Raw genomic sequence first — 56,299 nt, 5'->3', positions numbered from 1 at the left:
TCACCGGTCGTCTCGAAGCTGAAGGTGTCGCCGTCGTAGTGGTCGAGGTCGAACTTCTTCGGCTCCGGCCCGAGTTCGAGGACGAGCCCCTCCCGGTCCGTGGTGACGACGGCAGTGCCGTAGTAGGAGTTGCGGTACGTCCCCGTGTACGCACTGTCGGCACGGGCGGCCTTCGCGTCCGCGGGCGGTTCCGCGTAGTCGGTGGGCGACACACCGGCGTCGTCCTCCTCCTCGTAGACACGGGCGACGACGGGCAGCCAGTCCGTCGTGGGCTTGCCGTACTGAACGGTGTCGAAGAAGTCGAGGGCGATGGAATCGGCCATGCCCACCGGCTCACCATTCGTGAGCACGATCATTCCGAGCTGCTCACCCGGCAGCATCGTCACATTGGTGTTGGCCCCGAGGTCGAAGGCTCCCGAGTGGCTCAGCCGGAGCCTGCCCTGGTCGTCGTAGCCGACGTTCCAGCCCAGGCCGTAGAAGCCGGTGCGCGCGGCGGGTGCGGTCGGCGGCATGGAGACGATCTCGGGGACATGGGTGTGCTCAAGGGCTTCGGCGTCGATGATCTGTTTGCCGTCGAGCTTTCCGTCGGCGAGCTGGAGGCGCAGCCAACGGGTCATGTCGGCAGCGGTGGAGCTGACCCCTCCGGCCGGTGACTGTGCGTCCGCGTCACGCACGAACTTGGCCTGCCAGGCGCCGTCGGGGGTCTTCACATGGGTGACGGCCTTGTTCGTGGCCTTCTCGTAGTCGGCGAAAGTGGAGCTGGTGGAATTCATACCGGCGGGTCCGAAGAGGGTGTCCTCGCTGAGCTTCTCCCAGCTCACGCCCTTGGCCGCGGCCACGGCCTCCGCGGCTGCGGTGTAGCCGAAGTTGGTGTACGCGTAGGTCGCGCGGAACGGGGCGAGCGGCTCGTAGCGCAAATGGCCGAGAATGTACGCACGGTCGTAGCCGAGGTCCTCCAACAGGTCACCGGCATGGTCGGGCAGGCCACTGCGGTGGGACATGAGGTCCGTGACGGTGACGTGACCGGTCACCCATGGATCCTTGAGTGCGAAGCCCGGGATGTGCGGGGCCACGGGTTCGTCCCAGCGGACGACCTTGTCGCCGACGTTTCCGGCGACGACGGTGGAGCCGACCGGCTTGGACAGCGAGGCCAGCTGGAATACGGTGTCGGGTCCGACCTGCCCGGGCGCGCCGACCTTCCGCTCACCGAAGCCCTCGAGGTAGACCACCTGACCCTTGTATACGACACCCACTGCCGCTCCGGGGACCCCGGTGCGCTTCATCATCTTCGTGACGACTTGGTCGAGCCTTGCGACCGCAGCTTTCACATCAGCCCGGCTGAGCTGCGGCGGAGGTTGTGCCGGGGGCGGTTTCGGGGCGGGCTCCGAGGGGGGCGGGGTGGGGGCAGGTGGACCGGGGGCGGCCACGGACGAGGTCAGCGCCGTCGCTCCCGCGAGCACGGCGACCAGACCGGATACGGCGAGCGCCCGGCACCTGCCGAGTCGCACGCCCTGTGCGGCAGCCATGGATCCATTGAACGCCCAGGGGCGGGGGTCGGCAGCGCGGCGGTGTCGACGGACACACCTCGGGGGCGACGGAAGCGTCACTCAGGGCTTGAGCCGGCTCACCACGTCCGCGGTGGCGGACACCCCGTTGTGGATGCTGGGCGCCATGCTCGTGCCTGCCAGGAAGAACCCGAGCAGGGCGCAGACCAGCGCGTGCGAGATCTTGAGGCCGCCGTTGCGCAGATAGATCACCGCGAGAACGAGCAGCAGCAGTACGACTGAGACGGACACGGCCATCCCTCAACCTCCTTCGCCGCCGCAGCGGAACTGCGGCATTCGGCGGCCAGTTTGGCGGAGTGGAGGCGCCGGATGGCCGACTGGCGTGCCCGCCGATCGGGTGGTCGTTGACGTGGTCGCCGACCGGGGTGCCCGTCAGAGGCGGCGGGTGCGGAGGAAATGTTCCAGACCGGCGAGGTCGTCGGTGTTGATGTGGTCGACGTCTGCGGCGAGCAGTTCGGACCAGAGCGCCTCGCGCGCCGCGCCCGGGGTGTCGGGGGTCGCCCAGAAGCGAACGCGCCGCCCACGGTCGTGGGCCCTCGACACGATGCTGTGCAGCCTCGCCCGTTCGGTGTCGGGGAACCGCCCGTGACCCTGCCACTCGAAGCTCTGCGTCCAGTTGCCGGAGATCAGGGGGATGAACGAGGCCGGAGCGGGCGCGGTGAGGTCGTCGGGACGGCCGTCGTAGAAGGCGTGACGCACACGCTGCACCTCCATGGGCCCGCGGGCGGCCCGGTCGCCCGAGACGACGGGCATCACCGCGCCATGGTGCACGGTGCCGTGCGCACAGGTACTCAGGATCGAGCGGTAGTCGTGAAGTTGGCGGTGCAGTGCAAGGTAGGCGTTCTCTCCGTCGTTCTTGAGGTCCACGAGCAGCTGGACCGGTCGTCGGTAACCGCGGTACACCGCACCGTGGTTGGCCCTCACCCGGGCGAGCAAGGGGTCCAGGTAGAGGGACCGCAGGGTGCGCGCGGGGTCGAGCCCGCCGGGTTCGTGGGCGACGAGGAGCTCTCCCTCGACCAGGAAGACGTCGGCCTCGAGGCTCGTGAATCCGTGCTGCAGCGCGTCGTGGAGCGGCCGCGTGTGCAGATAGTCGTTGTGCGCGTGAGCCCGGCGTAACGGACGGGTCCTCCCCGGGCGTTCGACCGCCATGGCCCGAGTGGCGGGTGGGACGACGGTGGCGGCCAGTGCGGCGGCGATCGCGGTGACGGTCGCGCGACGGGTGGTGCGATCCATGGTGCCTCCGGGCTCTGCGAAACTCGGCAGGTGCGGGACACGGCGAGTATCCGTGCCCCACGCCTCCACCGGGCAGGCCACGGGCAAGAGTTCGGCCATCGGCCACCCGGCGGTTGCCTTCTCCGACGGGGCCCACGTTGCCTCCGGAACCGCGCCTTCGTCCGGCCGCCGGCCCGGAAAGGGCGGCCGGGGCGCGTATCCTCGCGTGATCACGGCAGAGCAACGGGCACACGGGCTGCCCGGTCCGCGGTACGGACGGGGCAGCCCTTCGCGGCTCAGGGGGCCCGCAGGTCCACCAGCTCCGCGATCGCCGCACGGTGCGCCCCTGGCGTGCCCAGCGCGATCTCGTCGGCCTTGGCGCGCTTGAGGTACAGATGCGCCGGATGCTCCCAGGTCATCCCGATCCCCGCGTGCAACTGGACGCACTCCTCGGCCGCGTGAACGGCCACACGGGAGCAGTACGCCTGGGCCACGGCGACCGCGAGCGGCACCTCGGGGCTCCGGGTGGCGAGTGCGTCCGCCGCGTTGCGCGCGGCGGCACGGGCGTTCACGACCTCGAGCCACAGCTGGGCCATGCGGTGTTTGAGCGCCTGGAAGGAGCCGACGGGCCGGTTGAACTGGTGGCGTTCGCGCGTGTACCGCACGGTCTCCTCCAGACACCATTCGGCCACACCCAGCTGCTCCGACGCGAGCAGACCGGCGCCGGCGAGCAGACCGCGGCGCACCGCGGCCCGGGCGATGCCCACGTCCGCGATCCGGATGCCGTCCGTCCCCCCGGCGGAGACGGACGCGAGCGGGCGGGTGAGGTCGAACGCGGTCTGCGGTGCCACGGCCGCGTCGCCGCGCTCCACCGCGTACAGCCCGTCGGACCTCAACACCAGCAGGACGTCGGCGATCGCGGCGTCCGCAACGGCGTTCACAGCGGCGCCTTCGGGAAGGTCGGCGCCGGGAGCGCAGGCGAGCGGGTGCGCCAGGACCGCGACCGTGCGGCCGGTGGCCATGCCCTTGAGCAGCGCGCCGACCGCGTCGGCCTCGCTGTCGAGGGCGAGCAGGGTCTCAGTCGCGATCACGCTGCTGCTCAGGTACGGCGCGGGCACGACCGCCCGGCCGAGCTCCTCCAGCACCACCGCGGCCTCCCGGTGGGTGGCACCCTGACCGCCGAGGTGTTCGGGCACCAGGAGACCCGCGGCGCCCATGTCGGCGGCGAGGAAACGCCACAGCTCCCGGTCGTACGGGCTTCCCTCCTCGATGCGCGCGAGCAGCCCCGGGGTGTCGGCCCGGTCGGTGAGCAGGGAACGCACGGCGGAACGCAGGTCGTCCTCGGTCTCGGAGTAGAGCAGGTCCGGCTGAGGGCTCTGGGCGGGCCTCGTGGTCATCGGGTCAGGTCCTTCCAGGCGACGTCCTTGTCGTTGCGCGGCTCGGCGGGCAGCCCGAGGACGCGTTCGGCAACGATGTTGAGCAGCACTTCGCTCGTGCCGCCCTCGATGGAGTTGCCCTTGGAGCGCAGATAGCGGTAGCCCGCGTCCCGGCCGGTGAAGTCGACGAGTTCGGGCCGGCGCATGGTCCAGTCGTCGTAGAGCAGGCCCTCCTCGCCGCGGATTTCGACCTCGAGTCCGCTGATCTCCTGGTTGAGGCGGGCGAACGCGAGTTTCATACCGGATCCCTCCGGCCCCGGCTGGCCCGCGACGAGTTGCTGGCGCAGCCGTTCGCCGGTGAGCCGGGCGACTTCGGCATCCACCCACAGGGTGAGCAGGCGCTGATGCAGATCGTGCGTGCGCAGTTCGGGCCGTTCGCGCCAGGTGCGGGCGACGGGGCCGATCATGCCGCCCTCCCGCGGCAGCCGCATGCCTCCGATGGAGACGCGTTCGTTCATGAGGGTGGTCTGTGCGACCTTCCAGCCGTCGCCGACGGGGCCGAGGCGGTGGGCGTCGGGGATCCGGACACCGGTGAGGAAGACCTCGTTGAACTCGGCCTCGCCGGTGATCTGGCGCAGCGGCCTGACGTCGACCCCCGGGTCGGTCATGTCGCAGATGAAGTACGTGATTCCCCGGTGTTTGGGCAGGTCCGGGTCGGTGCGGGCGATGAGGATGGCCCAGCGGGCGATGTGAGCGCTGGACGTCCACACCTTCTGGCCGTCGATGACCCATTCATCGCCGTCGCGTACGGCGCGGGTGCCGAGCGCGGCCAGGTCCGAGCCGGCCCCGGGCTCGCTGAACAGCTGGCACCACACCTCCTCGCCCACCCACAACGGCCGCAGGAAGCGGCGCTTCTGCTCCTCGGTTCCGTAGGCGAGGATGGTGGGCGCGGCCATGCCGAGGCCGATGCCGATCCTCCGGGGGTCGTTGTCGGGGGCGCCGGCGGCTTCCAGTTCGGCATCGACGACGGCCTGGAGGGAGCGGGGCGCATCGAGTCCGCCGAGTCCGACGGGATAGTGCACCCAGGCCAGTCCCGCGTCGAAGCGGGCCTTGAGGAAGACGGTGCGTTCGGTGGTGGCGGCAGGGTGGGCGGCAAGCAACTCACGGGTGCGTGCGCGGAGTTCGGTGGCGTCCGTCATGACGCGGCTCCTTCCGGGACGACGACGAGCCGGCCCGTCGTGGTGCCGTCGGCGACGCGCTGGACGGCATGGGCGGCGTCCTCGAAGGCGACGCGCTCGCTGATGAGGGGCTTGATCAGGCCCTTGGCCGCGTACTCGGTGAGAGTCTCGTGGCAGCGCAGGATCGCCCGGGGGTCCTTGTAGTTGTAGAGCCCCCAGTGCAGTCCCACGATCGAGTAGTTCTTGACCAGAGCGTGGTTGAGCGCGGGGCTGGGAATCGCGCCGCTCGCGAAGCCCACGATCACGATGCGGCCCTCGAAGGCCACGCATTTGGCGGACTTGGCATAGGCGTCTCCACCGACGGGGTCGTAGACGACATCGGCTCCCCGGCCTTCGGTGGCCTCCTTGACGGCGGCGACGAGGTCGTCCGAGCGGCGGTCGATGACGACGTCGCAGCCCAGCTCGCGTGCGACGGCGGCCTTCCCGGGCCCGCCGACGACGCCGATGACCTTGGCACCGGCTGCCTTGCCGAGTTGTACGGCCGCGCTGCCGACCCCTCCTGCGGCGGCATGCACGAGAAGGGTCTCGCCCTCCTGGAGGTGCGCCCGTCGGTGGAGTCCGAACCAGCCCGTCTGGTACCCGATGTGCAGGGCCGCGGCCTCGGCGTCGTCGAGCGCCGCAGGCGCGGGGAGGACGCCGGCGGCCTCGGCGACCGCGTACTCGGCGAGGCCGCCGTGCGGCAGCGAGACGGTGGCGATGACACGCCGGCCGTCGTCGGTCTCGCCGCAGACCTCCACCCCCGGGGTGAACGGCAGCGGCGGCGTGATCTGGTACTGGCCACGGCACAGAAGCGCGTCCGGGAAGTTGATGTTCGCGGCACGGACCTTCACGAGGATCTGTCCCTCACCCGGCTCCGGGCGGACGGTCTCCTCAAGGCGCATCACCTCGCTCGGCTCGCCGTTCCGGTGCACTCGCCATGCCTGCATTCGGGGCCTCCGCGGTTCTCGGGCGTCCACTGCTCCGATCGCATACTAAGCGGTCGCTTGCCCTTCTGTGAACAGTCTTCTCAGCCGCTCTTCGGCCGTGCCCGCACATGCATCCGCTCGCCCTGTGGGCCGAAGAGGCTCAGGAACTCCACCGGTCCGTCACCCGTCGGGCCGAACCAGTGAGGCACACGGGTGTCGAATTCCGCCGCCTCCCCCGCGCCCAGCACCAGATCGTGCTCACCGAGAACCAGGCGCAGCCGCCCAGAGAGCACGTAGAGCCATTCGTAGCCCTCATGGACACGCGGCTCGGGCTCCGGGCTCCCGGCCTGCTGCACCACCTTGTACGCCTGCGGCCCGCCGGGCCGACGGGTGAGCGGGTACATGGCCCTGCCGTGTCGAACGATCGGCTTCATTCGGACGCGCGGGTCGCCGACGGGCGGGGCCCCCACCAGCTCGTCCAGCGGAACCCGGTGGGCCCGGGCGATCGGCAGCAGCAGTTCGAGACTGGGCCTGCGGCCACCGGACTCCAGCCGCGAGAGGGTGCTCACGGAGATCCCGGTGGCCTCGGACAGGTCCTTGAGGGTGGCTCCTCGCTCACTGCGGATGCGGCGGAGGCGTGGGCCCACCTCGCCGAGCACGGCCGCGAGCGATCTGTCGTCATCGGTGTCCGCCATGGAGCCCATTGCAGAACCGGCAACTCCACTTGTCAATCACGCCACAGCAGAGGTCCTGGCGCGGTCACCAGAGGGCACTGTGCCGGTGCCGGGTCGGCGGAATGTCGAGGTCGGTGTCCGCGCCGGCGCGGTGGGCACGCCGGATGTCGTCACAGCGCATGCGCACGGCGCGGCGGGCGCTGCGTTCGGCCTGTTCGGCGGCGAAGCCCGTACCGGCAGTGCGGTGGGCACGGTCGTAGGCGTGGATCGCGAAGCCGGTCCGTACGAGTCGCGGCAGGGCGCGCCGACCCTCGTATTCGGCGGCCGCCCGCTCGCGGCGGTCGTAGCGCAAGGAGTGGAGAGTGAATGCGCGGAACGCCCGCGAAAGGGAACGCTCCTCCCAGGTACGACCGAGATCGTCGTAACGGCTGGGAATGTGATGGGCGGTGCGGGACACGGGTGCCTCCGTAGACGCCCCAGGACGGTCCTGGGGTACCTACCGGAAGGCGAAGGGGCCGACGGCCCGGGATCCATTCACATGCCGACCCTACCTGCCTCCGTCCGGTCCATCTCCCCTACGGCAGCGGTGGGTTCGGCGGAAGGCGGACGGCCACCGCATACGGATCCTTGCGGGCCGGGCCACGAGGGCCGACGGCAGCCCCTGCTGAGCCCGGTGCGTTGCGGCAGGTGTCGCCACCTCAGGTCCGTCGCGCACACGCGAGGACGACATCCCGCAGATTTCCGGTCCGCCGCAGCAGTTGCCGTTGGACACGTGCTCCGTTTCCCGCCGTCAGCAGTGTCCCCAGCGCTTCTTCGGCGGCTGTGGTGTCGCCGCTGTCGTCGAGGGCGTCGCGTACGTGATCGAAAAGGTCCCGCACCACCCGTTCCGCCGGCGCGGGCCGCATGGTCCGAGGGTGGACCAGCTGCTCCTCCAGGCCGTAGCGGCCGGCGCGCCATGCGGCGAGACGCAACAGGCCGACGCCGTGCCCGGCCGGCGGCTCTCCCGCCCGCCACTGACGGGAGGCCGTCTCCACCAGGGCGCGGGTCAGCGTGGCCAGCAGCACGGTCGAGGCCGGATCGAGACACACGTCCGCGACCCTGATCTCGACCGTCGGGTAGCGGTGCGAGAGCCGGGCATCGAAGTAGATCATCCCCTCGTCCCGGAGCACACCGGTACCGATCATGTTCCGCACCTGCTCGCGGTACCGGCCGGCGGAGCCGAAGACCTCGACCGGACCGGCAGAGGGCCAACGCCCCCAGACCTGACTGCGATAGCTGCTGTAGGCGCTGTCCTGTCCCTGCCAGAAAGGGGAGTTCGCACTCAGTGCGAGCAACACGGCCAGCCAGGGCCGGACCCGGTCCAGTACCGCGACGCCCTCCTCGTCGGAGTCCACCGAGACATGGACATGGCAACCACAGGTGAGCTGTTCCTGCACGGTGAGCCCGAAGTGCTCGGCCATCCACCGGTAGCGGTCCCCGAGCCCCACGGACGGGCTGACCGGAAGGGGCGAGGTGGCAAGAGCCGCGACCGCCACGCCCAGTTCCCGGGCGTGGCGCGCGGCCTCCGCGCGCCACCGCTCGATCTCCGCCGCGAGCTCGGTCATCCCGGTCCGCGGACTGGTGGCGAACTCGAGCTGCTGGCGCTGCAGCTCCGCCTCGAAGACCTCACCTGCCCCGCCCTCCGCGCCCTCCCCTGCCGCGTCACGGGAGGCCGCGGCCAGCACCGCCGCCGACACCGCCCGGGGCTCGCCTGTCTCGGCATCCACCAGGAGGAGTTCCTCCTCCACACCCACGCTGCGCACGATCACCGCCCTTCCACGGCCCGCGTCGGGCATCCCGGATATCTGGAGAGTGGGCCGCCACCGGAGCGTCCGCAACAGAAGCGACGGCGGCCCGCCAGGCAGGCGGCCCCTCGGCTCCTCGCGCGGCTCCGGAACCTTCGCCCGCGATGACGGAGAGCGGGGGCCCGGGGCTGTCGGCACGGGTCCCGTGGTTGAGCGGAACCAGGCAAATTTGCCTGGTTCCGCTCAACCACGGGCTGCACTGCGGGGTCAGTGCCTGCCGGGTCCGTGACCCAGCCGGGAAACGAGCCAGGGACCCAGTACCGGCAGCACGTTCGCGGGCTGCATGGCCTGAGTGTGGTCGAGCCCCTCGAGGACCCGCACGTCCCATCCGGCGTCCGCCAGTTCGGTGCGCCGGGCCTCGACCGCCGCCGCGATGCTCACGGTCACGCCTCCCCACCGCTCGCCGTAGGGGATCTCGTCCGCCGAGCCGACGAAGCACAGCCGTGGGCAGCCGACCCGCGTCTGTGCCCGCGCGTCGTCGAAGTCCTGCAGCGCCTGGTACAGCGTGACGAACTGCCGGGTCTGCGCCTCGGTCATCGACACTTCCACCGTGGACCAGTCGTGGTCGTCGGCCGACTGCGCGGAGGGCCCGGACCGTCCGGGGTCGACGGGCGCCGATGACGCCATGGCGTGGGCGGCGGTGGTGACACGCAGCATCTCGGCGTACGGGCCGCCGATCGGCGGAAAACCGCCCATGACCAGTGCGGTGAGGCGATCGGTGCGCAGGGCGAGCTGGAGTCCACTCAGAGCGAGCCATGAGTAGCCGTAGTAGGCGAACCGGTCGACGCCCGCGGCGTCGGCGACCGCCAGCAGGTCCCCGGCGACATTGCCGGGAGTGAGGGTGCCCGGCTTGGGGGTCGCCATGACGTGGCCTTCGTAGTCGAAGGCGACGACCCGGAACGCGCCACTGAGGCCCTCGATCAGGGAACGGCCCAGCGCGGGGTCCACGCCCCATCGGCGCATCTCGTCGGCCTGCCGGCCCTCGGCCGGCCGAGGGTTGACCGGAAGCAGCAGAGCCGGTCCGCTGCCGTGCATCTCCAGTTCGAGGGTGCTTGCATCGTGCAGCTTCGCTTCGGTCATGGATTCTCCCGGTGGGCTCTCGCCGCCCTAATTCCGTAGGCTGTAAGGTAATAACCTCACGACAATAACGTACGGCATAAGGGGATCGGGTCTTGAGCGTCATCGCCGGCCAGGGGGACGCCGCCGCGTCGATGGCCCTGCTGTGGGGCACGCGGAGGACGCAGGCCCAGGGGAAGCCACCGGGACCCAAGCCCGCACTGAGCGTCGACGACGTCGTCGAGGCGGCGATCGCGGTGGCCGACGAGGGGACCATCCAGCGCCTGTCGATGCGCACGGTGGCCGAGCGGTTGGGACGCTCCTCCATGGCGCTCTACACCTACGTGCCGGGCAAGGCGGAACTGCTCGACCTGATGTACGACCGGGCACACGCCGAGCTCTCCGCCGGTCATGCCGCGAGCGGAGACTGGCGTGCCGGGGTGACTTCATGGGCCACGGAACTCCGGGCGTTCTATCTGCGGCACCCGTGGGTCCTCCGGGTGTCGTTCGCCCGCCCCGTACTGGGCCCCCATGAACAGGCGGTCCTGGAGACGCTGTTGGGCATCCTGGAAGGGACGGGGCTACCGGCCGGGACCCTGCGTGGCATCGTGAGTTCACTCTTCCACCTGGTTCGCGGATCCGCGCAGACGGTCGCCGAATCCCGCCAGGCGGCGGGAGCGACGGGGGTGTCGGACGAGGACTGGTGGTCCAGCCGCTCGGGCCTGCTGGACGAGGTCGCGCCCGACTTCGCCGAGCGGTACCCGCTGTCGGTCCGTCTGGCGAGAGAGGCCGCGCCCGTCGTTGAGGGTGGGGCCGCGTCCTCGTGGGAGCTCCAGGTCGACGACACCTTCACGGTCGGACTGGCCGTTCTGCTCGACGGGATCGACGCGGCCAGGACCAAGGCGCGGGCCCCGTCACCCCCAGCCCCGGCCGCCGGACCCCGCCGGGCCGGCTGACGGTCTATGTCCCGGTGCCCGGAGTCCCGTGCGCCGGCCAGCCGGACGGACCGTGCGCGGCCGCAGCCGGGGGCGGGGTGCGGGCCGACAGGGGTGTGGCGATGGACTCCAGCGACCGACCCTCCGCTCGGACCGCGAAGAAGAGCGCCACCAGCCCCGCCGCGATCATCAGGGCCGCACCGGTGCAGAACGCCACCACGGTGTCGCCGACCACGCCGCTCGACGTCAGCTCGGCGAAGAGCAGCGGACCGGAGATCCCGCCCGCCGCGGTGCCGATGGCGTAGAAGAACGCGATGGACATCGCACGGGTCTCCATCGGGAAGATCTCGCTCACGGCGAGGTAGGCGGAGCTTGCGCCGGCGGAGGCGAAGAACAGGACGACGCACCAACAGGCGGTCATCGTGGCGGCGTTGAGCGACCCCCTGCCGAACAGCCACGCCGTGACGAGAAGCAGGCAGCCGGAGATGAGATAGGTGCCCGCGATCATCGGTTTGCGTCCGATGGTGTCGAAGAGCCGGCCGAGCAGCAGCGGTCCGAGGAAGTTGCCGAACGCGATGACCGTGAAGTAGTAGCCGGTCGCATCGGTGGGCACGTCGAAGAACGTGATCAGGATCGATGCGAAGCCGAACGTGATGGCGTTGTAGAGGAATGCCTGCCCGATGAAGAGGGCGAAGCCGAGAACGGCCCGTCTGGGGTACGAGCGGAACACCGTCCTCGCGATCGTGCCGAAACCGATGCTCCCCCGCTGGTCGACGGTGATCGCGCCCTCCGGTTCCGGCAGCGGTTTCCCCGTTTCCGCCTCGACTTCACGTTCGATTCCGGTGACGAGATCCTCGGCCTGTCGGGCACGGCCGTGGATGAACAGCCAGCGCGGGCTCTCGGGCACGTTGCGGCGTACGAGCAGAATGACGAGGCCGAGGACGACCCCGAGGGCGAAGGTCAGCCGCCAGCCGATGTCCTTCGGGAAGACGGCGGTGTTCAGGGCCACGACGGACAGCAGGGCTCCGGCCATGGCGCCGAGCCAGAAGCTCCCGTTGATGATGAGGTCGACGCGTCCCCGGTACTTGCTGGGGATCAGTTCGTCGATCGCCGAATTGATCGCCGCGTACTCGCCGCCGATACCGAAGCCCGTGAGGAAGCGGAAGAGGAAGAACCACCAGGCCGAGAACGACACGGCCGTCAGGGCGGTCGCGGCGAGATAGACCGCCAGAGTGACGAGGAACAGCTTCTTCCGGCCGAACAGGTCCGTCAGCCGGCCGAAGAAGAGCGCCCCGGCGCACGATCCGGCCACGTACAGGGCCGCCGCGACTCCGGTGACCTGGGCATCGCTGATGGCCAGTCCACTGCCTTCCTCGGAAAGCCGTCCGGCGACGTTCCCGACGACGGTGACCTCGAGGCCGTCCAGGATCCAGACGGTTCCCAGTCCGATGACGACCATCCAGTGCCACCGGGACCACGGCAGCCGGTCGAGCCGTGCGGGGACCTTCGTGGTGACGGTCCCGGTCCCTGCCGTGCCCGACTCGCCCATGGGGCCGCTCCCCCGTCCTCGACGTCGCTGGTGCGGCGGGTACCCGAGGGCATCCCGGCCAAACGGGGGCGGTTCCGGTGCGGCGAGGGCAGGTGCGTCCCGTCAGCGACCGCCGAAACGGAAGACCTCGAAGGCCACTGCGGGCCGCCCGCCGAATCGGGGTGCCGCGGCTTTGGCGCTGCCCGTCAGAAACTCCCGGCAGTACTCCTCGGGGTCCTTGTCCGTCAGCACCTCGAGATAGCTGCGGTGTTCCAGCAGGGACGCCACGGAACGCTCCAGTCCCGCGGTCGCGTCGACCGCGTGCGTGGGCGTGCTGGAACCCGCGACTGCCACCCAGCGCACGCCGCTCCACGGCTCGAGGCCGTGCTCGGTGAGGAGTTCGGGAAAGATCCAGCGATTGCCGGCATCGGCGGCCGCGTCGAGAGTGGCCCGGCCGACGGCGCGGTGGTCCGGGGTGTTCCACGCACCGCCGACGGCGGAGCCCCAGGTGTCCCGGTGGTTGAGGGTGATCACGAGCTCGGGACGGTGCCGGCGCATCGCCCCGGCGATGTCCCGGCGCAGCGTCGTGCCGTACTCGATGACGCCGTCCCTGTGGTCGAGGAACTCCACCGTGGACACTCCGACGACTGCCGCACTGGCCCGCTGCTCCCGCTCGCGCATCGGTCCGCAAACGGCGGGCTCGATCGTGTCCGTGCCCGCCTCACCACGGCTGGCCAGCAGATACACGACCTCCTTCCCGGCGTCGGTCCATCCGGCGACGGCCGCGGCACAGCCGTACTCGAGGTCGTCCGGATGGGCGACGACGGCGAGGGCGCGCGTCCAGTCCTCGGGCATCGCTTCGAGCTGAGGTTCGGTCATGTCCGCAGCGTAGCCGCCGGATCCGGCACCAGGGTCTTTCGTTCGGATCGGGCTGGATCGGTGAGGGGCACACGAGCCCGGCAAGATCCGAACGAGAGGCCCTAGTGCTGTGACCGGATAGGTTCACCGGCTCGCGACGCCCTGCACGGCGCCTCGCTGCGTTGTCGCATCACCCGAGTACATCCAGTACGAGGGCGATACTCCGCCTTGCGATGCGTCCCCGCGGCCCCAAGGGGCCGGGGGAGACCCCATGCACCGGACGCCGCGAGCTTCCCGGCAAACCTATCCGGTCACAGCACTAGACCTCGTCGCGTACCAGGGCGAGCAGCCGGTCCAGGACACGGGCTCCCGAGGCACGGACGCCGTCGTGCTCGTACTCGTCGGTGACCCAGGTGCGCAGTCCGCGGACGGTCTGCGCCGTTGCGAGGGAGTGGGCGGTGTCGACGTACATGTCGTCGTGGTAGACGGCGGCGGCGACCGGGACCTCGTTGGCCGCGAGGCGCTCGGCGTCGTACAGCCGAGGCCAGTCGGTACGTGCAGCGAGCAGCTCGGCGGCTTCGCGCAGAGGGCGCAGCGCCGGATCGGACTCGAAGTGCCAGGGGTGCACGGACTCCCCGGTGAACAGCAACGGGCCGTCCCCCTCCAGTGTCTTCGCGGCGTCGAACTGGGGGAACTCTGCGCGCACGCGCTCCGCCGCCCATGCCGTGGGCGCCTCTCCCTGCGCGTAGATGGCTTCGTGGAGAACGGCGTACAGGGGATGCGCGGTGTAGGAGAGGGTGGCGAGCACTGCTTCCTGGAAGGCGTCGGACAGCTCCTCCCCGCCCGCCCCGCCGATGAACGCGTTCTCCATCAGATAGTGCAGTTGATGGCTCCCGTCCCCGGTGCCGAGCTGAATGCCCAGGGACTGGAAGGCCTCGGGCGTCAGAACGTATCCGTTCGGCAGCACGGGCCGGTGCTCGGCGAGGTACCCGGCAATGCGGCGGGCGCGTTCGACGTCCTGCGGATAGCGCGCATAGTGGGCCTCGACCTTGCGCTGGACACGCGGGTAGGCCGCCCGGTACACGTCCTCGGCCCGCGCGTCCAGCGAAGGCAGCCCGCCCGTGATCAGTACGGTGCGCAGGCCTTCCGGTGCCGTCGAGAGATAGTGGGTGGCGCAGAATCCGCCGAAACTCTGGCCGAGCACGGTCCACCGGGCACCACCGGTGAGCTGGCGCCGGACGGCCTCGCAGTCGCGCACGATGCTGTCGGCGCGAAAGCCCCGGAGGTATTCCGCCTGTTCCTCGGCACCGCCGCGCAGCGGAACGGTCTGCCGGTTGGCGGGGGTGGACAGCCCGGTCCCGCGCTGGTCGAGCAGCAGGACGCGGAATTCCTGTACGGCGCGGCCGAGCCAGGCCTGCTTGCCGGGGAAGCGGCGTGCCCCGAAGCCGGGGCCGCCTTCCAGGTACACCAGCCACGGCAGCTCGGCCCCGGCCCTGGCACTCGACACGACCTCGCGGCCGTACAGCCGAAGCTGCTCCCCTGCCGGGTCGTCGTGGTCGAGGGGGACCGTGAAGTGCCGGTCCGTGAGGACGAGACCCGGCTGCCGGTAGCTGGTCAATGGTCCTCCCGCTGTGTGTACCTGGTGGTGCACCCCCACACGCCCAGTGCACCACATGGGCGCGCGGAGGTCGTGCGGAGTGCGGTCAGCCGGCCGGGAAGCGCTGCTCGTTCCTGATGCGGTCGCGGACCCAGACCCCGGCGGGCTTCAGCGGCCCGGTGCCGGCCCAGGGGCCGTCGTTGTCGCAGGTGCCACCCCTGAAGACGGCGCCGGTGCGGTCGTCGTCGGAGTAGTTCCAGTTGACCCAGCTGATCTTCTTGCTCGCCATCAGGTCGAGATAGCGCCGCGACATGGCGAAGTCGTTGCTGCCCTCACCGGCGTGGTTCTGGGTGCCGAACTCGGTGACGAACACGGGCAGCCTGTCCGCCGCACGGGCGAGGGTGTCCAGATACTCGTCCCGGTGCGAGTGGGCGTAGAAGTGGAAGGTGTACATGATGTTGGAGGCTCTGACCGGGTTGCCGACGACCTCCGACTCGTCGGAGCCTTCGGAGACGCCGAACGACGACCAGGCTCGGGTGCCGACCAGGACGGGGGCGTCGGGGTCCTGCTGCCGGATGACGGGGATGAGCTGTTCGGCGTAACTCCTGATCCGCGACCAGCCGACACCGCTGGGCTCGTTGGCGATCTCGTAGAGCAGGTTGTTCTTTTCTGCGTGCCGCTGCGCGATCTCGGTGAAGAAGGTCCTGGCGCGGGCGAGATTGTGGTGGGGGTCGCCCGGGTCGAGCATGTGCCAGTCGACGATGGCGTACATACCGCGGGCGGTGGCCTGTTCGATGATCGCGTGGACCAGGTCGGTGAACCTGCGGGGGTCGGTCTCGTAGCCTCCCTCCTGGATGTACATGGAGATGCGCAGCACGTCCGCTCTCCAGTCGTCGGCCAGCGCGTCCAGTGAGGCCGAGGTCACGCACTGGCCGTACCACTGCAGACCGTGCGTGGACATGCCGCGCAGTTGGACGGGCTCGCCGTACCGGTTGCACAGCTTGGTGCCGCAGACCCTGAGCCGGCCGTTGATCCCGACCGGGGTCCTGGTGCCGGGGGCGGACGCTGCGCCCATGGCGGGATGGCCGCTGCTGGGACCGGCGTTCGCGGTGGTGGTGCCGACGGTGGAGGAGGGGCCGGCGGTGCTGTCGGTGCCGGCCGGGGAGGGAGCCGCAGGGGCGGTCGGGACGGTGGTGAGCCACAGCAGCAGGGCGACCACGGCCACGGCGGGGGCGCGCAGCGGGAATCGTGCCGGTCTCATGGGGATCTCCATGGGAGGGGACGGGCAACGGTAACTGGAAGGAAACTTTCCTAACCAATGGGATAGCAGTCCCGTTCCGAAGCACGCAAGGGCCACGACGGGAGAGGGAGTCCGGTCCGCCGGTCCGCCCGTCCGCCGGTCTGCACGGCGCGGATCTCGTCGGGCCACGTCCGGGCGGGGCCCGTTATGCGCCCGGCGCAGTGCGCGCCTAGCGTGGACCCATGATCCGGTTCGAGCAGGTCAGCAAGGTCTACCCCGACGGCACGGCCGCCGTGGACGGCCTGACCTTCGAGGTGGCGGAGGGCGAACTGGTCACCCTTGTGGGCCCCTCGGGGTGCGGAAAGACGACCACGATGATGATGGTCAACCGACTGATCGAGCCCACGTCCGGACGCATCCTGGTCGACGGCGAGGACATCTCCGCCGTCGACCCGGTCAGACTGCGCCGCCGCATCGGCTATGTGATCCAGCAGGTCGGTCTCTTCCCGCATCGCACGGTCCTCGACAACACCGCGACCGTGCCCTCCCTCCTCGGCTGGAAGAGGACGAAGGCCCGTGCCCGGGCCGCCGAACTCCTCGACCTGGTCGGGCTCGACCCCACGACGTACGGCGCCCGCTATCCCGCGCAGCTTTCCGGCGGCCAGCGTCAGCGCGTGGGCGTGGCCCGCGCCCTGGCGGCCGATCCACCGGTGCTGCTGATGGACGAGCCGTTCGGCGCGGTCGACCCGGTGGTCCGGGAACGGTTGCAGAACGAATTCCTCAATCTGCAGGCGACGGTCCGGAAGACGGTCCTGCTGGTCACGCACGACATCGAGGAGGCGGTCCGGATGGGTGACCGCATCGCCGTGTACGGGCAGGGCTGCATCGAACAGTTCGACACCCCCGGAGCCGTACTCGGTACACCCGCCACCGAGTACGTGGCACGGTTCGTCGGCGCCGACCGCGGGCTGAAGCGACTCTCCGTGACCCGGATCGAGGCGGACGACCTGGAGCAGCCGGAGGTCGTGCGCCTCGACGAGCCTGCCGGTCCGGCAGGGGCCCGACTGCGGGCCGGGAACGCGAGCTGGGCGGTGGTGCTCGGCCCCGAGGGCGATCTGCACGGCTGGGTCTCCGCGGAGGCGCTGTCCCTCGCGGGCGAGCAGGGCACGGTCGCCGATCTGGCGCGGCGCATGGATGCCTGGGTTCCGCTGGGCGCTCCGCTGAAGCAGGCGTTCAGCGAGATGCTGCAGTATGACGCGGGGTGGGTCGCGGTGGTGGACGGGACCCGATTCGCAGGGGTGCTGACACCGGCGGGACTCCACGAGGCGCTGCGCCGTTCGGTGGACGCGGACGCGCAGGGCGTGGCGCGCGGCCAGGTGGACTTCGATTCGGTGTCGGACACCTGAGGGAAGGGGTCCGCCCCGCACGCACGTCGCGCCCGTCGCGCACGAAGCACACGTCGTGCTCGCTCCCATCCAGACCTCGCGCTCGCTCCCATGGCCCGGAAGGCGGGCCGCCGGCCGGGCGCGATCGGTGTGAGGACGGGCGTTAGGGTGAGCCCGTCGGCGGCACGTCCGAGGGGCACGTCGCGCGGCCGACTCCGGCGGTTCGAGGAGGCTCGGCATGGGACACGCAGGAGCCCGGACATGGCGCACGTGCCGTGGGATCGCCGTCGTCTGGGCATTCCACCTCGTGCTGTGCATCCTCGCGTTGTGGTGCGTCGGCGCCCGGTGGGAGCCGGCCCTGCTGATCGGCGCGAGCACCGCAACCGCCGTCACCCTTTGGGGGCTCGTGGCGGATGCCTTCGCGCACCGGCGCTGGATGAGGCACATGGCCGAAGCCGGTGTCTTCGACGCACCACCCCCGCCGGCCGAGGAGGCCGGCATTGAGGCTTCCGAGGTGTCACCCGATGCAGAGGGCCCGGAACCCGAGCAGTCACTCCGGTGGGATGTGTGGCTGAAGGGACGGCTGGGCCGGACTCCGTTCTCGTTGGTCAGGTCCGACGGGAAGGACCTGCTCACGATCGGCGACTGGGAGGCCGTGATCGGCCCCGGAACGGCGGTACGGCACAAGCAGCGTGTCCTGTGGATGACGCTCACCGTCGACCATCCCGGCCGGGCCCGCTTCACGCGCCGATACCGGCTGCCGTGGCTCCTGCAAGTCGCGCCGCTCTGGGAAACGACGTACGACGACACCTCGGCCGAAGCCGACGACGCCGGGCTGGTCCTGACTCATCTCCTCGGTGGCACCTCGGACTGGATCACGGAATCCGTCCCGCGCCCGCCGTACTTCTGACTTTCGCCCCGCGTCCTCGGCAGCAGCCCCTCGGACTCCAGATACTGTCTGGCGACGTCCTCGGGCAGGCGGCGCCGGCTGTCGACCTCCTCGTTGAGCCTGGCCAGGTCCGCCGTGGTCAGGACCGAGTTGAGCTTGTCCAGGGCCTTGGTGACGCCCGGGCTTCCCGCCCGGGCGCGGTTGACGACGGGCACGACGTAGTCGGCGTTCTGGAGGTGCCTGTCGTCGTCGAGCAACACGAGGCCGAACTCGTCGAGCGTCGCGTCGGTCGTCGTCGTCAGGACCATCTGGTCCTTGCCCGACTGGACGGCCTGCTTGGCCTGGGTGGTGCCGACGCCCTTCGGGTCGATCGCGGTGACGTCGATTCCGTACGTCTTCCTCAGCCCGGGGGCGCAGTAGGGGCGCTCGACGCACTCGTCACCGGCGGCGAGGCGCACGGGCAGCTTGGAGCGTCCGAGATCGCTCAGGGTCTCCAGGTGGTGCCGGTCGGCGAACGTTTTCGTGACGGCGAAGGCGTTCTGGTCGACGGCCTTGCCCGGGGGGAGGACGTCGATGCCGCGGGGCTCCGCGAGGGAGCGCAGTGCAGTCATGGTGGCGTTGAGGTCGGGCGAGCCGACCGCCGGCGCCTTGGGGCCGTTGTCCCTGGCGTTGAGCCAGTCCGCGAACGTGGCCGCGTACTCGGGCACGACATCGATCTGACCGCTCTCCAGGGCGGGTTCGTAGATCTCGCGATTGGTCACTGAAATGATCTTCGTGTGATATCCGGCGTTCTCGAGGAGCAGGGAGTACATCTGTGCCAGCAGATCGCTCTCCGTGAATCCGGCGGAGCCGATGGTCAGATGTCTGCTGTCGCCGGGTGACTGCGTCACCTCTCCCCGGTTCTCCAGGGAAGGTCCCGTGGTGCACGCGACCAGGGCCAGCAGAGGGGCGGCGGCGAGGAGCCCCGGGAAGCGACTCGGGACGAGCTGCCTCATCCGGCCTTCCCCCGTACCCCCTCCGGGGACAGTCGCTCCACGATCTCGAAAACCGCCTCGACCAGCAGCGCCAGGAGGGCCACGAGGACCGCCCCTGCAACGACCTGGGGGGTGGAAGCGAGGTTGAAGCCCGCCGTGATGATCCGGCCGAGACCGCCGCCCCCCGCGAGTGCGGCGATCGTCGCTGTGGCGACGAGCTGGACGGCGGCGATCCGTACACCGGTGAGGATCAGCGGTGTGGCGAGCGGGAGTTCCACGCGCAGCAGCATCTGCGTACCGGTCATACCCATCCCCCGGGCAGCCCGTACGACGTCCCGGTCCACGCCGCGCATCCCGACGTACGCATTGGTGAGCAGCGGTGGTACGGCGAACAGCACCAGCGCCACGATCGTGGGCCAGTCTCCCCATGTGCCGATCGGGCTGAGCAGCAGCAGGACGAGGACGGCGAAGGTGGGCACCGCACGGCCGACGTTGGAGACGTTGACGGCGAGCGCGCCGCCCTTGCCGAGGTGGCCGAGCACGAGGGCGACGGGAAGCGCGATCGCACAGCTGATCAGCAGACCGACGGCGGTCAGGTACAGATGCTGTCCGAGCCGGACCCAGACGCCGTTGGCGCCGGACCAGTTGGCGGAGTCGGCGAACCAGTCCCAGGTCTGGGCGAGCGTGTTCATGCGGAGGCCCGTCCGCTCTGCTTCATCCAGGGGGTCAGCAGCCGCTGCACGCCGAGGAGTACGACATCGGCGGCGACCGCAATGGCGACGCAGAGTACGGACGCGGTGAGCACCTGGGCCTTGAAGTAGGTGTTCATCCCCGAATAGATGAGGTTGCCGAGTCCGCCGAAGCCGACGATCGCACCGATGGTGACGAGCGAGACGGCGGAGACCGTCGCGATCCGGAGCCCGGCCATGGCGGCCGGCAGGGCGAGCGGCATTTCGACGGTGAGGAGCAGGCGCACGGGCCCGTACCCCATGCCCCGCGCGGCCTGCCGGGTCTCCTCGGGCACCGCGCGCAGTCCGGCGAGGATGTTCCGTACCAGCAGGGTGAGCGAGTACAGGACGAGACCGGCGATGACGAGCGACGCGGACAGTCCGTACAGCGGGAGCAGCAGGGAGAACATCGCGAGCGAAGGAATGGTGTAGAGGATCGTCGTCACTCCGAGGACGGGACCCGCGGCCCACCGCCAGCGCCGGGCCATCACGGCAAGAGGTACGGCGAGCAGCAGCGCAAGAGCCACCGAGATCAGGGTCAGCTGCAGGTGCTGGAGCACCGCGTCCCAGAGGATCTCGCGGCGGGTGGACAGGTACTCACCGCAGATCCAGTCGTTGCGCGCGAGACAGTCGTCGGGAGTCGCGGCGGGCACCCGAGTCACGGTCACCCGTTCATTGCAGCCCGGGAGCCGGCCGCCGCGCGCGTTGTGCTGGCCTGTTCGTGTGGGGCTACCCGCCCGCGTACTGCCCGGCGAACTCCTCGGTCGGCGCGATGGAGGTGATGACGTCGATGAGCACACCGTTGGGGTCGGCGACGATGAAGTGCCGCTGCCCGAAGTCCTCGTTGCGCAGTTCCAGCTCGGGCCTGAGCCCGCCGAGGACGACGAGGCGCTCCCACTCCGCATCCACGTCCGCCACCTCGAAATTGAGCAGGAGCCCGGTGACGGGCCTCCGGTACGCCTCGGGGAGCGTCGGGTGGGTGTGGTCGAGGAGCGCAAGCTCGTACGGCATCGCGCCCGGACGCTTCAGGCTGACGTACCAGTCGGCCTCGAACGTCGTCTCGAACCCCATCGGACCGGTGTAGAACTCGCGGGACTCCTGGAGCCTCGAGGTGCAGATCACCGGATAGAAACTGGTCAGCACAACATCCACCCTTCTCGCGTACCATCGGTATGCGAATCAGGCTATTCGCATACCACCGGTATGTCAAAGGAAGGAGCAGAGCGCGATGGCGCAGACCACCCGGGCTCAGCAGCGGGAGCAGACCAGGCAGGCACTGCTCGCCGAGGGCAGACGTCTGTTCGCGACGGTGGGCTACGGCGAGGTCGGGCTCCCGGAGATCGTCGGCGCGGCGGGGGTTACCAAGGGCGCGCTCTACCACCACTTCGACGGCAAGGCCGATCTGTTCAGGGCCGTGCTCGAACAGGTGCAACAGGAGGTGGCTCGACGGGTGACGGCAACGGCGGAGACCGAGGAGGAGCCCTGGGCACAGCTGATCGCGGGCTGTCAGGCGTTTCTCACGGCAGCCACGGACCCGGAGCTGCAGCGCATCATGCTCGTCGACGGTCCCGCGGTGCTGGGCTGGAACGAGTGGCGGGCCCTCGACGAGGCGAACTCCGCCCGCCATCTGGAAGAGGCGCTGACCGCGTTGATGGAGGACGGCACCATCGCCAGGCAGCCCGTCGCGCCGCTCACCCATCTGCTCTCGGGTGCGATGAACGAGGCAGCCCTGTGGCTGGCCGCCTCGGGTAGCCCCGGGGATCTGGCCGACACCCGGGCCGCCTTGTCACGGATGCTGGAGGCGTTGCGCGTGCGGGATCCGCAGCACCGTTGAGCCTCCCCTGGCCCCCGAAGGGGTGGCCGCGGGTGTCACCACTCCGGGCGCTGCGCGATGTCGAGTACTTCTAGGACATGATCAACAATCTGACTCGTGGCGCTGTGGTCGCCACCCTGGGATGCCTCCCTCTTGCCCTGCCGGCATCGGCCTCCGCCGTGGCCACTCCCACGCACGCCGCCATCGAGTGCCCGGACGCCTATGTGTGCATCTACCCGGAGATCAACTTCGGAGGGCAGCCGTGGGTGCGGCGGGCTGCCGACGGAAGCGTCAAGGACCTGCCCTCCGAGATCCGTGACCGCGGCAGCTCGATCAGGAACAACTCCGACCGCACCGCACGGGTCTACGAAAAGCGGAACCATGCCGGCCGCTGGGTGTGCGTGACCCCCAGCGGAGGCTCCATCCACGACCTCCGGTCCTACAACCTCAACGACCAGACCCGCTCGCTGAAGATCAACCGCAACGACTGCGGCTGACACCTCTCACGAAGTCTCCGGGCCCCGTGACCGAGGCGGACGCTTCGGCCGTGCAGTGGGTGTCGGTCCGGCACCTGTCGTACTGCCGGTTCCCGCGGCACCACCGCCCGGGCGCATCGGCCGGGGTCCGGGGATAGCGTGGAAGAACGGCAACCGGCAGGTGACGCCATGACGAACAGGACCTACGACGCCATCGTCGTCGGAGCCCGGTGCGCCGGTGCACCATGCGCAATGCTGCTGGCCCGCCGGGGCCACCGGGTCCTCCTGGTGGACCGTGCCCACTTCCCGAGCGACACCGTCTCCACGCACCTGATCCATCCGCCGGGCCTGGCGGCCCTGGAGCGCTGGGGTTTGCTGAGCCGAGTGACCGCCGGTGATCTGCCGGAGATCACGACCTATTCCTTCGATCTCGGGCCGCTCACCCTGGCGGGCTCCCCGGCCGGGTGCGGGTTCTCGGGCTCGTACGCACCACGCCGCACGGTCCTGGACAAGGTCCTCGTGGATGCCGCCGCGGAGGCGGGCGCCGAGGTGCGCGAGAGGTTCTCCGTCGAGGAGCTGGTGACCGAAGGCGAGGGTGCGGACAGGACCGTGACCGGGATCCGGGGCCGCGAACACGGCGGCCCTCAGGTGACGGAGCACGCCCGGGTGGTCATCGGCGCGGACGGCGCCCACTCGTTCGTGGCCCGGATCGTCGACGCGGACTCGTACGCCGAGAAACCGAAACTGCAGACCAGCTACTACACCTACTGGTCGGGGCTCGGCCTCGAGCACTTCGAGGCATTCATCCGGCCCGACCGTGCGTTCGCGGGCTGGCCCACCAACGACGGTCTGACCCTGCTCATCTGCGGCTGGCCGATGCGTGAATCCGAGGCGAACCGGACCGACGCCGAAGGCGAGTACCTGGCCACCATCGCTCTGGCCCCCGCCCTCGCCGAACGGACCGCCTCGGCCACTCGCGTGGAGCGGCTCTTCGGGGCCGCGGTCCCGAACTACTTCCGCACGCCGTACGGACCCGGCTGGGCACTGGTGGGGGACGCCGGCTACCTCAAGGACTTCATCACCGCACAGGGCATCCAGGACGCCTTCCAGGACGCGGAGCTGTGCGCCCGGGCCGTCGACGAGACCTTCACCGGACAGCGCCCCTTCGAGGAGGCCATGCGGGACTACCAGGAGGCCCGCGACGGGCGGGTGCGGGAGATGTACGAGTTCACCGCCGACTTCGCCCGCCTCGACCCGCCGACCCCGGAGATGCAGCAGAGATTCGGCGCCATCGCACAGCGGCAGGAGGCGATGGACGGCTTCGCCCGGGTGATCGCCGGGGTGACCACTCCCTCGGCGTTCTTCTCCGACCCGGCCCTGACACCCGCGGCGGGCTGAGCGGCGCTCGCCGCGGCGGCAATCCTCCTGCCCAGGCCCGCCGCTGGTCGGCGGGGAAGCCCGTCGCCTCCTCGCCTCGGAGCACGAGCAGCGCGCGGAGGCACGAGCAGCGCGTCGGCGGTCTTCCCGCACCGCCGTCGGGGCCATGGGTCACGACGGCGGGGTCCTCCCTGAAGCGGCGTTCCGTCCAGGGAGGGGCCGCCCCGACTTCCGGCCGTGACCACCCGGCACACGCCGGCCGAACCGCCCCGGGACAATCCGGTCGAAGGCGATGGTCCGGTCGAGGGGAGCCCCGGGGAGCCCCCATGCCGCCTCCGTTGACGACGTGCGGTGTCGCTCAGCTCAGGAGCTTTTCCTTCGCCTTCTGGAACTCCGCCTCCGTCAGATCGCCCTTGGCCTTCAGTTCGGAGAGCCTTGCCAGCTCGTCCCCCGTGCTGCCGGTCTTGGCGGTCTGCCGTATGTACGAGTTGAAGGCCTCCTGCTGCTCCTGCGCGTGCTTGATCTCGCGCCTCCCCATGTCCCGGCCGCGCACGATCACATAGACGAGCACGCCGAGGAACGGGATGATCAGCACGAAGAGCAGCCATGCCGCCTTCACCCATCCGTTCATGTCGTGGTCGCGGAAGATGTCCACGATGATCCGGAAGAGCAGCACCAGCCACATGACCCAGAGGAAGATCCACATCACGGTCCAGAACGCGCCCAGCACCGGATAGTCGTACGCGAGGTAGACAGTTCCGTCCATCGCCGTCCTCCTGCCGTTCCCGCGGACGCCGGAGGTCGGTCGTCCGCTCGCCGTCAGTGTGGGGTGGGGCCGCGGCGGATCCCTCACCCGGCAGGGGTGAATCGGTGCGTGCGGCCACGGACCCCTGCGGGGCCCGGTCCCGCCGGGCCGTGTCGGTGCCGCGCACAGTCGCCGGGCTCGATCACGATGGGCGGGCCGTGATGCCTTGTGTACTGGTGGGTGATGTATGGCGGACGAAACGGTGTCCGGGCCGGGGGGCGATCCCGTTGTGGGTGCGTACGCCAGGGAGGATGCATGAGCGGCGGAAGTGCCTGGGCCGGTGTTGCGGTGGCGGTGGCCACCGGGGGCTATGCGCTGATGTCGAAGCGGCTGGCGGCCGCCGCGATCACCGCGCCGATGGTGTTCACCGGCTGCGGCGTGCTCATCGGACCGGTCGGGCTCGGCATCCTCGACCCGGAGCGGGACGCGGGCCCGATCCTCGTTCTGGTGGAGGCGGCGCTCACCCTGGTCCTGTTCACCGACTCCGCCGAGCTTCGCGGCCGGGATCTGCACCTGGGCCGTCTGCTGTCCGTCCGGCTGGTGACGCTCGGTCTGCTGCTGACCCTTGCGGCCGGGTGCCTGTTGGGGTGGCCGCTGCTGCCCGGGCTGACCGGCTGGGAGCTGGCGCTCGTCGCGGCGATCCTCGCGCCGACCGACATCGCCGTGTGCAGGGCGGCCGTGGCCAACCGCCGCGTCCCTGCGCCGGTGCGCCACGGCCTCACGGTCGAGACCGGGGTCAATGACGGCCTGGTCCTGCCGTTCTTCCTCCTCTTCCTGGCCGCGGTGTCCGGCACGGCCTCGTCGGAGGAGGGTCTGGTGGGCATCTTCTGGCGTTCGCTGGTCCTCAGCGCGGCACTCGGCCTCGCCGTCGGCGGTGCCGGCGGCCGGCTTCTGCGCCTGGCGCGGAAGGCGGACTGGGTCAACCGGGAGTGGAGCCAGGCAGTGGTGCTGGCGGTGGCACTGGCGTCGTACACGCTCACCGCAGCCGTCGGCGGCAGCGGATTCGTCGCCGCCTGGACCGCCGGCTTCGCCTTCGCCGCGCTGTTGCGGCGCGGGGCGCCGCCCAAGGACTCGGGGGAGCACGGTCATGGCGCCGACCTGCCCTCCAGGTTCACCGACAGCATCGCTTCCCTGCTTGCCGCGATGAGCTTCCTGGCGTTCGGCGCCGTCATGCTGGGGCCCGCGCTCCAGCACCTCGACTGGCGGGTGGCGGTCTACGCGGTGGTCAGCGTGGCAGTGGTACGTCCGGTGTCGGCCGCCCTTGCCCTCGTGGGCAGCGGACTGCGGTTGCCCACGGTGGCGTACGCCGCATGGTTCGGACCGCGGGGGCTGCCCTCATTGGTCTTCGGCCTGCTGGCGGCGAAGGAGCATGTACCCGGTGCGCGCACACTGCTGGAGGTCGTGGCCGTGACCGTGGCGCTGAGCGTGCTGCTGCACGGGGTGTCGGCCCTGCGGCTCAGTGAACGGTACGGGGCATGGCACGAGAAGGCGGCCGCGCGCGATCCGGGGCTGCGGGAGGGTCCGGCGTCCCCCGAACAGTCCCGGAACCGCTGAGACGGGCCCGGCGTCCCGGCACGGGTCACGGGTCACGGGTCACGGGTCACGGGTCACGGGTCACGGGTCACGGGTCAGCCGGACGGGTCGGGCAGCCGTCGCATCTCCACGACGTGCAGCCCCACGTCCTGGAAACGCGCAAGCAACCCGTACAGATGGGCTTCGTCCGTGACCGGGCCGTACAGGACCGTCTCCTCGGGCACCTTCGCCTTCTCCAGCTCGGGAAACGCACCGGCGACAGCCGTGGACAGATGACCGGAGACGCGGAACTCGTATCGCATGCCGACACTTCCCCAGGGACCAGTACCTCTTCGTGCCGCAGGGGCCTCTTCGTGCATCCTGCGCGGGTACGGGGGGCGGCGCATCACCCGGACGAGGTGAGCTGCCGGAAACGCATCACAGCAGACCCGCCTCGCGGGCACGCCGTACCGCCTCGCTGCGGCGGGACACGGACAGTTTGCGGTAGATGCTCTTGAGGTGGGTCTTGACGGTGTTGACGGACAGGAACATCTCCGCGGCGATCTCCTGTGTCGACATCATCTGTGCCACATGCCACAGCACTTCCCGTTCCCGGCTGCTGATGTGCTCGATGAGGGCGGGACAGCCGTCGACGTCCACCGGGCGTTCGGTCAGCCAGGTGTGCTCGGCGGCGAGCGCGGGCGCATGCGCGAGGAGATGCCTCAGCCAGGGACCGCTCTCGCTGAACGGAGCACGCAGGAGCTGCGGGCGTGCGGCGTGGAGGGCCTGGCCGAGGAACACCGCCGCTGATCCGCCGTCCTCCTCCAGCGCCGCGGACTGGGCATGGAGGAGCCGGGCGCGGACCCGGTCGTTGGGGCCGGAGCATGCTTCGTCGACGAGGGGGGCGAGCAGCCGGCGGGCACACTCACCGTCCCCGGCCGCCAGATGGGCGGCTGCCGCTACCACGGCGTGCCCGGAGCCGACCCGGGGCGCCTCGCGCAGTACGGCGAGAGCCGCTGACGGGTCTCCACGGGCGATGTGAACGGCAGCGCGGGCCACGGCGAGCCGGCCCGCTGCCTCGGTGCCGCCGGCCGTGCCGCCCTGGGCTGCTGACGCCTGCACGGCGTCGAGGGCCCTCAGGGCAGCCGCTGTACGGCCGTGGGCGAGCTCGAGACGGGAATCGAGGACGGCGGCCTCGACGGCGCCCATCGGATCGAGACCGGGGCTGCCGGAGGCCGCGGCGGCGTCGAGGTGGCGCCGTGCCCCCTGCAGGTCCCCTCTGTCGGTGGCGACGGCGGCCAGCGCCAGTTGGCAGAGCCCGGTGCGCTGATCGGCCGGGATGCCGTGTTCCTCGGCGGACCTCAGGCCATCCCGCGCATGGGCTTCGGCCTCCTGCAGCAGGCCGTCGACCGCCTCCGTCAGGGCCAGGGCACCCAGGCAGTGGTAGCGGACGGTCCGGGTCCGTCCCTCGGCGCCGGCCGCCAGGGCGGCGGCGAAGGCCTCCCGTGCCGCGGCGCGCCGGCCCGCGGCGAGTACCGCCCGGGCACGGCCGTAACGGCACAGGGCCTCGATCTCGGGTTGCTGCTTGAGCTGGGCCGGGGGAACCAGCGCCATGAACTCGCGCACCTCGGCGTCGGCGTCGGAGCCCGCGCCCCCGTCGGTACCCCAGGCTTCGTCGGTCCTCCCCTCACGGTCGTCCGTGCCGGCGTGGGTGCCCGCGGCCCGGTCACCGTCCGTGCCGTGGTCCGTTTCCGGGTCGGGGCGCCTGTCGGCTTCCGGGTCGGCGGCTGCGCCGGTTCCTGCGTCGGCAAGCAGCCGCAGCAACGCATGGGTGAGCCGCAGTTCAGGAACCGCGCCGTGAGGACCGGGCATTCCCACGCCCAGGAGCTGCCTACGGCTCTCCTCGCCGTCACCGCGGGCGAGGGCGCAGGCGGCCGCGACGAGTGCCGGCGCGTCGCCGGGCAGGCCGGAGGGCATGGCCCGGAAGAGCCGCTCGAGACCATGGCTGTCCGGTCCGGTGAGGATCCGGCCGATCGCCAGCCGTTCGACGAGGAGGGTTGTGGCGTACTCCCATTCGTCCGCCTCGACGGCGTGTTTGAGTGCCTCGGTCAGCCGGCCCTCGTCGGCCAGCCAATGCGCCGCACGACGGTGCAGGTCCGCCCCGAGCTCAGGGGCACGACTGCGCAGATGGGCGCGGAGTACCTCGGCGAACAGCGGGTGGCTGCGGTACCAGTCGCTGTCGTCGATCGGCTCGACGAAGGCGTTCTCGCGGGCGAGTCGTGCGAGCACCGCCTCGCCGTCGTCGCGTCCGGTGAGGGCATCGGCGAGATCGGGGTGGACATGGGCGAGGATGCTCGTCCGCATGAGCAGATCCTGGGTGGGGGCCGGCTGGGCGTCGAGGACCTCGGCCATCAGGTAGTCCGCCACGGCGTTCTGCGACGCGGCGAAGGAATGGGCGAAGCGCTCGGCGTCGTCGGTCCGTTGCATGGCCAGGGCACACAGCCGGAGTCCGGCGGCCCACCCCTCGGTGCGCTCGGTGAGGGCGTCGATGCTCTGCTGCGTGAGCGTCAGTCCGTGGGTGTTCAGCAGTTGCACGGCCTCGCGCCGTGTGAACGCCAGCTCCGACCGGCGGATCTCACAGATTCGGGCCTCGGCACGGTAGCGGTGCAGCGGGAGTGGCGGATCCACACGACCGGTGAGAACGAGCCGCAGGGAGGGCCCGGCATGAGTGAGGACGAACTCGAGATCCGCGGCCACCTCGCGTGCGGCGCACCGCTCGAGCCCGTCGAGTACGAGGACGACGGGCCGGGGCAGCTGGGCCAGCGCGGACGCGATCCTGACGATGAGGGAGTGGTCGACGTCGTTGGCCCTGGGCGGGCTGACGACGCCGTCGGGCAGCGGGACGCAGTGGTACCGGAAGGCACCGAGGACGTACGACCAGAACAATCCCGGGGCGTTGTCGTCGCTCTCGAGCGTGAGCCAGACGGCGGGATCCGAGGCGGCCCGCGAGCGCAGCCAGGAGGCGGCAAGAGTGGTCTTGCCGGCCCCCGCCGGGCCGGTGATCACGGTCAGCGGGCCCTGAGTGCCTTCGGTGAGCCGGTCGAGGAGACGCTTCCTGGCCACGAAAGTGGGCGGCGGTGCGGGTACCGCGAACTTCGCGGCCAGCAGCGGATCCCCGCCCGGGTTCAACTGGTCGTCATCGGCCATGGCCTTCCACCGTCGTAGGGTCCCGTTGTCCGGTCCACTGACGGGACCATGATCCCAGCGCCCCGGCATGATCGCCATTGACGCCGGGTGGGACGGCCTGCCGGGAAGGCCGCGGGGCCGACGGCCGTACGGGCTGGGAGGCGATGCGCGCCGCACGGTAGTGCAATGGCCATAGGTGACATCCGACCGGAGGTGCCATGAACGCGGACGGCGGAGACCGGCTCCGTACCCGGCGCTGGGCCGCGCGGCTGGCGATCGTGGCAGCGGTCGTGGCCGTGGCGCTTCTCGTCCTGGTCGCGGGACTCAGGGGCATCGGTCTGGTGGCGGTTGCGGTGGCGGGGACCGCGGTGACGGCCGCAGCGTTGTGGTGGGCGCTGACCCGGCGAGGAGCGCTGCGGGCCTGCGCGATCGTGCTCGCGGTGGCGGTACCCGTGGCGGTGATCTGGCTGCAGGTCGCCTCGGGGCTGTTGTGGCTGCTGGCGCTCTGCCTCGCGCTGGGTGCGCTCGCGGCTGCTGCCGGCTGGGAGGCTCTGGCGGAGTACGGGCCCAAAGCGCAGCCCGTGGCCGAGGCTCCCCGGCCCGAGAGCCCCTTCCTGATCATGAATCCCCGGTCCGGGGGCGGAAAGGTGGGGCGGTTCGGCCTGAAGGAAAGGGCCGAGAGTGCCGGGGCCCGGGTCGCTCTGCTCGATTCGACGCGTCGTATCGACGTGGGGGCGCTCGCGCGTCAGGCCGTCGCCGACGGGGCCGATCTGCTCGGGGTGGCGGGCGGGGACGGCACCCAGGCCCTGGTGGCGGCCGTCGCCGCGGAGCACGGCATCCCGTTCCTGGTGGTCCCGGCCGGGACCCGGAACCACTTCGCGATGGATCTCGGGCTCGACCGCGACGACCCTTCCGCGTCCCTGGATGCCTTGACGGACGGCGTCGAGCTCCGGGTGGATCTCGGTCTCATCGGTGAGCGGGTGTTCGTCAACAACGCGTCGTTCGGGGCGTATGCGGCGGTGGTGCAGAGCGATGCGTACCGCAACGACAAGGTCCGCACCACGCTCGACCTGTTCCCGGACGTGCTGACGCACCGGGCCGGGCCGCTGCTCACCGTGTGGGCGCCGAGCACCTCGATCGACGCTCCGCAGGCGGTGCTGGTCAGCAACAACCCCTACCGGATGGGCGACTGGGCGGCGCTCGGGCGCCGGGACCGGCTGGACTCCGGTGAGCTCGGCCTGCTGTGCATCAAGGTCGACAGTGCAGCGGAGGCGGCGGACCTGCTGCGCGGTGGCAGGGCTCCCGGACTCACCGTGGTCACGACCCGCGAGGTCGTCGTGGACGCCGAGGCACCCGAGGTGAACGTGGGACTGGACGGCGAGGCGCTCACCCTGCCCACGCCCGTGCGCGTCACCGTCAGGCCGGGCGCGCTTCGGGTGCGAGTGCCTCGCAACCGGCCCGGGGTGCCCCGCGCCCGGCCGCGACTGAACTGGCGCAGGTTGGCGATGCTGGCGCTGGCTCGGTGACCAGGTCCGGGATCCGCGCCGTCATGGCACAACGGTGGAGCCGCCGGGATCGGGCTGCCCGGAACCGCCCGCCCGGGGCGCACGGCTCCCGGGTCCGGACGCGAACGGGGGGCCCGCTACCGGGAACCCGGGAGCTGCGCCGTGGCCCTGCGGTCGCCGGCGTCGAAGTGGGCGAGGGCGAGCGCTCCTGCGTGCAGTGCTTCCGCCAGGGGCCGGCGGAGGTGGTCCTCCAGACCGCCGACCGCCTCGGCGACCTCGTCCACCACGTCACGCACGATCTCGGCGGCCACGAGCTCCGGAGATGTCCGGGGACCCAGCTTGCTGACGGCGGACGCTGCCCGTGCCGGGGTGAGGAGCGCCGCCACCTGTGCGACGAGCCAGCCGGGGACGCCGGCGGCGCCACCCGCCGGCGGCCGGTAGGGCAGGGAGCCGTCGAAGCGCTCGTCCTCGGCGAAGGCCGGCTGTTTGAACTTGGCCACGGGACGCGCCACCGGCGGGCCGTCGGCCCCGTCCGTGACCCACCATTCCCCGGCGGGTCTGAGAACCAGCCCCTCCGCGAGATTCCCGGGCAGGGCGGGCAGCCCCAGCAGACCGGGCAGCCTGGTGGGGAACACCGGTGACAGCTCCTGGACCTGGGCGAGTGTCCCCTGCGCGAGAAGCGGCACGCAGCGCAGACCGGCGCCGCCGGCCGCCTCCCGCAACGCCCGGTCGGAGACCCAGCACACACCGTCGGCGGTTCGGACCGTGGCGTCGAACGGCAGCCAGAGCAGCTCCGGCGCATACCAGACCCCGGTCTGTACGGGATCCGCACCCGGCACGGGGGCGACATCCCGATGCGGGTAGCGTCCGCCCGCCAGTTCGCCGTACACCGTCACGGCGGAGGAGGCCTCGGCGCCGTAGCGGCGGCGGAGCGCCTCGGCGCACCGGTTCGCCGCGACCGCCAGTTCGGGCCAGATCCGGCCGACGCCGAAGAACTCGTCCAGACCGCTCTCCCCCAGCAGGTCTCTGCGTTTGGCCGCGTGAGCCCCGGAACTGTCGCACACGACGGCGAAGTTCGCCCCGTGGACCTTTTCCAGTGCGACCCAGTTCCGGACCCGTGCGCTGCCCAGCCGCGCCCCGGCAGGAATCTTCGGATACGGCGACCAGTGGCCCTCAGCCATGGTCACCGCCGTGCTGGTGCTGCTCGGGCAGACGGCTCTCCGGGTGCACCCACGGCAGCACGTTGTCGAGCCGCTCGTTCCTGAAGAACGCGAGCACGTCCCGGTCCGAGTGACGCAGGCTGAAGTGGGTCAGGACGAACAGGGTGTCCGGGTGGTCCTCCACCAGCGGCCGCAGCCGGCTCCAGACGGTGTGTCCGACCCGGTCCGCCCGCTCGAGCTCGGTGTCGTCGAGGAAGGTGCACTCGGTGATGACCACGGGGTACTCGAGGAGCCACGGATTGCGCTCGAACACGCTGACGTGCGTGTCGCCGAGGAACGCGAACAGGGGGCGGCGCACCTCCTGTTCGACCGTGACGCCGTCCGCTCGACGCTGCGCGACGATCCGCCCGAACTCCGCACCCCTGCCTTCCTCGACGAGCGAGCGCCGCAGCTCCTCGTACTCCGGCAGGAGCGCCTTGCGGCGCTCGGCGAAGGCATATCCCACGCAGGGCACCTTGTGGTCGCACTCCACCACCCGTACATGGTGTCCACGGCGCCCGAACGTGAACTCGTCACCGTCCCTCACCCCGTGCAGGCGACAGGTCCCTGCGAGAGCCGGATCGAAGGCCGGGCCATGGTTCAACTCGGCCGACGCACGCAGATAGGACTCGGCGTACGGCACGGCCGGGGCAGGCAGATGGATGACGGCTCCGGAAGCCTTGGACGCGAGATGGTCGAGGTCCTTGGAGTGGTCGTGATGGGTGTGGGTGAGGAAGACGGTGTCCGCCTGACGTCCTTCGCACAGTCCGGCGTCAAGGCTGCACCGCAGCTCCGGGATGTGGAAGAACGTCTTGTCATTGGCGCGGGAGTATCCGGTGAGTGTCAGCTCGGTGCCGGGTATCCGCCATGTCTTCCACTGACGGAACGGATGTCCGCGCTCCAGACGCTCGGGGTGGTCGGCCTGCCGGGCCGGGGCCTGCTTCATCGGTGCCTCCGTCGACAACCGTTGGGGCAGCGGTTGTCCGACCGCCGTGATCAGGTGAAGGTGCCCGATCGTAGCGGTCGGCCCGCTCGCGGTGCGCGGCGTTTTCCGCGTCGCTTGCCCGGCTCCGGACGCCCGGCGAGCGGCGGGCCCCAACCGAACGCCCGTCAGGCGGGCTTGGTGTCCGTTGATCACGACGGGTTCCCCGTTGGGCAGCACAGGGGCCGCCACTGCGGTCCGGCAGACGACCGCTCCCACAGATGCGTCCCTCGCCGAACGGCGGGCCCGTCGCCGTCCGTCGGTGGCCGACAAGGCGATCGCGGGGTTTCCGCCGTCCCGCGCCCTGCGTTCGACTGCGCGGCGACGGCGCTGCCGTTGCGGCATGTTCTGCAGCCGGGCGCGTGGCCGTGCGTGGGATCGGCAGCAACCGGGCGGCCGGGAGCCACTCCGGCGCACCCGGCACAGACGGAGCCGCACCGGCCCTTGCGCCGGCCGGGCGCCACCGACGGAGCGGACGGACCCGGGTCACCACTCACGCAGGACGACCGTCCCCCACCACGGCCGCGCATACGGTTCGGTCGGTCCGACCAAGCGTGCCCGGCCGTGCCGGGCACCGGCACCCGGGCGTCTGCGGACCGGCAGCCCGGCCCTGCCACAGGACCTGACCTCCTTTCAGCCGGCCGATGTGTGCCCGGCCGACTGTCCGCGTGGGAGCCGGGCCGCCCGTTCTCCCAGAAGCAAAGTCGTCCCCTCCAGCCTCCAGGGAGCATCTGTCGGGCCGTCAGGCTGCCCCGTCGCGGTGATCTGTCGGCCCGTCAGGCCCCGCCCCCCATGCGGCGAACGGCGCGCGACACGACACGACCACCCATTCGCCATATTAATCTGATATTCCGTCTTTAGGACTACTGCGCCCCGTGCGACCAGTACGAATGGCTCGACAGGAATCCGGGGAGCATCCGCCCACTCGTTCCGGACCGGCCGTCAGGGCCCGGTGAGCTGCTTGTCTTGAGCTCTCGAGCGCGGCGTCCCCGCCAGGACAGCACGTCCTGCCCCGCGCTCCTCGGAAGTGGTGAAATGCGCAGAGCACGTGTTCTCGCCGGTGGCGCCCTGGCCGTGATTGCCTGCGGTCTCCCCGCTGCTGCCGCGGTCGCCGACGAGTCCGATGTCCGCGTCAGCCCCTATGTGGCTCCCCCGGGCTCGACCATCACGGTCACCACGGCGGAATGCGGCCCGGACGAGCCGTACGCCAAGGGCCAGGCGGAGGTCGGCGGCCAGATCAATCTGACCGAGAGCCGTCGCGAGGGAGAGCTGGCGGGCGAGTTCACCGTTCCCGAGTCGGCCGAGGACGGCATCTACTCGATCACGGTCAAGTGTCCTCCGGGCATCCGCATGGAGACGAGCTTCGAGGTCGCCCGCCGGCCGAACGGACCGGTGCGCGGTGGCTTCGGCGGCACCGGCGGGCTGATGAACAGCACCGAGATCGCGGTCGGATCCGCGCTCGTCGCCACTGCGATGGTCGGCGGTGTGATCGTCATGCGGCGTCGCGCCACCGGCGGTTCCGCCTGACCGGCGGACTCCGGAACCGCCCGGATCTGCCGCCTCCGCGCGCCCGGACCGAAACGCGCAATGCCATGACACGCATGCGACCACGCAACCGCTCCGGCCCTCTCGGGCCGATCAGGACCCTCGCCGTCATACTGCTGATCGGTGCCTATGTGCTGATCCAGGGACTGCGCGAGGAGTCCGCCCCGCAACCGTCGCCCGCCCAAGCCCTGGCCCCACCAGGGCCGGTGGGGCCGGTCCCACCGGCCGTCCGGCACCCGCCGCAGCGCGGATTGACCGGCCCTCGGTCCCTCGCCGTCCCGGTCCGGCTGCGCATTCCCGCCATCGGCGTCAACGCGCCGATGACGAAGCTCTCGCTGGACAAGTCCGGAACGCTCGAGCTGCCGTCCGCGGGGAGGGCGGGTATCGCGGGCTGGTACGCCAAGGGCCCCGCCCCCGGGGAGGCCGGTACGGCCGTGGTGGCGGGCCATGTCGACACCCCCACCGGCCGCGCGGTCTTCTTCGCCCTGGGCCGCCTCACCAAGGGAAGGACCATCGAGATCACCCGCCGGGACAAACGTGTCGCGGTGTTCACGGTCGACGCGGTCGAGGTGTACTCCAAGAAGAAGTTCCCCAGCGACAAGGTCTACCGCAGTACCGCCGCCCCTCAGCTGCGGATCATCACCTGCGGTGGCGGGTACAGCAAGGCCGCCGGATACCTCGGCAACACCGTCGTCTACGCGTCCTTGACCCGCACGCGATAGGGCACGCATGGTTCCGCCGGGGACGACGAGGAGGCCGTCGGTCTCGGCGGAGCGCCGGAGGCAACGGTGGGTGCTTGCGGCGTCGAGCCTCGCCCTGGCCATGACGTTCGTGGACGAGACGGTCGTCGGGGTGGCACTCCCCACGATCAGGGACGACCTGGGGATGAGCGTATCGCTGTCCCACTGGGTGCCCAACGCATACATTCTCGCCTTCGCCTGCCTGGCCGCCGCAGGGGGCAGGTTCGGCGATCTCTTCGGGGCCCGGCGGATGTTCATGCTCGGCACCACGGGCTTCGCCTTGGCTTCACTGTTGTGCGGGCTCGCGGACAGCGGCAGCACACTCGTGGTGGCGCGGGCGGTCCAGGGTGCCGCCGCGGCCGCGATGCTTCCCCAGACCATGGCGGTCATCACCAACGCCTTCCCGCCGGACCGGCTCGGCAGAGCCATCGGGACGTACGTCGGCAGTGCCTCGGTCGCCCTCGCCGCCGGACCCCTGCTCGGCGGCGTGCTCACCGAGAACCTCGGATGGCGCTCGATCTTCTTCCTGAACCTGCTGCCCGCGGCGGCCGTTCTCCTCATCGCGTATGCGGCGGTCGGCCGGCGCCCGGTCGGTGCCGCACCGGGCGGCTTCGACGGCTGGGGCCTGGCCACCTCGGTCGCCGGTCTCGGGATGGTGGTGACCGCCGTGATGCAGTCGGGCGGAGAGGGGTTGCCCGCCGGGGCGCTTCTTGCCCTGCTCGGCTGCGGGCTGGCGATGCTGGGCGCCTTCGTCCGCATCGAAACCCGGCGCAAGGTGCCCCTGGTCGATGTGGGCCTCCTGGCCGACCGGCGGTTCCTCGGATCGGCGGTCATGGTCTTCTGCGCCCAGTTCAGTTTTCTGACGGCCGTGGTCTACGGGGCCGTCTATGTGCAGGACTCACTCGGCCTCGGCCCGTCGGCCGCCGGTCTGGCCATGCTGCCCGCCATGGTTCCCACGGTGGTCCTCGCTCCCGTGACCGGGTCGCTGGCGCGGCGTTTCGGCGCCCGGGCACTGACAGTGGCCGGCGCTGTCGGAGGAGCGCTCGGGTTCGCCCTGATGGGCGCCGCTGTCGAGAGCGGCGACTACTGGCCGTTCGGCGCTGCCCTGCTGATCTGGGGCGCGTCGATCCCCCTCGTCTACAACCCGGCCATGTCGGTCGCCATGACCGCTCCTCCACCGAACCGCCGCGGCGGAGCGTCCGGGCTGCTGGAAATGTGTCTTCAGGTCGGCGGAACCCTGGGCACGGCACTCATCGGGTCCACGCTCGTCCGCGGCCACTCCGGGACGGCGCCCCTGCCGGGCGGAGCGTTCGCTCCCGGCTTCTACCTCACGTCCGCGGTGCTGGCCGCCGGCGCAGTCGTTCAGACACTGCTGATCGTCTCCCGGCGCAACGGGCGGCAGGCCGGGAGGCGGTGACGCGCGTGCCTGAGGAGTGCACGCCCCGGGGGGCCGTGGCCGCGGAACCGACCGGCCCGATCGCGGACGGCTGCGCGGCCCGTCCCTGCCGCCGGCGCGGCTGGGACGGGCCGCCCACCCGCTCGTGCTCCACAGCGGTGGAATGACGTGGTCCACGCACGGCGTCCGCCGCGGTACGGCACGGCCGTGGCCGTTGGAGCGGTCCGGTCAAGCCGGCCGGGGCGGCCCCGGGGAGGCCGCGCTCGGCTGCTCCCCGGGACCTGCGGGACCCCTGAGACCCGTGGGACCCGCATGGACAGGTACGCCTAGAAGGTCAGGTTCCAGGCGTCGATCCTGCCGGTGTCCTGGGAGGCCAGGTCACGTACACGCAGCTTCCAGGTGCCGGCCGCCACCTCGGAGGAGGCATTCACCGTGTACGTCTTGGCGACGTTGTCGGTGCCGTCGTTGTTCGGGAAGTCCTCGAGTGTGTACACGGTGCCGTCGGGGGCCACGAGCGAGAGCACGAGGTCACCGCGGTAGGTGTGCTTGATGTCCACACCGACCTTGAGGGCCGCCGGGGCGTTGCCACTCACACCGGTCACGGTGATCGGGGACTCGACCGTGGTGTTGTCGGCGACGGCGACATCCGCGGTGTTCTCGAAGTACGCGCCGGGCGGCGGGGTGCCACCGACGGCCTTGAGCGCATCGACCTGGCCCTCTCCGAAGAAGGCGTTGTTGCCGGTCGTGCCTGTGCACCGGCTGTCGGAGGGGCAGGCCGTGTCGGTGGCCTGTGTGGCCAGCTTGGCCCGGAGGTCCGCCGGCGTGTCGGTGGGATTGGTGCTCGCCAGCAACGCTGCCACGCCCGCGACGTGCGGGGAGGCCATCGATGTGCCGTTCATGTTCCCGTACTTGCCGCCGGGCAGCGTCGAGTAGACACCGGACGCACCGTCGCCGCCCGGGGCCGCGACGTCGATGATGTTCCGGCCGAAGTTGGAGTACGAGGCCTTGACGCTGCCGTTGCCCATGGCCGCGACGGTCACCACGCCCGGCAGTTCGGTCGGGATGTCGATGCAGGCGTTGGTGATGGTACGGGTGACCGGGGTCGAGTCGTTGGGGCTCTCGGTGTCGGTGCGCTTGTTCGCCAGGTCGTAGTTGGCGTTGCCCGCGGCCGCGACCTGCAGCGAACCCTTCCTCTCCGCGTACTCCTGGGCGCGCTCGACCCCCTCGATGATGGCCGCCTGGTCCACGTTGTCCGGGCAGTTGAACTGCCATGGATCGGTGTAGTAGCTGTTGTTGGTGACCTTGAAGCCGTGGTCACCGGCCCACATGAAGCCGCAGATCGTGTTCTCGGCGAAGAACAGGTTGGAGTTCGGTTCGGCGATCCGGACGGAGGAGATCTTCACACCGGGGGCAACGCCGATGACGCCCTTCCCGTTCTTGGCCGCGGCGATGGTGCCCGCGACATGCGTACCGTGGTCGTCGACGTCGCGCCAGGCGCCCGGCCGTGTGTCCGCCTTGCCGTAGGCGCAGGAGGCGGAGTCGGCTGCGTTGAAGTTGGGAGCGATGTCCTGGTGCAGGTCGTCGACGCCGGTGTCCAGGACTCCGACCTTGACGGCCGAGGAACCGGTGGTGACGGCCCACGCCTTGTCGGCCTTGATCTGGGTCATGTCCCAGCGGTTGGACTCGGTGAGGGTGGTCGTGGCCTGCCCGGGGGTGGTCGGCAGCACGGGGTTGTACGCGTCGGCGGGAATGTCCGAGGTGCGAGTGGCCCCCACCTGCTGCACACCGCTGACCGCACGCATCGTGCCGGCGAAGGACGTGGACGCCGAGTGCGCCACGATCACGCCGATCGCGTCGTAGTGTGCGAACACCGTGCCGCCGTTGTTCGTGATCGCGGTCCGCACCGCCGAGGTGTCGCCCGGCGCGGTGATGACCAGATAGGCCCGGATGCCCGCGGCCCACGAGGCCGTCGGCGCCGAAGGTGCGCTCGGAGCGGCCTGGGCCTGTCCGACGGGGGTCACGAGTGCGACGGCCGCCCCGAGAGCGGCAGTTGCCACGACCGAGCGTCTGAGCCGGCTGGATATGAGGCTGAGCAAAACGTCCTCCAGAAGCCCGGTGGCGCGGGTGGCGCCGACCGGGCCGAGTGTGGGAAGTGGTGGACGCAAGATGTCAGACTCCGGCCCGCATTGGGAAGAGTTTGATCACACAAGTGGGCCTCGCCGAAGGATTGTTGGGCACGGATGCTTCGCGCGAGGAGGGAGTGTGCCGCCGCGACCGCGACTGCGGTGGTGCTCCCCCGGTGAACATCCCTGATCCGGCCGGGCAATCGGACTGACGGCGCCTCACCGAGGAGCATGACGTCCGGCTGGACGGATCAGGGCGAACTCGGTCGGCCGACGGCGGAGCTCGTGGCCCGGGAATTCGCGCGGGGCGCCTGGCTGATCGCCCAGCACGCGGTCCGGCAGCTCGATGTACGGCACCGGGCGGCCGAGTTGACGGAGCGAGCCATGGTGGCGGGCGGCGACGGCTCGCGTGAACCGGTCTGCCTTCGCGACCGGGTGCCGGTGAACGACGGACGCAGGCAGATCTGCGGCACGCGGATCGCGGGGGTCGACGGACCTGTGCTGTGGCCGTGTGAAAGGCCGGACCGTGTCGACGAGTTGCATGTGGAGGGGGATCGAACCGCTCGCCGATCACATGGCCGGCTTCCCGTTGAGCTGACTGCACCGCGGGCCCAGCGGCTCAGGGGTGAACCTCGGTGCCGATGCGGGCGATGAGCAGGGCGATGTCGTCGTCGGCGGAGGCAGGCACCAGATGGGTGACCAGTGTGTCGCACAGATGGGCGAGATGCCGTCCGGGCCGTGCCAGCAGATGGACCAGATCAGTGAGGCGTTCGTCGATGTCGCTCCCCCGGCTTTCGACGAGACCGTCGGTGTACAGGACCAGCAGGCTGCCGGGCGTCAGTGTGATGTCGGTGGTGGCGAACTCGATCCCGCCGATGCCGAGCGGCGCACCGGGCGGAAGATCGAGAAGGCGGGCGGTGCCGTCGGGGGTGACGACGACCGGCGGCGGGTGCCCGGCACGGGCGATGCGGCACAGGCCGGTCGAAGGGTCGCAGACGGCATAGAGGAAGGTCGCCAGCATCGGCTCGGCGAGGTCCGCCAGCGTGGCCTCCAGCTGATGCAGGAGCTCAACGGGAGACAGGTCGAGGCGTGCCAGTGCGCGCACGGTGCTGGACAGCCGGCCCATCACCGCGGCGGCCGAAATCCCGTGCCCCATCACATCCCCGATCAGCAGGGCCGCCTTCGCTCCGGCGAGGGGGACGACGTCGTACCAGTCCCCGCCGACCTCGTTGACATCGCTGGCCGGCAGATAGCGATGGGCGACCTCGATGCCGGGCGGTGCTGTGATGTGCTGGGGCAGCATGCTGCGTTGGAGGACGACGGCGGTGTCGTGCTCGCGGTGGTAGAGACGGGCGTTGTCGACGCAGACAGCGGCCCGGGCGGCCAGATCGCTTGCGAGAGTGACGTCTTCGGCGTCGAACGGGCCCAGTGGACTGCTTCGGTAGAACGTGGCCAGTCCCAGCACCACGCCTCGGGCCATCAGCGGCGCCATCATGAGTGAATGCACGCCGATCCGCAGGAGTTGCTCGGGTTTGTCCGTGTGACGGGCAGCCGGCGCCACGGTGCGTGCGTCGAGGCTGGCGATGAGGAACGGTTGCCGCTCCGCGAGTGCCTGGGTGTACGGGGCGCCTGCGGGAAATGAGAGCGTACGCCCAAGTGGGGCGAGGGTGTCGGCGACCTCGGAACCGGTGAGCGGGGCCTTGCCGAGTCGGCGCAGCGCAGCACCGGCGACCAGCCCGACGCCCGGGTCGCCACCGGCGGCGAGCGCGTCCAGCACATCGACGGTGACGACGTCAGCGAGGTCGGGAACGGCGACATCGGCCAGTTCCTGCGCTGTGCGCTCCAGTTCCAGCGTCGTTCCCACCCGGAGGCTGGCCTCGTCGAGCAGGGCGAGCCGGCGCCGGCTCGCATCCGCCTCGGCGTGTGCCCGCTGCTGGTCGGTGATGTCGATGATGGATGCGGTGATGCCGATCGGATTCCCCGCCGCGTCCTCCAGGCGGACGTAGGAGCACGACCACACCCGCTCGCGGCGGGGGTCGGCGGGGGTTCGGCCGGTGCGACGAAAATCCCGGATCGGCTCGCCGGTGGCGAGAACCCGGCGCATCGCCCTCTCCATGTCCGTGGTGTTCGTCTGCGGCAGAACCTGCGCCAGCCTCCGCCCGAGATGCGCTTCGAGCGGTACACCGTTCATCTCCTCCAGGGCGGGATTCACCTGGAGGAACCGGAGTCTCGTGTCGAAGATGGCGATTCCGACCGGTGAACGCGAGAACACCCCGTCCCACACGGCCGACGAGCCGCGGATTCTGCGGGCACCGTGCGCGTCGGCGGCGAAGACGAGGACGGTGTTGCCGCTGTGCCGGCCGGACACGGGACATGCCCAGACCTCGAGCTCCATCGGGTGCCCGTCGCGGTGCCAGGCCGTGACCGTGCCCATCACACCGCGGCCGGACGCGGCGGCCTCCCACAGTGACCGTCCCAGTGTCCGATCGGACCCCGGATGCAGCAGACGGGCGATGTGCCGGCCCAGAACCTCCTGGGGCTCGTAGCCGAGCAGCTCCCGCGCCTCCTGCTCCCAGCGCACCACCGTCCCGTCGGCACTGGTGGCCACGAGTGCCACCGGCAGCTCGCCCAGCCATCCGCCCGCGTCCCGCGCGGCATCCTTGCCGCCGGTCGCGTCGCCGCTCGGCACGCCCTCGTTCATCACCCGACATCCGCATGGCCCGGCATGATCCGTATGTTCAGTATGAGCGCGCGCACGGACGGCGGCACGGCAAGGGGCGTCCCGCCGCCGAGCCATCCCCCCACAGGGGGCAGTGGGACCGTCAGCGAGGCTCCGGCCTGCGGCTTTGTGTCCGGCCCGCCCGAGCCGATTCCCGTCCGGCGTCCGGAGCAGTCAGGAGACGGGCCGGACGGTCTCCCCGTGCCCGGCCCGCGGGAGCAGGGCGGCCAGCGCAGCGGCTGTGGCACCTGCGGGTTCGGCCTGATAGACGACCAGCTGCTGGTGGGGAGCCGCATTCACGGTGAAGGCCGAGAACCTGATCTCCAGATCGCCCACCCGCCCGTGTCTGAGGCGCTTGCTCCGGAAGGTCTTCGCCCCGACCTCGTGCCGGGCCCACAGCGCCGCGAATTCCGGGCTCCGGTCCGAGAGCGTTTTCACGATCTCACTGATCCGCGGCGATTCAGGGTCGTGCCCGTGGGCTGCTCGGAGCTCGGCGACGCACGACCGGGCGGCCTCGGCCCAGTCCCGGTAGAACCGGCGGGCTGCCGGGTCGACGAAGATCATGCAGGCCAGGTTGTCGAACCGCTCGAAGCCTGTGTGCAGGGCCGCGGCGAGGGCGTTGTGTGCCAGTACGTCCAGGGCCGGGCCGAGGACGAAGGCGGGGGCGTCGTGCCAGCTGTCCAGCAGCCGCACCAGCTGCGGGTCGACCCGGTCGTGCGCAGGAACGGGGCTCCGGCGTTCCCGGGGGGCCCGGTTCAGCCTCCGCAGGTGCTCGGTGGCCTCGGCGTCGAGACGGAGTGCGGCGGCAACGGCCCCGATGACCTGGGGCGAGGGACTGGACTCACGGCCCTGTTCCAGGCGTGTGTAGTAGTCGGGACTCACGCCGGCGAGCAGGGCGACCTCCTCGCGACGCAGGCCCGGGACCCGCCGTCGGCCGTAAGCGGCCAGACCCGCGTCCTGGGGCTTGAGGCCTTCACGCCGCGCTCTGAGGAACTCACCCAACGCAGTGCGGTCGTTCATGCTGCCAGGCTAAGGGCTGTCCCGTAATCCCCGGCGGGCGCACGACGACTGCTACGGCACTCCCCCAGCTGCCGCTGGGAGGCACCCCCACGCTGCGTTGTCGGAGTTCCCGAATACGCCCAGTATGAGGACACCCCTCCGCCTTACGATGCTTCCCCTCGACCCTGGCGGGCCCGGGGAGACCCCATGCATCTGACGCCGCGCGCTGGTCCACCGGAGATTACGGGACAGCCCTTGGTCGAGGCCCCTGCTCGGGTGTTGTCGGTCCTGCCGGGCATGAGGGCGCAGCCGCCAACTGCCGTGGGACGCGGGTTCATCGACGCCCGCCGTGCCGCACGGGCCGACGACCTGCGCCTTCTGCTTGACTCGGAGCATGCTGAGAATCGGTTCCGTTGTGCTGGGCGTGTCCGACGTGCCGCGTGCGATGACGTTCTGGACCGAGGCCCTGGGATACGTGCCGCGGGAGGCGGCCACGGACGACTGGGTGGTGCTGGTACCCGCGGACGGGACCGGGGCCCGGCTGTCGCTCGGTCTCAGCACGACACCGGTCCAGGAACATCCGCGGATCCACCTGGACCTGTACGCCGACGACGCGGCCGACCAGGCTGCCGAGGTCGAACGGCTGGTGTCGCTCGGTGCCCGTCACATCGACTGGGACAGCTATCCGCAGGACGCCGACTTCATCGTTCTCTCCGACCCCGACGGCAACCGCTTCTGCGTCGTCGACACCGGTCACGGCCGACGACTCGCCGGCCCGGCGCACGACCGGCCCGGCAGCAGATCGGCTGGACGGCGGGATGCGGCATCCACGATGACGATGCCGGAGTGGCGGCCCGCTCATCTTGACCATGGCTCGTTCCGGGCGACCTTGCGTACGGCCCGGGTCGCCTGACCTGCCCGCCCGGCGAGCAGACCGGCACTCGGCATGGTTGCGTCACAGGACTGGGGCCGGCACCGGGAACGGACGCTGGGGGTCGATGGGCTCGGGCAGCCGCAGGTGCTCCGGCGGCTGCGGACCATCCGCACGCCTCGGGACGGCATGAGCCGACCGGAAGGCGAAGGACCGCCACCCGCTCGTCACTGCAGCCGGCGGCACCTGGAGCCGATACGCGCCAGGTGTCGCGAGCGCATTGCGGTGCCGGCCTGTGAGGATGGCGGGCGAGGCTGCCGTACGGGCGGCGGGCAACGCGTCGAGGGAGTCGCGAGGATGTCGCCGCGAGCACGGGACCCCATCCAGCGGATGGAAGATCACCAAGTGGCGATCTACGTGGCCGCGATGGGCGTCGGAGCCGTCCTCGGGCTTGCCGTGCCGGCGGCCGGGCCGGGCCTGGAACACGCGATCAATCCGGTCCTGGGCGCCATGCTGTTCGTGACCTTCCTCCAGGTCCCTGCCGGGGACCTGCTCCGGTCGGTGAAGGACGGCCGTTTCCTCATGGCCACGCTGGCGGTGAATTTCGTGGTCGTGCCCCTGGTGGTTGCCGCAATGTTCCCCTTCCTGCCCGGCGACCAGGCGGTTCGGATGGGCGTCCTGCTCGTTCTGCTGTGTCCGTGTGTGGACTACGTGATCGTCTTCAGCGGCCTGGCCGGCGGTTCCAGCCGGCGCCTGCTGGCCGCGACTCCGATGCTGCTGGTCGTGCAGATGCTGCTGCTGCCGGTGTTCCTCTTCGCGTTCATGGGCCCGGAGCTGGCCGGTGCCGTCGATGCCGGCCCGTTTCTGGAGGCCTTTCTCGTACTGATCGTCATCCCCCTGGTCCTGGCCTGGGCCGTCCAGGGATGGGCCGGACGGGTCGCGGCCGGGCGCAGGACAGCGGACGCGCTGACCACCACGATGGTGCCGCTGATGGCCGCGACCTTGCTGCTCGTCGTGGCGTCCCAGGTCCCCCGACTCGGTGCACAGCTCGGCGACGTGATTGCAGTCGTTCCGTTCTACATCCTCTTTCTGCTGGTCATGGCCTTCGCGGGGAAGGCCGTCGCCCTGCTCTTCCGGCTGGACTCCGGATCCGCCCGAGCCGTGATCTTCACCGGAGCGACGCGCAACTCCCTCGTCGTCCTTCCACTCGCGCTGGCCCTGCCGGGCGGCCTCGGCGTCGCGGCCGTCGTCGTGGTCACCCAGACACTCGTCGAAGTCGTGGGCATGGTCGTCTACGTCCGCCTCGTCCCCCGTCTCGCCCCGTCGGACGACGGAGTTGCCGAGCGGATCTGAAGGCGTCCGCCAGGAAGGCCGTCAGGGCGCGCAGGATCTGCCGGGACGCCCGGATCATGGCCGACCGCTCGCGATGCCACCGAAAACAGCAGGCGGTGCTCTGCCGCCTGGCCATAGACTCACGTTCATGAGCCGACGACATTGATCCCCCGCCGCAGGTCCGGGAACGGGCTGTCGCGGGCCACCGCGTGGGTGAGCGCCCCGGTGACCCGCCCGTTCTGCAGAAGGACCAGTGTCCATGCTCGTCTCGTCGTCATGCCCGCCCGCGCCCGGAGTGCGCCGGCTGGAGCGAACTCTTTACGCTTACGCAGGACTTGAGGATTTCGTCCTGCTCTATCCCGTCTATGCACTGCTGTTCGCCGAACACGGCCTGAGCACCGCCCAGATCTCCTCGCTGTTCGCCCTCTGGTCGCTCACCGCACTGTTCGTTGAGGTGCCGTCGGGGATATGGGCCGATGTCGTGTCCCGGCGTCTGATGGTGGTGGTCGGACCGCTGCTCCCGGCGGCCGGCTTCGCTCTGTGGGTGGTCGTCCCGTCCTACGAGGCCTTCGCGGCCGGGTTCATGCTGTGGGCCGTCGGTGGGGCGCTGCGGTCCGGCGCCATGGAAGCGCTGGTGCACGATGAACTCGACCGGCTCGGCGCGGCATCGCGATACGGGCGCGTGATGGGGCGTGCCGCTGCAGCAAGCATGGTCGCGACAGCTGCGGCAACGGCCGCCGCAGGCCCGGTGTTCGCATGGGGCGGATACACCGCAGTGGGTGCCGCCGGAATCGCGGCATGTCTGCTCTGCTCCGCCGTCGGACGGATGCTGCCCGAGCACCGTGACACCGGCCGACCCACCGGCGCCGGAACACACGGCGCCGGGTCGTCGGCGGGCTTCGCCGGTACGTTGCGTGCCGGTCTCAAGGAGGCAGGGGGCAGCCGCCGGGTACGCAACGCCTTGATCCTTTCCGTGGCGGTGACATCCGTCTGGGGTGCCCTCGACGAGTACGTGCCACTGCTTGCCGCCGCCACGGGTGCCGCCACGACGACCGTTCCCTGGCTGGTCCTGATCGTCTGGGTCGGGGTGACGCTCGGGTCACTGCTCGTGGGCCCCGGCGAGCGCCTCACCTCGCGGGCCCTCGGCGCGGCCGTCGCGGCCGCGTCGGGTGCGCTCGCGGGCGGGGCGCTGCTCGGCAGTCCCCCGGGACTGGTTCTCGTCGGCGCCGGGTTCCTCGTGTTCCAGCTGGCGGACGTACTCGCCGACGCCCGGCTTCAGGAAGCCATCACCGGTCCGAGCCGGGCGACCGTGACGTCCCTCGCCGGTCTCGGCACGAGCCTTGCCACGCTTCTGGTCTACGCAACCTACGCCGCGCTCTCCACCCGTGTGTCCCACGGCACCGCGTTCGCACTGTTCGCCGTCCCGTATCTGGTGATCGCCCTGCTTCTGAGCGGACCGCGCCGTGCAGCCCGGAGCTCCGGGGCGAACGGGGAGTGAAGCGCCCGGGCGGCACGGAGCTGCGGGTGGAGACACGACCGGGCGGCACGGAGCTGCGGGTGGAGACACGAACCGGCCGGCGGACAGCGGCACGGAGGGCGGGCGCATCAGGGGCTCGGGCGGGGCCGTCAGGACGGCGGGACACCGTCCACGGCCGTGGTCCGGTAGCGTCCCCGGAACTCGGTGAGGAGTTCGTCCGTCACCTCGGCCCCCGCCGCGACGGCCGCATGCACATCGCGGAAGTAGCCCTCGTAGCCGGCCGGGGTGTAGAGGCACAGCCCGCGGACGGTACTGCCGCCCGCGTTCCGGAAGCCGTGCGGAGTGCCTCGCACGGCCGACAGCAGATGCCCCGGGCCCACCGTCACCTCGCCCTCCCCGTTGTGGAGGGTCAGCATCCCTTCGAGCACGTAGAAGTACTCGTCGTGCCCGTGGTGAACATGCGGCCGCGCGCCGACGGTTCCCGGAGCCAGGGTGAACTCCTCGAAGGCGAAACGTCCTTCGGTGTGCTCGGCGGTCAGCCGGAAGAAGTGCTCCACCCCGGCCACGTCGATGAGTTCACCGTCCTCGGGACGCAGAAGCAGCGGACGTGGGGCGGGTATCGGTAACGGTCGCTCCATCATCACTGCATCCTGGCAGACGTGGCCCGAGTGCCGGGAACCGACGTCATGCCGTGACGTCGGCCCCGGCCCTCCGGCCGTGCAGAACGCCGAGTGCGGTGACGGCCGCGGCGAGAAGTCCCAGTGCGAGCAGCGCGGGCATCAGGGCGACCAGCGGACCTGCGGCCAGGCAGCCGAGTCCGCCCACGACGAGGACGAACGGCCTGCGTCCACTGGTGCGCAGCAGCCAAGTAGCCGGTACGCCGCCTCCGCCGGAGGACCACCAGTTCGGCCAGGACGGTCACGACGGCCACCGAGGCGACCCGGATCAGCCGGGCGCCCCGTCCTGCGACCCGTGCCGACACGTCGGCCGCTGTTTTGCCGGCGTCGGCCCGAGCCATGAGTTGATGCGTCAATCAGTGGAGAGCTAATCTCCACCAGTGACCGAACCCCGATGGCTGGACGAGACGGAACGCCGCGCATGGCAGGGTCTCGTGGCCATGAGCCAGCTCCTGGAGGAGCAGGTCAACCAGGGGCTGCGGCGGGCCGGCGAGCTCTCCATGGCCGACTACCGTGTGCTCGTTCCACTGTCGGAGGCCGAGGACCACAGGCTGCGGATGCAGGAGCTCGCCGCACAGGCCCGGTGGGAGAAGAGCCGACTGTCCCACCAGGTGCGCCGGATGGAAGGCCGGGGCCTGGTACGCCGCGAGGAGTGCCCCACCGACGCCCGCGGCGCCTTCGCCGTGCTCACACCCGAAGGGCTGGACGCCATCCGCACCGTCGCGCCCCTGCACGCGGCCAACGTCCGCCGCATCTTCGTCGATGCGCTCTCGCGCGAGCAGCTGGCAGCCCTTGCCGAGATCTCGGAGACCGTGGTGCACCGCCTGGGCGGCCGCATCGGCACCGAGTAGTCGCCCCACCCCGGCATCGCACTCGCGTCGCACCGCCCACCGCACACTCGTCCACTGCCCGTTCGTCGCGGGCCCGGCGTCGCCGCAGCGTCACCTCAGCCATTTAGTTGACTCATCAACTTTCCGGGTCTAGCGTGGAATCCAGTGGTTGATACGTCAGCCACATTAGGTGACGCGTCAACCTCATGCGTCGTATCACCCCGGGCACAAAGGAGACAGAAGCCATGTCGACAGCGAACGACAAGCCCGAAACCGCCGCCACCCCGCCGAGCCGACGGAGCATCCTCCGCTACTCCGCGGCAGCAGCTTCCGTACCCGCCGCAGCAGCCCTCCTCCAGCCTCTTCTGCCCTCCGGGACGGCACTGGCCGCCGACGGCACCCCCGCCGCCTACGCCCCTGTCCCGCCGACAGCGCGAGGCCCGCGCATTCCCGAGAAGGGCTACCTGGTCCAGGAGATCCGCGACGGGCTCCACTGGATCACGGACGGCACCTACCAGATGATCTTCCTCGTGACCGGGGCGGGCGTCGTGGTCGTGGACGCACCGCCGACCATCGGCCACAACATCCTCCGCGCGATCGCGGAGGTGACGTCACAGCCGGTCACCCACGTCGTGTACTCGCACCACCACGCCGACCACATCGGCGCCGCCGGGATCTTCCCGCGGAAGGCGGTCCGCATCGCCCACGAGCGCACACGGCGACTGCTGGCGGAGACCCGTGACCCGAACCGCCCCCTGCCGACCCGCGTCTTCTCCGACTCACTGCGACTCGAGGTGGGCAACCAGGTCCTGAAGCTGCACTACAAGGGCCCCAACCACAGCCCGGACAACATCTTCATCCACGCCCCCGAGCAGCGCGTGCTGATGCTCGTCGACCTGGTCTTCCCCGGCTGGGTGCCGTTCAAGAACCTGGCCATGTCCACGGACATCCCCGGCTGGACGGAGGCACACGACCAGGCCCTCGACTTCCCCTTCGAGACATACGTCGGAGGGCACCTCACCCGGCTGGGCACTCGCCGGGACGTCGAGATCCAGCGCGAATACGTGCGCGACCTCGACCGGCACGCCCGGGCGTCGATCGCCGCGGTGGACCCGACCCCGATGTTCGCCCAGTACCCGGACAACCCCTGGGCCGTGTTCAAGACCTACATGGACGCGGTCACCCAGCGGACCTCCGACGCGGTGGTACCCGCCTGGGTGGACCGCCTGGGCGCCGCCGACGTCTTCACCTACGACAATGCCTTCGCGATGTTCGAGGCGCTGAGGATCGACTACGGCGTCCTCGGACCGTTCTCCGTGCGCCCCTGATCACCGCTCGGAGCGCAGGTCACCGCGCGAAGCCCGCTTGCCCCGGCCCATCGACCGGAGCAAGCGGGGCAGCCGGGCAGCCGGGCAGCCGGGCGCGATCTCTGCACACATTGGTTGACTTGTCAACCAGCAGTGCTACGGTGAAATTCAGTGGATACATCAACCGATATGTCCACGAACCTCTGATCGGTGCGAACCATGAACACCACTCCAGTGAGCACCCGGACGGAGGAGCGACGCAGGGCCGTCTTCAGGCTCCCCCGGTCGGCCACGGCACCACGATCCGCCCGTCGGCTCGTCGAGAACGTCCTGGCCGGCTGGGGCGCACCGACGGATCTGGTGGACACCCTGCGACTGCTCACCAGCGAGCTGATCACCAACGCCGTCGCACACGGGCGCGGCCGGGTCGGGCTCGAGCTCCGCCTCCTCCCGGCGCCGGGAAACCGTCCTCAAGCGGTTCTGCGCATGGAGGTCGCCGACGCTTCCCCCGAGCCCGCACTGCGGGAAGGCCCCCGGGAGGACCGGGAGCACGGCCGGGGGCTCTTCCTCGTGGATGCACTCTCCGACCGCTGGGGCCAGGATCTTCTCGTGGGCGGAAAACGCATCTGGTGTGAGTTCGCTCTGCCGGCGCGCGCCGATGAACGGGGCCCGGGCCGACGCTCGTGAGCCCGGACGGCAACGGGACAGGCACGACCAGAAAGGCACGATCATGACGGACTCCCCCCGCTCGCACGAGGACACGGGCGCGATGCCCGCCCCTGGCAGCCGGGAAACACTGCGGGTACTGGTGCTGTCCGGATCGTTGAGGACAGGCTCGGTGAACTCGCGGCTGGCCGCGCTGGTCGCCTCGCTCATCGGCCGGACCGGTGCGACGACCGACCTGGCACGTCTGCGCGACTTCGACACCCCCTCGTACGACGGAGATGCCGAGGAGGCTCAGGGGCCGCCCGAGGCGGCCGTCGCCCTGCGGGACCGTATCGAGGCGGCTCACGCATTGGTCATGGCGTCACCCGAGTACAACGCCTCGGTCCCGGGCGTGGTGAAGAACGCCATCGACTGGGTGTCGAGATTCCGGCCCCAGCCCTTCAAGGACAAGCAGACCCTGCTTCTCTCGGCGTCCCCGTCCATGGTGGGCGGCAACCGGGGGCTGTGGGCGCTGCGTGTTCCCCTGGAGCACCTGGGCGCCCGCGTCTATCCCGACATGTTCAGCCTGGCGCAGGCCCATCAGGCGTTCGACGACAACGGGGACCTGATCAACACCCGGCTGCAGGACCGGCTGGCCGTGACGGTGAGCTCCTTCCTGGATCTGGTCGAGGCGGACACGCTCTACCCCTGTCTCCAGCGCCGCTGGTACGAGTTCCTCGGCGACAGCACGAGCGCCCCCGTCACACAGCGCGCGGAGTACTGAACGGCGCGCGGGCGCCACTCGTCCGAAGCATCACCGATGCATTCAGGGGACCGGAGATGACGAACGAATTCCCCGCCGGAACCGAGCTGACCCATCTGCTGGTGGTCGCCGACATCGACCGCTCGCGCGACTTCTACCGCGATGTCGTGGGCGCCGAGGTCGTCCGGGAGTACGGCGGAACCAGCGCGGTGCTCAGTCTGTCGGGAACGTGGCTCCTGCTGGTCACCGGCGGTGGGCCGACGGCGGACAAGCCCCACGTGACGTTCGCCCCGCCCGGCGACGCGACCCGGGTGAGCCATGAGATGACCTTCCGCGTCGCCGACTGCCGCGCCGCCTACGAGACGCTTCGCAGCAGGGGTGCGCACTTTTTGACGCCGCCGGTGGATCACGACGCCGAGATCCGCTGTTTCTTCCGCGACCCGGACGGCCATCTGCTCGAGCTCAGCGAAGCTCGCTGACCTCCGGGACGGCCGCAGGGCCACGCGACCGCCCCGGAGGTGATCAGGCGCTCGGCACAGGGCTGAGAAGGCCGGTCACCAGAGCGGCGAACTCGTCGGGGGTGATGACCGCGACGGCGAGCTGTTCGGCCTTGACCCGCTTGGAACCGGCTCCCTCTCCCGCGACCAGCAGGCTGGTCCGTCTGGAGACGCTGGAGGACGACCGGCCTCCGGCGCGTTCGATGAGTTCGTTCATCTGGTTGCGGGAGAGCTCTTCGAGCGGGCCGGTCATCGCCCCGGTGACGACCACGGTCATGCCCGCCAAAGGGCCCGCGGCCGCAGGATCGGCATCGTCCTCCGCCTCCCCGGTGGGGGAAGGGGGAACGGCGCCCGGCTCGGTCATGTTCACGCCGGCGACGATCAGCTTGTCGATGACCGGCGCGAGTTCGGCGAGCTCGGCGACGATCACGGGTGCCTTCTCCACGCCGATGCCTTCCACCTGCTGCACGGCCTCGGCGTCGGCCTGCCGAAGCGCATCCATCGTGGCGAAGTGGCGGGCGATGCGACGTGACATGGAGCGGCCCGTGCCACGGACACCGAGCGCACACAGCACGCGGTTGAGCGGACGGGTTCTGGCCTGCTCGATCGCGGCCAGCAGATTGTCGGTGCTGGTGGGGCCCATACGGTCCAGTTGCAGCAGCTGGTCGCGGGTGAGGGTGAAGAGATCGGCGATGTCGGCCACCAGGCCCGCGTCCACGAGCTGCACGATCCGGGTGGTCCCCAGACCTTCGATGTCGAACTGGTCGCGGCCGACGGCGTAGGAGAGCGAGGCGACCAGATGGCAGTCGCGGCCGCGTATGCACCGCCACCGCTGCTCGCCGGTGTCGATACCGGAGCCGCACTGCGGGCACACCTCGGGAAAGGCGATCGTCTGTTCGGCACCGGTCCGCAGGTGGGCGACGGGTGCTTCGATGCGCGGGATGATGTCGCCTGCCTTGTACACCATCACCTGGTCCCCGATGCGCAGATCGCGGCGGGCGATGTCGGCCGGGTTGTGGAGGGTCGCGTAGGTGACGGTGGAACCGTCGATCTCGACGGGCTCGAGGACGGCGCGTGGGGCGATGACGCCGGTACGGCCGACCGCCCACTCCACGTCGAGCAGCCGGGTGATCTTCTCGACGGCGGGCAGCTTGTACGCGGTCGCCCACCTGGGCGCGCGCGACCCGGCACCGGCATCGCGCTGATCGGCCGCCAGATCCGCCTTGACGACGATCCCGTCGATCCCGAACGGCAGCTCCGCGCGAAGAGCGGCTATCTCCTCGACACGGGCGAGGACTTCCTCGGTGGTGGTCACCGTGCTGCCGGGAACGGCGGTCGCCGCGGTGGTGTTCACACCGAGAGCCGCCGCCCGCCCGACCAGCTCACCATGGGGAAGCCGGGCGAGTTCATCGGCGAGCGCCCGGCCGCAGGCCGGCAGCGGGAGCAGCCCGTACGCGAAGAAGGACATCTCCACGGTGTACGCGCGATCCTTCGCGCGCAGGGTGCCGGCCGCGGCGTTGCGCGGATTCGCGAAAGGCTCTCCCCCGTGCCTGACGCGGACGGCGTTCGCGGTCTCGAACTGGGCCGTCGTCATCAGCACCTCGCCGCGCAGTTCCACACTGACCGGCTCGGCCAGCACCGCGGGCAGGCCGACGATGGTGCCGACCGCGTGCGAGACGTCCTCGCCGGCACTGCCGTCCCCCCGAGTGATCAGGCGGGTCAGTCTGCCGTCCTGGTAGCGGGCCGCGATCGCCAGCCCGTCCAGCTTGGGCTCCACGCTCCACGCCGCGACCGGGCGGCCGATCCGCCGCTCGAGGGAGGCGGCCCAGACCCTGAACTGGTCGGCGGAGAAGACATTGTCGAGCGACAGCATCGGGACGATGTGCGGCACGTCTCCGACCGTCGCCCCGCCGGCGACCTTCCCTGTCGGCGAACCCGGCAGCACCTGGTCCGGGTGGCCGGCCTCCCAGGCGATGATCGCTGCCACCAGGCGGTCGTAGGCGTCGTCGTCGAGCGCGCTGTCCCCGCCCGTGTAGTAGGCGGCCGCCGCTGTGGTCGCATCCTCGACCGCCTGCGCATACGCAGCGGCATCGGCAAGAACCGGAGTCTTCGTCATGTCCGACATCGTGCACCGCGGCACTGACAGTCCTGCGCACGCCCACTCGCCCACGGGCCGGCCGGACGGTCTGTTCGAGCGATGGCCGAGGTGCACTGTCAGACCCCTCTCGTAGCGTCGAGGACATGGGCCATGCCCGACCGGGTGGCCCAGTGAGGGAGCCGGTCATGGGAAACATCAGCGTCAACAGGCAGAGCCTGCACAGACTCCTCGCCGACAGCGAGCACGAGCCGTACGGCATCACGTACCAGCGGGATTTCACCGAGATCGCCGCCACCCACCAAGGACGTCCACCGGCCGAGATCGTGCCGCTGCTGCGCCGCGCCGCCGACCGGGCGCTGCTGGAGTTCACACCGTCGGACCTGCGTGCACAGGCCCAGGCAATCAGCGCGGGTACGCCGTACGAACTGCGGATCAGGGTGACGTGAGGCCGGGACGCCGGACCACGTGCCCCAGGAAGCGGTGGCGGGGCCGGCTGCACACCGTTCTCACGCTTGCAGGCGGAACGTCCTGGAGGGGTTCCATCCGTCGTCCGGCACGACTGCGGAGGTCGGGCCGTCCGTGGCCGCGCTCCCGCCTCAGCTTCGCAGGAGCCGTCGGGCAAGAGCGGTCTCGTCGTCGCGGACCTCACTCGCGAGCGCCTCGCGGAGCCGCCAGCGCACCGTGTTCCCCTCCGGGTCCTCGAGGCTCCCCCGGTGCAGGGCCGCCAGGACACGGCGGCGGACCTCTGCCTCGTCCTCGGGCTCGGCAACGAAGAGCACCCGGAGGCGGACCTCGTCCTGCGACCGGTCCGTGGCGGTGTGGTGCGGGGACAGCGGGCACGGGGGCTCGTGGGCCCAGTCCCCGCACAGGGCGACCGTGACGGCTGCGCCCGGTGCCCGGGCATCGGCACCGGGTTCCATGGTCACCCATGCTTCCATGGCGAACGCCAGTCGCATCGGACCAGCATCCCACATGCCCCTTCCGGGCCTTCCGTCGGATTCTGCGCCCGCCCGCGCCCTCCAACTCTCCGTTGCGCAGTTGCTCCACGGACGACGGCGCCGGCAGTCCCGGGGCCCGCACTCCCCCGGCCCGGGCCCGTCGGAGCCGCCGGACGGGCGGCCGGTGTTGGCGGGTTTCCATCGACCGGGAAGCACATTGCCGCAGGCACCGCCCCTGCCTAGGCTGGCGCGACGTTGCCCAGGGGCCCCCGACCGGACGCTCCGGAGCACGGCGAAAAGGCCCCTCCTCTCCCCCAGGACTTCCCCCGCATGAATGACGTGTCACTCGACGAACGCCGGTGGCTGAAGCGGTTCCAGCCCGCAGACGAGGCACAGGTACGGCTGTTCTGTTTCCCCCACGCGGGCGGCTCCGCCGGATTCTTCGTGCCTCTCGCCCGCGCCCTCGCCCCTGCGGTCGAGGTCGTCGCCGTGCAGTATCCCGGTCGCCAGGACCGCGCCGCGGAGCCCTGTGTCGAGGACATCGCCACCCTGGCCGAGCAGGCGGCCGGAGTACTGGCGGGCCGGACGAGCCGCCCGCTGGCCCTGTTCGGGCACAGCATGGGGGCCGTCGTGGCCTACGAGGTGGCGCGCAGGCTGCTGCGTGACCAACTGCCCATGCCCGTCCACCTCTTCGTGTCCGGCCGCCGCGCGCCCGACCGGTACCGCGACGACTCCTTCCGGCACCACAGCGACGAGGCGATGCTGAGGGAGATACACGGGCTGGGGGGCACGGACCCACGGCTGCTGGGGGATCCCGAGTTCCGCGCGATGATCCTGCCGGCCCTGCGCAGCGACTACCAGGCCATCGAGACCTATCGCTACGTGCCCGGTGGGGCGCCGCCATGCCCCGTCACCGCCCTGGTCGGCGACTCGGATCCGTACACCACCGTGGACGAGGCGAGGGACTGGGAGGGGCACGCCCCCGAAGGCGCCTTCGAGCTGAAGGTGTTCCCCGGCGGCCACTTCTTCCTGGACGACCACAGGGCCGAGGTTCTCGCCGCCGTAACCGAGCGCCTCCTCCCCGGCGCCGGAGCCACCGTCGACACCGCACCCTGATTCCGAACGACCGGACACGCGCCCGGAGTACAGCCTCTCGGAGGACGGCAGGCAGTCGTGCGAGGTTCCGTCGTGGAAACCTGTGTGGGTATGGTCTCAGGCCGCGTGCGCCGTCTTGCGTTCGTGATCGACGCCGTATGTACTGAGGCCGATCCCGACCTGGATCGAATCGCAAACGCCTGCCCGGGAGATACGTTGGACATGGGTTTGAAGGTGTTCTCGGAGCTGCCGCACGACCACGACGGTTTCCGGTACGCAATCACCCGGTGTACCCCACAGGGAATTCGGATCCCTCATCCCTCGCATCCACAGCAGGTCCCCGGGGCCTCGACCACGATGACGACCGTTCGCGCTCCGGCCGTATTCACTGTCGCCAACCGCAATGAGCCCAGCTCCCCTTGCCGCTGAAATGGTTCCGGACCCCGGGCAGCCCTGACAGCCGGCAACGCTCTCTCACGGGGGAGGGATTGGTCCCCCTTTCCCGGCACGACGCATCCCAACTTCCGCCGCCCGCACGGATTCCTTTTTTGCCGGTCGGACAGGAAGGCACCGAAAGGACCATCGAACATGTTACGCGAGCCGATAACGCCGCCGGAAGAGCGGTCCGTCGTCGGGCGGGCCATGAGAATTCTCGCGGCCTTCGACGCCGAGAATCCCATGCTGACGGCCAGTGACCTGAGCCGGCGCTCCGGGCTTCCGGTCGCGACCGCCCACCGCCTGGCGACCAAGCTGGTGGCCCTGGGTGCGCTGGAGCGCCGCAGCGAAGGCATGTACTGCGTCGGTATGCGGCTGTGGCAGGTGGCGTCGCTCGCGCCGCCGTCGAACAGGCGCCAGGCCGCGCTGCCGCATCTGCTCCGGCTGTCCGTCCAGACGCGCTCGACGGTGATGCTCGCCGTCAGGGACGGGACCGAGATGGTGTATCTCGAGGTCATACCCCGGCAGTTGGACCCCACTGAGTTGCCCCGGCCCGGCGCGCGATGTGCCCTGGACAGCAGCAGCATGGGCATGACCCTGCTGGCTCACGCCGACCGTGCGACGCAGCTCATGGCAACGTCGGGGCAGGGTGCGGAAGCGGCGGTTCTACGGGACTGCCTCGCCCGAGTGCGGAGCACGGGGTACGCCCTGGCCGAGGCCACGCCGTGCGAGTCCACCGTCGAGGTCGCCGCGGCAGTGCGCGACGCGGAGAGCCAGGTCGTCGCGGCCGTGGGCGTGGCGAGCACGGTCGACCGGGCGCATCTGCTGGGCATCGTCGATGTCGTACTCCGGGCGGCGGACGCGCTCTCCGGCAGGAGTTACTGAGTCGTCAACATCCGGTCCGCCGTGTCTCCCGCGACACAGCACGGCGGAAACGTCCACCTGTTCGAACG

The 56,299-nt window shown here is 70.6% G+C and carries 51 protein-coding genes and 1 pseudogene (1 of these 52 running past the window's edge); 22 read left to right on the top strand and 30 right to left on the bottom strand.

All coding sequences use genetic code 11. The annotated features are described in order from the left end of the window. The 10 genes from AC068D_RS26870 to AC068D_RS26825 all read right to left on the bottom strand — a co-directional run. Positions 1–1,526 carry the 5' portion of a serine hydrolase gene (locus tag AC068D_RS26870; RefSeq protein ID WP_478825643.1) on the bottom strand. 115 nt of this gene lie to the left of the window's left edge, so 1,526 of the gene's 1,641 nt are visible here — the first part of the coding sequence; its start codon is at positions 1,524–1,526; its stop codon lies off the left edge, out of view. Between the two features lie 81 nt (positions 1,527–1,607). Beyond that, on the bottom strand, positions 1,608–1,802 hold the full coding sequence (locus AC068D_RS26865) for a hypothetical protein (protein WP_478825642.1): 195 nt from the start codon (positions 1,800–1,802) through the stop codon (positions 1,608–1,610). Positions 1,803–1,937: 135 nt separating this feature from the next. Further along, positions 1,938–2,798 (bottom strand): phosphatidylinositol-specific phospholipase C/glycerophosphodiester phosphodiesterase family protein, encoded by an 861-nt coding sequence (locus tag AC068D_RS26860; protein WP_478825641.1) that lies wholly within the window; start codon positions 2,796–2,798, stop codon positions 1,938–1,940. Positions 2,799–3,073: 275 nt separating this feature from the next. Beyond that, entirely contained in the window at positions 3,074–4,174 is a 1,101-nt protein-coding gene (locus tag AC068D_RS26855; protein ID WP_478825640.1) for an acyl-CoA dehydrogenase family protein, read from the bottom strand. Then, complete coding sequence (locus AC068D_RS26850) at positions 4,171–5,352, bottom strand: acyl-CoA dehydrogenase family protein (RefSeq protein ID WP_478825639.1); 1,182 nt, start codon at positions 5,350–5,352, stop codon at positions 4,171–4,173. The genes AC068D_RS26855 and AC068D_RS26850 overlap by 4 nt, the downstream gene beginning before the upstream one ends. Continuing rightward, entirely contained in the window at positions 5,349–6,317 is a 969-nt protein-coding gene (locus AC068D_RS26845) for an NADPH:quinone oxidoreductase family protein (protein ID WP_478825638.1), read from the bottom strand. Before AC068D_RS26845 ends, AC068D_RS26850 begins: the two co-directional genes overlap by 4 nt. Positions 6,318–6,397: 80 nt before the next feature. Next, a complete protein-coding gene (locus tag AC068D_RS26840; protein ID WP_478825637.1) occupies positions 6,398–6,991 on the bottom strand; it encodes a helix-turn-helix domain-containing protein in 594 nt (197 codons plus the stop codon). 64 nt (positions 6,992–7,055) lie between these two features. Beyond that, on the bottom strand, positions 7,056–7,427 hold the full coding sequence (locus AC068D_RS26835) for a hypothetical protein (protein WP_478825636.1): 372 nt from the start codon (positions 7,425–7,427) through the stop codon (positions 7,056–7,058). Positions 7,428–7,668: 241 nt separating this feature from the next. Beyond that, complete coding sequence (locus tag AC068D_RS26830) at positions 7,669–8,805, bottom strand: glutamate--cysteine ligase 2 (RefSeq protein ID WP_478825635.1); 1,137 nt, start codon at positions 8,803–8,805, stop codon at positions 7,669–7,671. A gap of 216 nt (positions 8,806–9,021) precedes the next feature. Next, positions 9,022–9,894, bottom strand: a complete 873-nt coding sequence (locus AC068D_RS26825; RefSeq protein ID WP_478825634.1) for an alpha/beta fold hydrolase — start codon at positions 9,892–9,894, stop codon at positions 9,022–9,024. 92 nt (positions 9,895–9,986) lie between these two features. On the opposite strand from AC068D_RS26825, the gene AC068D_RS26820 reads away from it, so the two are divergent. Continuing rightward, a complete protein-coding gene (locus AC068D_RS26820; protein ID WP_478825633.1) occupies positions 9,987–10,826 on the top strand; it encodes a TetR/AcrR family transcriptional regulator in 840 nt (279 codons plus the stop codon). A gap of 4 nt (positions 10,827–10,830) precedes the next feature. Here the strand turns inward: AC068D_RS26820 and AC068D_RS26815 are convergent, their stop codons facing one another. The 4 genes from AC068D_RS26815 to AC068D_RS26800 form a co-directional block, all read right to left on the bottom strand. Continuing rightward, positions 10,831–12,354 carry an MFS transporter gene (locus AC068D_RS26815; RefSeq protein WP_478825632.1) on the bottom strand — a complete coding sequence of 508 codons (1,524 nt, stop codon included), beginning with the start codon at positions 12,352–12,354 and terminating at the stop codon, positions 10,831–10,833. A 102-nt stretch (positions 12,355–12,456) separates the two neighbouring features. Next, a complete protein-coding gene (locus tag AC068D_RS26810) occupies positions 12,457–13,212 on the bottom strand; it encodes a PIG-L deacetylase family protein (protein WP_478825631.1) in 756 nt (251 codons plus the stop codon). 298 nt (positions 13,213–13,510) lie between these two features. Beyond that, positions 13,511–14,809, bottom strand: coding sequence for an alpha/beta fold hydrolase (locus AC068D_RS26805; protein ID WP_478825630.1), 1,299 nt, complete (start codon positions 14,807–14,809; stop codon positions 13,511–13,513). 85 nt (positions 14,810–14,894) lie between these two features. Continuing rightward, a complete protein-coding gene (locus AC068D_RS26800) occupies positions 14,895–16,049 on the bottom strand; it encodes a glycoside hydrolase family 5 protein (protein ID WP_478825629.1) in 1,155 nt (384 codons plus the stop codon). 221 nt (positions 16,050–16,270) lie between these two features. On the opposite strand from AC068D_RS26800, the gene AC068D_RS26795 reads away from it, so the two are divergent. Together AC068D_RS26795 and AC068D_RS26790 are read left to right on the top strand one after the other, a co-directional pair. Then, positions 16,271–17,434, top strand: a complete 1,164-nt coding sequence (locus tag AC068D_RS26795; RefSeq protein WP_478825628.1) for an ABC transporter ATP-binding protein — start codon at positions 16,271–16,273, stop codon at positions 17,432–17,434. Positions 17,435–17,651: 217 nt separating this feature from the next. Beyond that, on the top strand, positions 17,652–18,323 hold the full coding sequence (locus AC068D_RS26790; RefSeq protein ID WP_478825627.1) for a hypothetical protein: 672 nt from the start codon (positions 17,652–17,654) through the stop codon (positions 18,321–18,323). Here AC068D_RS26790 and AC068D_RS26785 read toward each other — a convergent pair. From AC068D_RS26785 to AC068D_RS26770, 4 genes are all read right to left on the bottom strand, one after another. After that, the gene (locus tag AC068D_RS26785) at positions 18,260–19,297 is read right to left on the bottom strand and encodes an ABC transporter substrate-binding protein (protein WP_478825626.1); all 1,038 of its coding nucleotides are present in this window, start codon (positions 19,295–19,297) and stop codon (positions 18,260–18,262) included. The two genes, AC068D_RS26790 and AC068D_RS26785, sit on opposite strands and share 64 nt — an antisense overlap. Then, positions 19,294–19,968 (bottom strand): ABC transporter permease, encoded by a 675-nt coding sequence (locus tag AC068D_RS26780; RefSeq protein ID WP_478825625.1) that lies wholly within the window; start codon positions 19,966–19,968, stop codon positions 19,294–19,296. The genes AC068D_RS26785 and AC068D_RS26780 overlap by 4 nt, the downstream gene beginning before the upstream one ends. After that, positions 19,965–20,666: an ABC transporter permease gene (locus tag AC068D_RS26775; protein WP_478825781.1), complete on the bottom strand. Its 702-nt coding sequence runs from the start codon at positions 20,664–20,666 to the stop codon at positions 19,965–19,967. The genes AC068D_RS26780 and AC068D_RS26775 overlap by 4 nt, the downstream gene beginning before the upstream one ends. A 67-nt stretch (positions 20,667–20,733) precedes the next feature. Continuing rightward, positions 20,734–21,147, bottom strand: coding sequence for a VOC family protein (locus tag AC068D_RS26770; RefSeq protein ID WP_478825624.1), 414 nt, complete (start codon positions 21,145–21,147; stop codon positions 20,734–20,736). A gap of 85 nt (positions 21,148–21,232) precedes the next feature. Here AC068D_RS26770 and AC068D_RS26765 point away from each other — a divergent pair, with 85 nt between their 5' ends. The 3 genes from AC068D_RS26765 to AC068D_RS26755 all read left to right on the top strand — a co-directional run bounded on the left by AC068D_RS26765 (position 21,233) and on the right by AC068D_RS26755 (position 23,691). Further along, entirely contained in the window at positions 21,233–21,838 is a 606-nt protein-coding gene (locus AC068D_RS26765) for a TetR/AcrR family transcriptional regulator (RefSeq protein WP_478825623.1), read from the top strand. A gap of 77 nt (positions 21,839–21,915) precedes the next feature. Further along, positions 21,916–22,314 (top strand): peptidase inhibitor family I36 protein, encoded by a 399-nt coding sequence (locus AC068D_RS26760; protein WP_478825622.1) that lies wholly within the window; start codon positions 21,916–21,918, stop codon positions 22,312–22,314. 168 nt (positions 22,315–22,482) lie between these two features. Next, positions 22,483–23,691, top strand: a complete 1,209-nt coding sequence (locus tag AC068D_RS26755; protein WP_478825621.1) for an NAD(P)/FAD-dependent oxidoreductase — start codon at positions 22,483–22,485, stop codon at positions 23,689–23,691. 337 nt (positions 23,692–24,028) lie between these two features. Here AC068D_RS26755 and AC068D_RS26750 read toward each other — a convergent pair whose 3' ends face one another. Then, complete coding sequence (locus tag AC068D_RS26750; protein WP_478825620.1) at positions 24,029–24,436, bottom strand: SHOCT domain-containing protein; 408 nt, start codon at positions 24,434–24,436, stop codon at positions 24,029–24,031. Between the two features lie 294 nt (positions 24,437–24,730). Between AC068D_RS26750 and AC068D_RS26745 the strand changes: the two genes are divergently transcribed. Next, positions 24,731–26,029: a cation:proton antiporter domain-containing protein gene (locus AC068D_RS26745; protein ID WP_478825619.1), complete on the top strand. Its 1,299-nt coding sequence runs from the start codon at positions 24,731–24,733 to the stop codon at positions 26,027–26,029. A gap of 74 nt (positions 26,030–26,103) precedes the next feature. Here AC068D_RS26745 and AC068D_RS26740 read toward each other — a convergent pair whose 3' ends face one another. Together AC068D_RS26740 and AC068D_RS26735 are read right to left on the bottom strand one after the other, a co-directional pair. After that, the gene (locus AC068D_RS26740; RefSeq protein ID WP_478825618.1) at positions 26,104–26,310 is read right to left on the bottom strand and encodes a hypothetical protein; all 207 of its coding nucleotides are present in this window, start codon (positions 26,308–26,310) and stop codon (positions 26,104–26,106) included. A gap of 115 nt (positions 26,311–26,425) precedes the next feature. After that, on the bottom strand, positions 26,426–29,194 hold the full coding sequence (locus AC068D_RS26735) for a winged helix-turn-helix domain-containing protein (RefSeq protein WP_478825617.1): 2,769 nt from the start codon (positions 29,192–29,194) through the stop codon (positions 26,426–26,428). Between the two features lie 197 nt (positions 29,195–29,391). Here AC068D_RS26735 and AC068D_RS26730 point away from each other — a divergent pair, with 197 nt between their 5' ends. Further along, positions 29,392–30,699 (top strand): diacylglycerol/lipid kinase family protein, encoded by a 1,308-nt coding sequence (locus tag AC068D_RS26730; RefSeq protein WP_478825616.1) that lies wholly within the window; start codon positions 29,392–29,394, stop codon positions 30,697–30,699. A gap of 116 nt (positions 30,700–30,815) precedes the next feature. Here the strand turns inward: AC068D_RS26730 and AC068D_RS26725 are convergent, their stop codons facing one another. Both AC068D_RS26725 and AC068D_RS26720 read right to left on the bottom strand, forming a co-directional pair. Next, positions 30,816–31,859 carry an RNA ligase family protein gene (locus AC068D_RS26725; protein ID WP_478825780.1) on the bottom strand — a complete coding sequence of 348 codons (1,044 nt, stop codon included), beginning with the start codon at positions 31,857–31,859 and terminating at the stop codon, positions 30,816–30,818. Continuing rightward, the gene (locus AC068D_RS26720) at positions 31,852–32,823 is read right to left on the bottom strand and encodes an MBL fold metallo-hydrolase (protein ID WP_478825615.1); all 972 of its coding nucleotides are present in this window, start codon (positions 32,821–32,823) and stop codon (positions 31,852–31,854) included. The genes AC068D_RS26725 and AC068D_RS26720 overlap by 8 nt, the downstream gene beginning before the upstream one ends. A gap of 1,071 nt (positions 32,824–33,894) precedes the next feature. On the opposite strand from AC068D_RS26720, the gene AC068D_RS26715 reads away from it, so the two are divergent. The 3 genes from AC068D_RS26715 to AC068D_RS26705 all read left to right on the top strand — a co-directional run bounded on the left by AC068D_RS26715 (position 33,895) and on the right by AC068D_RS26705 (position 36,561). Beyond that, positions 33,895–34,386, top strand: a complete 492-nt coding sequence (locus tag AC068D_RS26715; RefSeq protein ID WP_478825614.1) for a hypothetical protein — start codon at positions 33,895–33,897, stop codon at positions 34,384–34,386. 74 nt (positions 34,387–34,460) lie between these two features. Next, on the top strand, positions 34,461–35,126 hold the full coding sequence (locus AC068D_RS26710; RefSeq protein ID WP_478825613.1) for a class F sortase: 666 nt from the start codon (positions 34,461–34,463) through the stop codon (positions 35,124–35,126). A 100-nt stretch (positions 35,127–35,226) separates the two neighbouring features. Further along, entirely contained in the window at positions 35,227–36,561 is a 1,335-nt protein-coding gene (locus tag AC068D_RS26705; protein ID WP_478825612.1) for an MFS transporter, read from the top strand. Positions 36,562–36,866: 305 nt separating this feature from the next. On the opposite strand, the gene AC068D_RS26700 is transcribed toward AC068D_RS26705, so the two are convergent. From AC068D_RS26700 to AC068D_RS26690, 3 genes are all read right to left on the bottom strand, one after another. Next, the gene (locus AC068D_RS26700; protein WP_478825779.1) at positions 36,867–38,561 is read right to left on the bottom strand and encodes a S8 family peptidase; all 1,695 of its coding nucleotides are present in this window, start codon (positions 38,559–38,561) and stop codon (positions 36,867–36,869) included. Between the two features lie 721 nt (positions 38,562–39,282). Further along, positions 39,283–41,364, bottom strand: coding sequence for a SpoIIE family protein phosphatase (locus AC068D_RS26695; RefSeq protein ID WP_478825611.1), 2,082 nt, complete (start codon positions 41,362–41,364; stop codon positions 39,283–39,285). Between the two features lie 192 nt (positions 41,365–41,556). Beyond that, complete coding sequence (locus tag AC068D_RS26690) at positions 41,557–42,402, bottom strand: helix-turn-helix domain-containing protein (RefSeq protein ID WP_478825610.1); 846 nt, start codon at positions 42,400–42,402, stop codon at positions 41,557–41,559. A gap of 373 nt (positions 42,403–42,775) precedes the next feature. Here AC068D_RS26690 and AC068D_RS26685 point away from each other — a divergent pair. From AC068D_RS26685 to AC068D_RS26675, 3 genes and pseudogenes are all read left to right on the top strand, one after another. Continuing rightward, a pseudogene (locus AC068D_RS26685) lies at positions 42,776–43,138 on the top strand (VOC family protein); the annotation flags it as partial. A gap of 504 nt (positions 43,139–43,642) precedes the next feature. Further along, positions 43,643–44,605, top strand: coding sequence for a bile acid:sodium symporter (locus AC068D_RS26680; RefSeq protein ID WP_478825609.1), 963 nt, complete (start codon positions 43,643–43,645; stop codon positions 44,603–44,605). A 238-nt stretch (positions 44,606–44,843) separates the two neighbouring features. After that, the gene (locus tag AC068D_RS26675) at positions 44,844–46,082 is read left to right on the top strand and encodes an MFS transporter (RefSeq protein ID WP_478825778.1); all 1,239 of its coding nucleotides are present in this window, start codon (positions 44,844–44,846) and stop codon (positions 46,080–46,082) included. A 128-nt stretch (positions 46,083–46,210) separates the two neighbouring features. Here AC068D_RS26675 and AC068D_RS26670 read toward each other — a convergent pair whose 3' ends face one another. Beyond that, a complete protein-coding gene (locus AC068D_RS26670; RefSeq protein ID WP_478825608.1) occupies positions 46,211–46,702 on the bottom strand; it encodes a cupin domain-containing protein in 492 nt (163 codons plus the stop codon). A gap of 43 nt (positions 46,703–46,745) precedes the next feature. Continuing rightward, positions 46,746–46,886, bottom strand: coding sequence for a hypothetical protein (locus AC068D_RS26665; RefSeq protein ID WP_478825607.1), 141 nt, complete (start codon positions 46,884–46,886; stop codon positions 46,746–46,748). Between the two features lie 232 nt (positions 46,887–47,118). Here AC068D_RS26665 and AC068D_RS26660 point away from each other — a divergent pair, with 232 nt between their 5' ends. The 5 genes from AC068D_RS26660 (at position 47,119) to AC068D_RS26640 (ending at position 50,762) form a co-directional block, all read left to right on the top strand. Then, a complete protein-coding gene (locus tag AC068D_RS26660; RefSeq protein WP_478825606.1) occupies positions 47,119–47,589 on the top strand; it encodes a MarR family winged helix-turn-helix transcriptional regulator in 471 nt (156 codons plus the stop codon). A 224-nt stretch (positions 47,590–47,813) separates the two neighbouring features. Beyond that, positions 47,814–48,896: an MBL fold metallo-hydrolase gene (locus AC068D_RS26655; protein WP_478825605.1), complete on the top strand. Its 1,083-nt coding sequence runs from the start codon at positions 47,814–47,816 to the stop codon at positions 48,894–48,896. Positions 48,897–49,094: 198 nt separating this feature from the next. After that, the gene (locus tag AC068D_RS26650; RefSeq protein WP_478825604.1) at positions 49,095–49,562 is read left to right on the top strand and encodes an ATP-binding protein; all 468 of its coding nucleotides are present in this window, start codon (positions 49,095–49,097) and stop codon (positions 49,560–49,562) included. Between the two features lie 82 nt (positions 49,563–49,644). Beyond that, positions 49,645–50,304, top strand: coding sequence for an NADPH-dependent FMN reductase (locus tag AC068D_RS26645; RefSeq protein ID WP_478825777.1), 660 nt, complete (start codon positions 49,645–49,647; stop codon positions 50,302–50,304). A gap of 56 nt (positions 50,305–50,360) precedes the next feature. Further along, positions 50,361–50,762: a VOC family protein gene (locus AC068D_RS26640; RefSeq protein WP_478825603.1), complete on the top strand. Its 402-nt coding sequence runs from the start codon at positions 50,361–50,363 to the stop codon at positions 50,760–50,762. Between the two features lie 43 nt (positions 50,763–50,805). Here the strand turns inward: AC068D_RS26640 and ligA are convergent, their stop codons facing one another. Then, entirely contained in the window at positions 50,806–52,905 is a 2,100-nt protein-coding gene (gene ligA, locus AC068D_RS26635; RefSeq protein ID WP_478825602.1) for an NAD-dependent DNA ligase LigA, read from the bottom strand. A 158-nt stretch (positions 52,906–53,063) separates the two neighbouring features. Here ligA and AC068D_RS26630 point away from each other — a divergent pair, with 158 nt between their 5' ends. Next, the gene (locus tag AC068D_RS26630) at positions 53,064–53,324 is read left to right on the top strand and encodes a hypothetical protein (protein WP_478825601.1); all 261 of its coding nucleotides are present in this window, start codon (positions 53,064–53,066) and stop codon (positions 53,322–53,324) included. A 150-nt stretch (positions 53,325–53,474) separates the two neighbouring features. Here AC068D_RS26630 and AC068D_RS26625 read toward each other — a convergent pair whose 3' ends face one another. Then, positions 53,475–53,834: a hypothetical protein gene (locus AC068D_RS26625; protein ID WP_478825600.1), complete on the bottom strand. Its 360-nt coding sequence runs from the start codon at positions 53,832–53,834 to the stop codon at positions 53,475–53,477. Positions 53,835–54,146: 312 nt separating this feature from the next. On the opposite strand from AC068D_RS26625, the gene AC068D_RS26620 reads away from it, so the two are divergent. Continuing rightward, positions 54,147–54,932, top strand: coding sequence for a thioesterase II family protein (locus AC068D_RS26620; protein ID WP_478825599.1), 786 nt, complete (start codon positions 54,147–54,149; stop codon positions 54,930–54,932). 567 nt (positions 54,933–55,499) lie between these two features. Further along, positions 55,500–56,231 (top strand): IclR family transcriptional regulator, encoded by a 732-nt coding sequence (locus AC068D_RS26615; protein ID WP_478825598.1) that lies wholly within the window; start codon positions 55,500–55,502, stop codon positions 56,229–56,231. Positions 56,232–56,299: the final 68 nt, after the last annotated feature.

The sequence above is a fragment of the Streptomyces sp. NPDC043861 genome (assembly GCF_056435905.1).
Note: the sequence above shows the minus strand (reverse complement) of the source record. Positions and strands in the feature narration are given on the sequence as shown.

Coding starts and splice junctions, on each gene's coding strand:
- AC068D_RS26735 (WP_478825617.1), bottom strand. CDS start 29,194: ATGGCCGATGACGACCAGTTGAACCCGGGCGGGGATCCGCTGCTGGCC.
- AC068D_RS26645 (WP_478825777.1), top strand. CDS start 49,645: ATGCCCGCCCCTGGCAGCCGGGAAACACTGCGGGTACTGGTGCTGTCC.
- AC068D_RS26675 (WP_478825778.1), top strand. CDS start 44,844: ATGCTCGTCTCGTCGTCATGCCCGCCCGCGCCCGGAGTGCGCCGGCTG.
- AC068D_RS26825 (WP_478825634.1), bottom strand. CDS start 9,894: ATGACCGAAGCGAAGCTGCACGATGCAAGCACCCTCGAACTGGAGATG.
- AC068D_RS26695 (WP_478825611.1), bottom strand. CDS start 41,364: ATGAACGAGGGCGTGCCGAGCGGCGACGCGACCGGCGGCAAGGATGCC.
- AC068D_RS26625 (WP_478825600.1), bottom strand. CDS start 53,834: ATGCGACTGGCGTTCGCCATGGAAGCATGGGTGACCATGGAACCCGGT.
- AC068D_RS26760 (WP_478825622.1), top strand. CDS start 21,916: ATGATCAACAATCTGACTCGTGGCGCTGTGGTCGCCACCCTGGGATGC.
- AC068D_RS26640 (WP_478825603.1), top strand. CDS start 50,361: ATGACGAACGAATTCCCCGCCGGAACCGAGCTGACCCATCTGCTGGTG.
- AC068D_RS26765 (WP_478825623.1), top strand. CDS start 21,233: ATGGCGCAGACCACCCGGGCTCAGCAGCGGGAGCAGACCAGGCAGGCA.
- AC068D_RS26740 (WP_478825618.1), bottom strand. CDS start 26,310: ATGCGATACGAGTTCCGCGTCTCCGGTCATCTGTCCACGGCTGTCGCC.
- AC068D_RS26800 (WP_478825629.1), bottom strand. CDS start 16,049: ATGAGACCGGCACGATTCCCGCTGCGCGCCCCCGCCGTGGCCGTGGTC.
- AC068D_RS26840 (WP_478825637.1), bottom strand. CDS start 6,991: ATGGCGGACACCGATGACGACAGATCGCTCGCGGCCGTGCTCGGCGAG.
- AC068D_RS26860 (WP_478825641.1), bottom strand. CDS start 2,798: ATGGATCGCACCACCCGTCGCGCGACCGTCACCGCGATCGCCGCCGCA.
- AC068D_RS26795 (WP_478825628.1), top strand. CDS start 16,271: ATGATCCGGTTCGAGCAGGTCAGCAAGGTCTACCCCGACGGCACGGCC.
- AC068D_RS26655 (WP_478825605.1), top strand. CDS start 47,814: ATGTCGACAGCGAACGACAAGCCCGAAACCGCCGCCACCCCGCCGAGC.
- AC068D_RS26750 (WP_478825620.1), bottom strand. CDS start 24,436: ATGGACGGAACTGTCTACCTCGCGTACGACTATCCGGTGCTGGGCGCG.
- AC068D_RS26810 (WP_478825631.1), bottom strand. CDS start 13,212: ATGACCGAACCTCAGCTCGAAGCGATGCCCGAGGACTGGACGCGCGCC.
- AC068D_RS26705 (WP_478825612.1), top strand. CDS start 35,227: ATGACGTTCGTGGACGAGACGGTCGTCGGGGTGGCACTCCCCACGATC.
- AC068D_RS26790 (WP_478825627.1), top strand. CDS start 17,652: ATGGGACACGCAGGAGCCCGGACATGGCGCACGTGCCGTGGGATCGCC.
- AC068D_RS26730 (WP_478825616.1), top strand. CDS start 29,392: ATGAACGCGGACGGCGGAGACCGGCTCCGTACCCGGCGCTGGGCCGCG.
- AC068D_RS26780 (WP_478825625.1), bottom strand. CDS start 19,968: ATGAACACGCTCGCCCAGACCTGGGACTGGTTCGCCGACTCCGCCAAC.
- AC068D_RS26715 (WP_478825614.1), top strand. CDS start 33,895: ATGCGCAGAGCACGTGTTCTCGCCGGTGGCGCCCTGGCCGTGATTGCC.
- AC068D_RS26690 (WP_478825610.1), bottom strand. CDS start 42,402: ATGAACGACCGCACTGCGTTGGGTGAGTTCCTCAGAGCGCGGCGTGAA.
- ligA (WP_478825602.1), bottom strand. CDS start 52,905: ATGTCGGACATGACGAAGACTCCGGTTCTTGCCGATGCCGCTGCGTAT.
- AC068D_RS26855 (WP_478825640.1), bottom strand. CDS start 4,174: ATGACCACGAGGCCCGCCCAGAGCCCTCAGCCGGACCTGCTCTACTCC.
- AC068D_RS26815 (WP_478825632.1), bottom strand. CDS start 12,354: ATGGGCGAGTCGGGCACGGCAGGGACCGGGACCGTCACCACGAAGGTC.
- AC068D_RS26845 (WP_478825638.1), bottom strand. CDS start 6,317: ATGCAGGCATGGCGAGTGCACCGGAACGGCGAGCCGAGCGAGGTGATG.
- AC068D_RS26650 (WP_478825604.1), top strand. CDS start 49,095: ATGAACACCACTCCAGTGAGCACCCGGACGGAGGAGCGACGCAGGGCC.
- AC068D_RS26745 (WP_478825619.1), top strand. CDS start 24,731: ATGAGCGGCGGAAGTGCCTGGGCCGGTGTTGCGGTGGCGGTGGCCACC.
- AC068D_RS26630 (WP_478825601.1), top strand. CDS start 53,064: ATGGGAAACATCAGCGTCAACAGGCAGAGCCTGCACAGACTCCTCGCC.
- AC068D_RS26830 (WP_478825635.1), bottom strand. CDS start 8,805: ATGCCCGACGCGGGCCGTGGAAGGGCGGTGATCGTGCGCAGCGTGGGT.
- AC068D_RS26680 (WP_478825609.1), top strand. CDS start 43,643: ATGGAAGATCACCAAGTGGCGATCTACGTGGCCGCGATGGGCGTCGGA.
- AC068D_RS26850 (WP_478825639.1), bottom strand. CDS start 5,352: ATGACGGACGCCACCGAACTCCGCGCACGCACCCGTGAGTTGCTTGCC.
- AC068D_RS26755 (WP_478825621.1), top strand. CDS start 22,483: ATGACGAACAGGACCTACGACGCCATCGTCGTCGGAGCCCGGTGCGCC.
- AC068D_RS26710 (WP_478825613.1), top strand. CDS start 34,461: ATGCGACCACGCAACCGCTCCGGCCCTCTCGGGCCGATCAGGACCCTC.
- AC068D_RS26785 (WP_478825626.1), bottom strand. CDS start 19,297: ATGAGGCAGCTCGTCCCGAGTCGCTTCCCGGGGCTCCTCGCCGCCGCC.
- AC068D_RS26615 (WP_478825598.1), top strand. CDS start 55,500: ATGTTACGCGAGCCGATAACGCCGCCGGAAGAGCGGTCCGTCGTCGGG.
- AC068D_RS26670 (WP_478825608.1), bottom strand. CDS start 46,702: ATGATGGAGCGACCGTTACCGATACCCGCCCCACGTCCGCTGCTTCTG.
- AC068D_RS26720 (WP_478825615.1), bottom strand. CDS start 32,823: ATGAAGCAGGCCCCGGCCCGGCAGGCCGACCACCCCGAGCGTCTGGAG.
- AC068D_RS26865 (WP_478825642.1), bottom strand. CDS start 1,802: ATGGCCGTGTCCGTCTCAGTCGTACTGCTGCTGCTCGTTCTCGCGGTG.
- AC068D_RS26620 (WP_478825599.1), top strand. CDS start 54,147: ATGAATGACGTGTCACTCGACGAACGCCGGTGGCTGAAGCGGTTCCAG.
- AC068D_RS26725 (WP_478825780.1), bottom strand. CDS start 31,859: ATGGCTGAGGGCCACTGGTCGCCGTATCCGAAGATTCCTGCCGGGGCG.